Raw genomic sequence first — 55,723 nt, 5'->3', positions numbered from 1 at the left:
ATCGCGCACGTCCGAACCGAGCCACACGATGCGCTCCTTGAGCAGGCGCTGGTAGACGTTGTCATCCAGACCGAGGGGCAGCTCGCCCGACGCGTTGCGAGGCTGATCTGTCACAGTGCACTCCTTGTAGGGGCTCGACGATGGTTGTTTCCAGACTACGCGAGGGCCCGGCCGCTGCCTGGACGTGTTCGCCAGGGGCGCACTCGCGCAACGAGAAGGGGCGGGCACCGTCGGTCGCCCGATGGTGCCCGCCCCTTCGGCGAGTGATCAGATCACTTCGCGTCGTCGGACTTCTCGTCCTTCTTCGCGGTGGTCTTCTTCGCGGTGGTCGACTTCTTCGCCGGCGCCTTCTTGGCGGTGGACTTGGTGGACTTCTTCGCCGGTGCCTTCTTGGCGGGCTTCTTCTCGTCCTTGTCCTCGGCGTCGTCGGCCTTCTCGGAGTCGGCGGCGTCCAGACCCAGGTCGATGGCCTTGCCGGACTCCTTGCCCTTCACGGTGACCTTCGCGAGAACCGCATCCAGGGCCTTGGAGCGCTGCACCTCGCCGAAGATCTGCTCGATCTGGCCGGACTGCGCCACTGCCTGCAGGAAGGTGTTCGGGTCCATGCCGTACTGGGCGGCCATGGCGGACATGTAGTTCATCAGGTCGTCCTGGCCGACCTCGACCTCGTTGTCCGCGAGGATGGCGTCGAGCAGGAACTGGGCCTGGATGGCCTTGACGGTGTCGTCCTTGATCTCATCGCCGTGCGGGTCGTCCTCGGCCTTGCCCTCGTTCTCGAGGTGAGCGGTGATCTCGTCCTTGACGAGCTGCTCCGGCACGGGGATCTCAAGGTCCTCGAGGAGCTTCTCCAGCAGGGCGTTGCGGGCGAGGCCGGCCTTGTTGGCGTCGGCGTCCTTCTCGGCCTGCTTCTTCAGGTCGTCCTTGAGGTCGTCGATGGTGTCGAACTCGGAAGCGAGCTCGGCGAACTCGTCGTCGGCCTCGGGGAGCTCGCGCTCCTTGACGCTCTTGGCGGTGACGGTGATCTGAGCCTCTTCACCGGCGCGGTCGCCGCCGGCCAGCTTGGAGGAGAAGGTGGTGGTCTCGCCGGCGGACAGGCCCGTCAGAGCCTCGTCGAGGCCCTCGAGCATGTTGCCCTCACCGATCTGGTAGGAGACGCCCTCCACGGTGTCGACCTGCTCGTCGTCGATCTTCGCGTCCATGTCGAGGGACACGAAGTCGCCGTCCTTGGCGGGGCGGTCCACGCCCTTGAGGGTGCCGAAGCGCTCACGCAGGGCGTCGAGGCGGACCTGCACGGCGTCGTCGTCGACCGTCGGCTCCTCGATCTCGACCTCGTAGGAGGCGAAGTCGGGCAGCTCGATCTCGGGGCGCACGTCCTGCTCCACAACGAAGACGAGGTTGCCCTCCTCCTCGCCCTCGAGGCCGGGGACCTCGGTGACGTCGACCTCGGGGCGGCCGACGGGGCTGATCTCAGCCTCGGCAGCGGCCTGCGAGTAGAAGCCGGGCAGGGCGTCGTTGACGGCCTCCTGGATGATGGCGGCCTTGCCGAAGCGCTGCTCGATGAGAGCCGTCGGCACCTTGCCCTTGCGGAAGCCGGGCATCTGCACCTCGCTCGCGATCTTCTTCGCGGCCTGGTCGATGGCGGGCTTCAGCTCTTCGAACGGAACTTCGACGTTGAGCTTGACGCGGGTTGCGTCGAGCTTCTCGACTGAGGTCTTCACGTGGGGGACACTCCCTTGGTTGACTGATCGACGATAAAGAATGAGAAGGGCCAGTGCGTCGGGGCACCGGCCGCGCAGCTCTCGTGCTGTCAGCGCCGCTTCCGGTGGCTCTGCCGCGCCGGAGCCGGCTGGTCGGGATGACAGGATTTGAACCTGCGACCTCACGCTCCCAAAGCGCGCGCTCTACCAAGCTGAGCTACATCCCGAAAAAGACGACCCCAGCGAGTCTATCCTCACCGCTGAAAGGGCGCTGGGTCTGTGCTGACCTTTGTGACCCGCCTCATCGGGCAGATCACACTTCTGGGACGCCGGAACGGTTGGGCGGCCGACGGGTTCTGTGATTGAATAGGAGACCGGCCGACGGCCTCGTCCGGAAGCCTTCGCGGATGTAGCTCAATGGTAGAGCCTCAGTCTTCCAAACTGATAGTGCGGGTTCGATTCCCGTCATCCGCTCCACGAGAAGCCCCCGCCCAGCATGTTGCTGGCCGGGGGCTTCGTGCTGCTCGAGGGCGAGGCTGAAGCTGTCGCCGAAGGTCATGACCTGGAGGTCGGCGACGCGGTGAGCCGCACCCGGTTCAGACGAAGCGGCGCAGCCCCGGGATGCGGATCCACACCAGCATCAGCGCGAACGACAGGACCACCGCGAGCGCCCACACCACGAGGTTCGGGCCCAGCGCCTCCGACTCCAGCGCCGGGAACCAGGTGCGAAGCTCCGCCACGAACACCATGTGCACCAGGTACACGCCGAAGGAGGCGCTGGCGAGCGGCCGCAGGAGGCGTCGGCCCCCGTCCCCCACCCGCCAGGACATGCCGAGGGAGGCCGCCGCGACGAACAGCACCACGCTCATCGCGGTCAGCAGCGGCGAGAAGTACGACATCACCAGCGCCGAATCGAGCAGCGGCGGCGCCTCACCGGGGTGCAGGATCTCCCAGGCGCACACCGCGACCAGCAGCGGGAACACGGCCGCACACGCCCACCCGATGCTGCGGCTCGGCGGATGTGTGACGAGGGCGTACCCGAGCACGTAGTAGCCGACGTACGGCAGGAAGAAGGTGAGGATGCTGCCGGGCAGCAGGTCCATCGGGGCATCCGCCTGGTCGAGGAGGCCGGCGGCGACGGCCGTCAGTGGAGTCCAGGCGACACCGGCCGCGGCGAGGGCATAGGCATGGCCGGCGCTGCGCTCCACGAACGGGGCGAGCACCGGGGACAGCAGCGAGAGGCCCAGCACGACCCACAGGAAGTACAGGTGAGGGGCGGCGTCCGCCCGGATCGCCTGCCGGATCAGGCCCTTCCCGGTCAGCTCCGTGCCCCAGAGCAGCGGCTGGACCACCAGCATGTACATCGCGCTCCACGCGAGGGCGGCGGGCAGCAGTCGCAGGAAGCGGGTGCGGAGGAACGCAGCGGTGCCGCGGCGATGCGCCCCCTCGGTGAGGTTGAGCGCGCCGGACATCATCACGAAGACCGGAACCGCGGGGCCGAGCGCGGAGCGCAGCAGCGCTGTGGGCCAGTCGACGGTGTCCGCCGTGTACGCCGGGGCGATCGCGTGGATGCCGAGGACGGCGATGATGGCGATGACGCGCATGGCGTCGAGGAACGGAATGTACGGGCGTGCGGCGCGGGTGGGCGCGGTGGCGCTGGCAGCTCTCGCCATCGATCCTCCGGCTGGAGTCGGGTCCGTGGGTGAGCGACGGAGCCTACGCCCCGGCGCCTCACCGGCGGCTGGGGGCGGGGGTGACGCGCGGCAGGATGCGGGCGAGCCATGCCCCGCCGGCGCCGCACAGCACCGCCATCGTGCCCGCCGCGACGCCGACGGGCGCCACCACGGTGACGGCGGTGACGAGGCCGGGGCCGGCGAGCTGCCCCACCCCGACCAGGGAGTTCCAGCGCCCGAGGTCCCGCACCCGGTACTGGGGGCGGGCGAGGTCCACGCCGAGGGTGACCTGGATGCCGGAGCCGAGGCCGTTGCCGAGCGACATCACGGTCGCCGCTGCCAGCAGGGCCGGCAGGGCCCACGGCTGCGGGGTGGTGGCGTGGCCGCCGAGCGCGAGCGGGGCCATCAGTGCCATCCCGGCGGCGAGGCCGAGGCTGCAGGGGACCGCGACGGCGGCGCGCCCGAAGCGGTCCATGAGGAGTCCGGCGGGATAGAACAGCGCGATCTCCACCACCGCGGCGATGCCGACCACGATCGCGACATGGTCCTCGCCGAGGCCGAGGCTGAGCGCGACCAGCGGGATGATGATCATGCGGTTGGAGCGGCTCATCGACACCGGCAGGATGCCGGCGGCGACGGCGATGCGTCGGCGTGCGGCGTCGCGGTGGCTGAGCGGTGGGGTCGGGCGGCGCAGCGGAGCAGGCGCAGCAGCATCGGGTGCCGCGGTCCCGGGTGCGGCTGCATCGGGCGTCGCACTGTCAGGTGCAGCGGCATCCGCGGACGCTGCATCGGCTGAGGCGGGCCCGGGTGGGGGATCATCGAGCGGCAGCAGGGTGAGCGCCACCAGCACCGTCGCGAGCACCATCAGGCCCGTGTGCAGGAAGAACACCCCGGCGGTGCTGCCGGCGGCGATGACCGCCGCCCCGATGAACGGGCCCACCACCTGCCCCATCCGCAGCGCCCCGCCGAGGGTGGTGAGGCCGCGCGCACGGATCGACTCCGGCAGCGCATCCGCGAGATACGCCTGTCGGCCCACATGCCACAGCACGAGCCCCATGTTGATCACCAGCAGGCCCGCGATGAGGGCGAGGCGATCCGCGGGCCCTGCCCCGTCGGCCCCACCGGCCGCCAGCGCGCGATGCACCACAACCCCGAGGCCGAGCGAGGTCGCCCCCTGCAGCGCCCCGCTCGCGAGCAGCGCCCTCCGCTCCCCCATCGCCGCCAGCAGCCGCGCCAGCGGGATCGGCAGCAGCACCGCGCACAGCCCCTGGATGAGGCCCAGGGCGGCCGCTTCGGGGACGCTGAAGCCCAGGCGCACCGCGATCAGCGGCAGCAGCGGCAGGTAGGCGGACACGCCCGCATATTCGAGGAACAGGGGCAGATAGATCGGCAGGATCAGCCGCTTCAGCATCCGCCGCCTCCCTTGCCCGCCGGTGTCGTCCTGTGGTTACGGGTCCTTAGACTATGCCCGGTCAGCATCGGCGCCCCGCGCCGTCTCAGCCAGAAAACGGAGTCCCCATGCCCGCATCCCCGACTGTCCACACCGGCGAGGTCGCCGTCATCGATGCCGCCGGAGCCCTCGGCGACGCCGTCATGCGGGAGTCCGCCCTGCAGGGCCGACGGGTACAGGCGCTCACCAGCGCTCCCCACGAACTGGTCGTGTTCTCCAGCGCCGTGACCCCGGTGGAGATCAGCGGCGACGCAGACCGGGGCCGGCTCGCGGACGCCGCATCGACGAGTGACGCGGTGGTGCTGTGCCTGGGCGCGGCACTGCAGGACCCGCCTCTCGCTCCGGCGGGTGGTCGGCCGACGGATGAGGCCGTGACCCTGGCGCTGCTGCGCGCCCTGCGCTCGGCCGGCGAGGACGGCGCGGCGCCGCGACTGGTGGTGTCCCTCCCGATCGAGGCGCTCGGCCTGCGCACCGACGGGCGCAGGGCCCCGTCGGCCCCGACGCGCCGCACCCCGCTGCTGGAGCGCGCCCGCGCCGTCCGCGGGGCCGCCGATCGCCGCGCGCAGCTGCTGGATGCGCGGCGCGCCCTCGAACTGGTGCTGCTCAGCGGCGCCGACTGGACGGCGATCGCGCACCCGCCGGTGCTGGTGGCGCCGGGACCCGCGCCCACGCAGCTGCTGCCGGTGTCCTACGCCCCGCAGGCGTCCGCGCAGGTCGGCGCACAGGCGTGCGCGGCCCGGCTGCTGGAGCTCGCCGACGCTCCCGGCAGCACCGGTCAGCAGCTGGTGATCAGCGAAGTGTGAGGCGCGAGAGCCGCCCCGCGCACCCGGGGCGTCAGCTCTGCGCGGCCTGCGGGATGTAGGCGCGCACCGTGTTCTCCTCGCCCACCCGGGCCCTCGCCTCCGGGACGCCCGCGGCGATGGCGGCAGCGGCCCAGCGGATCGCCCAGGCGCGCACCGTCTGCGCGCCGTCCTCACTGGCCAGCCACACCGGATCGGGAGCCGGCAGATCCGCTGCGCAGGCGGCGATGGAGGCATCCCCACCGATCTCGGCGTAGCGGGCGAAGCCCATCAGGGCGATCTCCCAGCCGAGCGCCGCAGCCCCCGGACCGTACTGGGCGAACACCTCGGCCGGCATGGCGAGGCTGTGCTCGATCAGCAGCGAGGAGCTGCCGTCGTCAGTGGGGTCGATGCGCAGGGTCAGCTCATCAGCGCGGCCCTCATACTCCCACGTGAGGTCCACCCGGTGCGGGGACTGCACCGACCGGATGGTGCCGTGGACTCCGCCGGGGGCGGTGAAGGCGCCGCCCTCACCGCCGTCGACCGTGACGGTCCCGTACCAGCGGGCCAGATGCTGCGGATCGGTGAGCAGGGGGAACAGGTCCGTGGGAGCGCCGCAGCCGTGCAGGGCGAGTGTCAGGCGCAGGGCGACCGCGTCATCGGACGTGGCGTCATCGTCGATCTGCAGGGAGCGGACAACGGCATCGATGAAGGGACGGGTGCTGGTCAACGATTCCTCCGGGGCGATGATCAGGATGATGACCCACTGCACGACAGCGGAGCGGGTGCTTCGCCGAAGAGCGGACCTCCCCTATCGTAGATCGCGTGAATACGTCGAAGCACCCCAGCGTGGCCGAATTCCGCCTCTCCGACTTCCCAGCGATCCTGTTCGACATGGACGGAGTGATCACACCGACCGCCGAGGTCCACATGCGGGCCTGGGACCGCATGTTCACCGAGTTCCTCACCGAGCGCGGCATCAGCGAGCCGTACACGGATCACGACTACTTCGACTACGTGGACGGCAAGCCCCGCTATGAGGGCGTCGACTCCTTTCTGAAGTCCCGCGGCATCGACCTGCCCTGGGGCGAGAAGACCGATGACCCGTCCACCGAGACGGTGTGCGGCCTCGGCAACCGCAAGAACGACCTCGTCCTCACCCTGCTGCGCGAGGAGGGGGTCCAGCCGTACCCCGGCACTGTGGCGCTGCTCGACTCCCTCAGCGACGACGTGCGCATCGCCGTGGTCTCCTCCTCCCGCAACGCGGAAGAGGTGCTGACCGCCGCCGGTCTCCTCGACCGGTTCGGCGTGATCGTGGACGGCAACGTGGCCGAGCGCGAGGGACTGCCGGGCAAGCCCGCTCCCGACACGTTCGTCCACGCCGCCGAACAGCTCGGCGCGGACCCCGCCGCCGCCCTCGTGGTCGAAGATGCCGTCTCCGGGGTGAAGGCCGGCGCCGCCGGGCCGTTCGCCGCCGTCCTCGGCGTGAACCGCGGCGTGGGAGCAGAGAAGCTGTACGCCGCCGGCGCGACCCTCGTGGTGGACGACTTGGGGGTGCTCGCATGACTCCCCGCCCGCACGACACCACGCACGCGCACCGGCGCGACCCGATGGACCGCCAGCAGTTCCCGGTCGACCCGTGGCGCCTGGTGGAGAGCCGACCCGGTGGCGACCTCGGCGTCACCGAAACGATCTTCGCCTCTGCCAACGGCTACCTCGGCATGCGCGCCACCCCTGAGGAGGGCCGTGACGCCACCGAGCACGGCACCTTCCTCAACGGCTTCCACGAGACCTGGGACATCCACCACGCGGAGTCCGCCTACGGCTTCGCCACCGCCGGTCAGACCATCGTGGGCGTCCCCGATTCGACCGTCATCAAGCTGTACGTGGACGATGAGCCGCTCGTGCTGTCCAAGGCGGACATCCTCGACTACGAGCGCTCCCTCGACTTCCGCGAGGGCGTGCTGCGACGCCGCGTGCTGTGGCGCACCCCCGCCGGCAAGCACGTCCGCGTCACCTCCACTCGCATGGTGTCCTTCACCGACCGGCACCTCGCGCTGATGACCTACGAGGTGGAGATGGTCAAGGGCACCGCCCCCATCCTCATCTCCTCCCAGGTCCTCAACCGCGAGGACCTCGACCGCGAAGCGGGCGGCACCACCGACCAGGGCAGCGCCGACCCTCGCAAGGCCGCGAAGTTCGACCACCGCGTGCTGCACACCGAGCACACCCAGCAGCGGGACGGGCGGATCCACCTGGGCTACCGCACCGCCCATTCCGGCATCGGCGTGTCCGTGGCCTGCGACCACGACGTCGCCACGGCCGACGGGGTCGATGTCGACCTCGCCACCGATGTCTCCGAGGACCTCGGCCGCACGGTGTTCCGGGCGGAGCTCGCGGAGGGTGAGCGCCTGGCCGTGACGAAGGCCGTGGCCTACCACTACGGCTCCCACGCTCCCGGCCGCGAGCTGGCCGACCGCACCGGCCGCACCCTGGACCGGGTCCGCAAGTACGGGTTCGCCCAGTACCACCAGTGGCAGGCGGAGTTCCTCGAGGACTTCTGGAGCCGCTCCGATGTCCGCGTGGAGGGCGCTGAGCACATCCAGCAGGCGATCCGCTGGTGCATCTATCAGCTCGCTCAGGCCGCTGCGCGCGCCGACGGCCGCGGAATCCCCGCCAAGGGCGTCACCGGCTCCGGGTACGAGGGCCACTACTTCTGGGACACCGACATCTACGTGGTCCCGTTCCTGTCCTTCACCTCTCCGGAATGGGCCCGCAACGCCCTGCGCTTCCGCTACGGCCTGCTGGAGTCCGCGCGCCGCCGCGCCACCGTGCTGAACCAGCGCGGCGCACTGTTCCCCTGGCGCACCATCACCGGCGAGGAGGCCTCCGCCTACTACGCCGCCGGCACCGCGCAGTACCACATCGACGCCGACATCGCGTGGGCTTTCAACACCTACACCACCGTCTCCGGCGACCAGCAGTTCATGGACTCCCAGGGCGTGGAGGTGCTGGTGGAGACCGCCCGTATGTGGGCCGATCTCGGCTTCTGGCGCTCCAACGGCGAAGCCGTGTTCTACATCCACGGCGTCACCGGCCCGGATGAGTACACCACCGTGGTGAACAACAACCTGTTCACCAACGTGATGGCGAAGAACAACCTGGCGAAGGCCGCCGAAGTCGTCACCGAGCTCGCCGAGCGCGACCCGGGCGCCTACCGCACCCTGGTGGAGCGCCTGGACATCGACGAGGGCGAGATCGCGGAATGGCGCCACTGCGCCGAGGGCATGTACATCGGCTGGGACGAGAACTTCGGCATCCACCCGCAGGACGACCAGTTCCTGGACCGCGAAGTGTGGGACGTGGCCAATACGCCGAAGGACCGCTTCCCGCTCCTGCTGAACTTCCACCCGCTGGTGATCTACCGATTCCAGGTGATCAAGCAGGCCGATGTGGTGCTCGCACTGTTCCTGCGCGGCAGCGAGTTCACCCTCGAGCAGAAGCGCGCCGACTTCGAGTACTACGACCCGATCACCACCGGCGACTCCACGCTGAGCGCGGTCGTGCAGTCGATCATCGCGGCGGAAGTGGGCCACCAGGACCTCGCGATGGACTACTTCATGGACGGCCTGTTCGTGGACCTCGCGAACCTGCACCAGAACACCAGCGACGGTGTCCACATCGCCTCCGCCGGCGGCATCTGGAACGCCCTCGTCCACGGCTTCGGCGGGCTGCGCAGCGACAGCGAGCAGCTCGAGTTCGATCCGCGGCTGCCGGCGGCCTGGCCGTCCCTCGAGTTCAGCCTGCTGGTGCGCGGCTCCCGCTTCGAGGTGCGCGTCACCGCGGACGAGATCGCCTTCACGCTGCTGGACGGCCCCGAGATCGAGGTCGATGTGCGCGGGCAGCGCGTCCGCGTGACAGCGGACGGCGTCGCCGTCGCCCTGGACGGCCACGGCCCGGTGCTGGCGCCCGGGGAGCTGCGCACGCCGTCCTCCGTCGGGGACGTGCGGGCCGACGGCACCGTCGTCTCCAGCACGGTCCCCGCCGACCCCGAGTCGCCCTGGGAGTATCCTGAGGGCGCACCGTCGGACGCGGAGGGGGAGCCGGACGCTCACACGAGCTGACCCGTCCCACCGCCGCACCGCCGCCGCACTGACCAGTTCGCCCAACCCAAGGATCAACGCTGTGACCTCCTCCGCAACGACGCTGGCGCACCGCCCCGTGCTGTCCGAGCGATTCCTGCCCGCTTCCTCCGCAGCCCGCACCATCGCCCTGGTGCTCGCCGGAACCGCGGCCCTGACGCTCATCTCCCAGGTGTCGATTCCGCTGCCGTTCACCCCAGTGCCACTGACCCTCGCCACCTTCGGCGCCCTCCTGGTCGGCGCGAGCCTCGGCCCGGCGCGCGGCACCGCCGCCGTCGGCCTGTACGCCGTGCTCGCGGCCGTGGGCGCTCCCGTGCTCGCAGGCTGGTCCTCCACCGGTGTCGCCGCCGCCTCCTTCGGCTACGTGATCGGCTACGTGCTCGCGGCCGCCGCCCTCGGCGTCGCTGCCCGTCGCGGCGCTGACCGCTCCGCCTGGCGCACCGTCCTGGCGGCGATCGCCGCCACCGCCCTGGTGTACGCCGCCGGCCTCCCGTGGCTCGCTCTGGCCACCGGCGCTGACCTCTCCACCACCCTCGTGCAGGGCCTCGTGCCGTTCATCCCGGGCGACATCGTGAAGGCCGTCGCCGCGGCTGCGCTGCTTCCGGCCGCGTGGAAGCTGGTGGGCGACAAGCGCGCCTGATTCGCCGCCGCTGAATCGTCGGCATGGGCTCGCAGAAGTCTGAGATCACCGTGAGGCGTCCGCGCCTCACGGTGATCCACGTTCTGCACCGAGTGGGAGTGCGCATGCTCGAAGTGCAGGTGTGGGATGTCGCCGCCACCATGACCTTCTACGCCCTGCTGTCCTCCCTGCCCGCCTCGATCGCGCTGATCTCGATCCTGTCGATGCTCGGCATCGAGGAGCAGAGCGTCAGCGCCGTCGGCTCCCTCATCACCCAGATCTTCCCCACCGCCGACCCGGAACCGTGGGAGCGCGCCGTGCTGACGCTGTCCACCACCGGCGGCGGTCTGCCCGGCCTCGTGCTCGGCATCGCCGGGTCCCTCATCTCCAGCTCGAACGGCGTGGCCGCCTACCACCGCACCATGCACCGGGTGTACAACACCCGCGAGGGCCGCAGCTTCCTCTGGTTCCGCCTCGTGGTGCTCGGCGAAACGGTCCTGCTGATGGTCCTGTTCACCCTCGCGATGATCGTGCTGCTGCTCGGCAACGAGTTCTCCCGCCGAGTCGGCGTCCACATCGGCGTCCCGGAGGCCGCCTTCGACACCTGGAGCATCATCAAATGGCCGATCCTGCTGCTGCTCATCACGGTGCTGATCTCCTTCACCTCCGTGTACGTGCCGAACGTGCGCCTGCCGTACGAGCGGCTCATCACCGCCGGTTCCGCGCTCAGCGTCCTCACCCTGTTCGGGGCGGCAGCGGCCCTCGGCTGGCTGCTGGAGATCATCACCTCCTACGCCCAGATCCTCACCACCCTGAACTCCCTCATCGGGATCCTCGTGCTGGCGTGGCTCGCCGCCATCGTTCTGATCACCGGGACCATCATCGATGCGGAGTTCCTGCGCGCCCGCCAGATCGCCGCCGGCCTGCCCGCCTGGGACCGTCTCTGCCTGGAGCCGGTGCACAGCGGCACGCTGGAGTACTTCGAACGCGATGAGGCGCGGCAGGCCGAGATGTGCCGGAGCGTCGCAGAGTCCGCCCGCACCGGTGAGCCGATCACCGTGCGCCGAGGCGTCCTCGTGGCGGAGGCGGACCACTGGCTCGCTGTGAATCCGCGCCCGGACGACCAGGCTCCGCCGAAGGAATCGGATCGGTCCGGGTAGTCTGTGGACATGACTGACTCTCCGCTCTCCCAGCCCTGCCTGCGCCGCCGCACCCTCGGTGCCCTCGGCGTCACCGGCGCCGCGGCGATCGCGATGACCGGCTGCGGCCCCGACCGCGGCAAGAACCCCGACAAGCCGTCGTCCGTGACCAGTGACGCGTCCGGCCAGGTGAGCCTCGATGAGATCCCGGAGAACGCCACCACCGTGGTGGACTTCGGCGGATCACGCGGCTACGTCGCGGTTGTGCGGGGCTCCGGGGAGGACCTCACCGGCTACTCCGGCTACTGCACCCATCAGGGCTGCGCTCTGTCCCCGCAGGACGAGGTGCTGCACTGCCCCTGCCACGGCTCCACCTTCGAACTGAAGGACGGCACTCCGGAGCAGGGCCCTGCCGTGGAGCCCCTGCCCACCGTGAAGCTGACCGTCACCGATGGCAAGGTGTCCCGCGCTGATGCCTGAACAGACCCCGACTGAGAACAGTGGCCGGACCCGCAGTGCCGCCGCCTCCCGTCCCCGCCGCGAGATCGTCAGCTTCGTGCGCCGCGGCCGCCGCCTCACCGAGGAGCAGACCGAGGCGTGGGACGCCCACCACGAGCAGTACATGCTGGACGTTCCCCAGGGCGAGCGGGACACTCTCATCCACCCGGATGTGCGCCTGGACCCGGTGAAGCTGTTCGGCAACGACAATCCGCTGATCATCGAGATCGGCTCCGGTCAGGGCGACAACATCGCCCAGGCCGCAGCGGATATGCCGGACCACAACTTCCTCGCGTTCGAAGTGTGGGGGCCGGGCAACGCCCAGACCGTCGTGCACCTGCAGCGCCTGGGCCTGCCGCAGAACCTCCGCATCCTCGAGTTCGATGCTGAGCACTCCCTGCCCGGCCTGTTGCCGGAGAGCAGCGTGGAGGAGGTGTGGATCTTCTTCGCCGACCCGTGGCACAAGACGAAGCACCACAAGCGCCGCCTCGTCTCCGCCGGTTTCCTGGAGGAGCTGCACACCCTGCTGAAGCCGGGCGGCCGGGTCCGCACCGCAACGGACTGGGCGGACTACGCCAGCCACCAGGCGCACGCCTTCGAGACGGTGGCCGCCCGCGGCCTCTTCACCAACGACCACCCGGACGGCCCGAGGCCGACGGGTTCCACCACTGACGAGATCCCGGAGGACTCCCCCGCCACGGGGTGGGCTCCGCGGTTCGAGCGCCGTGTCCGCACCGCGTTCGAGGGGAAGGCGCTGCGCGCCGGCCGCCTCATCTGGGACCTCTCCTATTCTGCTCAGAAGCCGGCTGCACCGGCGGCGAGCGCAACCGAGGACGGCAGCGCCGCCTCTGAACCCACGACCCGCTGAGCATCCGAGGGGACCTGCCGATGAGCTCCACCCATGACGACCGCGACGACCTGTTCGACCGTGACGACTTCGACGGCCCCGACGACGGCGCGCTCGCCGCTGATGAGGCCGCGCCGACGGGCCGCCGCCGGTCGCGCCGCCGCAAGGGCCTGTGCTGCGGCCTGTCCGCTGTTCTGATCCTCGCGCTGGTCGCCGCCGCCGTGGTGGGCGGCTACTTCTTCTCCCTCAACGACAAGTACCAGAAGAACGTGGACTTCGTGACGCTGGATAAGAAGGACCGCGAAGCGCAGGGCAAGGGCACGAACATCCTCCTGCTCGGCTCGGACAAGCGCAGCGGCGAGGAGGCGAAGACCGTCACCGGTCAGCGCTCCGACGTCATGATGCTGGTGCACATCGATGCGGACAACAAGCACGCCTATGTGCTGTCGTTCCCGCGCGACCTGTACATCGACATCCCCGGCCACGGCAAGGACCGCATCAACTCGGCACTCGCCTACGGCGGTGTCCCGCTGGCCACGCAGACCGTGGAGAAGTACGTGGGAACGAAGATCGACCACGTGGCGCTGGTGGACTTCGACGGCATCAAGAAGATCGTCGACACCCTCGGCGGTGTGGACGTGAAGGTGTCCCGCAGCTTCGAGGGCGACGGCATCCAGTTCACCCAGGGCACCCAGCACATGGACGGCGAGACAGCGCTGACGTTCGTCCGCCAGCGCAAGCAGCTTCCGGGCGGCGACTTCGACCGCAACGCCAACCAGCGCGCGCTGCTCAGCGCTCTGGTCGGGAAGATCCTCTCCGGGGACACCCTGTCCGATCCGAACAAGATCCAGCAGCTCGCCGGCGACATCACCCCGTACATGACGGTGGACGACGGCCTCACCGGTACGAAGGTGGCGCAGCTGGGGCTGGCGAACCGCGGTCTCCGCTCGGAGGACATCACCTACGGCTCCATGCCGCACGGCGACCCCACCACCACCTCGGGCGGTGCGTCCGTGGTGGCGACCGACGACGCCGGAATGGAGAAGTTCCGCACCGCGCTGAAGGAGGACCGCCTGGACGAATGGGCGAAGGAGAACCTCTGAGTCCCGCGCACAGCGCCCGGCCGGGCCCGGCCTCCCGGTGCCCGGCCAGACACGGCGCGTAGACTCTCTCGCGCATCCGGAACCACAGAAGGGCAGATATCCATGGCCAAGCAGAACCACGGCATCGCCACGAAGCTCGCGATGACCGCCGCCAGCGCACTCGCCGGCGTCATCGGCACGAAGCTCGTCAACGGCGCCTGGGGAGTCGTGTTCGGAGAGCAGGCACCGACGTCGAAGGTGCAGAAGGACAACGACAAGGCACTCAAGGAGGAGATGAAGCGCGCCAAGAAGCAGGGTGCGTCGAAGCAGGAGATCCGCGCGATGGAGTCCTCCTACGACGCCCTGCCGGTGTGGAAGATCAGCCTCTACACGGTCCTCTCGGGCGCGGTCATCGCGGCGCTGCAGCTGGCGGCTCAGCGGGGCGCGGAGCGCGGTGCTGACCGTCTGGCGCACCGCCGCCCGCCGATGAACCGCGGCTGACGCCCCGGCATCCGTCGGCCCACCGCGAGCGGATCTCCGCTGAACGGCCCGGTCCCTCGCCCCTGCGCGGAGGTGGCCGGGCCCACTCGTCTGTGGCCCACCTTGATCCCTCCGTGACCTCCAAGTGAACGAGCCGTGAATTCCTCCGATCGGCCCCGTGCAGCCAGCCGCCCCGACGACCGGACCGCTCAACGGACGGATTAGGGTGGAAGGGTGGATCTTCTGTTTCTTCTCATCGCCGGTGCCATCGGCGTCGTCTTCGGCGTGGCCGCCATGGTCGCCCTGCAGCGCAACGACTCGCGCCGCACGGTCGACATGCCGCGCCCGCACCAGGCCGTCGCAGACGTCACCTCCGAGATCCTCACGATCATCTCCACCGCCCACGTGCTGCTGGACCGCACCGGTGACGTGGTCCGCGCCTCGCCCCTCGCATTCAGCTACGGCATCGTCCGCGCCACCAACGGCGACTACCCCCGCCTCGCCTCCCCCGTCCTCATCGACATGGTCACGGACGTCGGCTCCAACGGCGGATACCGCGACCAGACCCTGGAGCTCAGCCGCTCCCACGAAGCCGACGGCACCGGCATCATCTCCGTGAAGATCGGCACGATCGGCGCCGACCACGTGCTGCTGCTCGCGGACGACCTCACCCGCGCCACCCGTGTGGAGGCCACTCGCCGCGACTTCGTTGCGAACGTGTCCCATGAGCTGAAGACCCCCGTCGGCGCCCTCGCCCTCCTGGCTGAGACGATGGAGGACGCCGCCGATGACCCGGTCGCAGTGCGCCGCTTCGCGCAGCGCATGCAGTCGGAGTCGACGCGCCTGAGCTCCCTGGTCCGGGAGATCATCGAACTGTCCCGCATCCAGGGCTCCAGTGCCCTGCGGGACGCCGACGAGGTGTCGATGGCGGATGTGGCCGAGCAGGCGATCGCCGTGAACCAGACGGTGGCGGAGGGCGCCGGGATCCGCCTGGTGAACCAGGCTCTGGACGACCTGCTGGTGTACGGCAACCGCTCGATGCTGATCACGGCGCTGTCGAACCTGATCGCCAACGCGGTCACCTACTCCCCGGAGTCCTCCACGGTCACGATCCGGTCGCGTCGCCACAACGGCATGATCGAGGTGTCGGTCAGCGACCAGGGCATGGGCATCAGCCCCGAGGACCTGGAGCGCGTCTTCGAACGGTTCTTTCGCGTGGACAAGGCCCGGTCGCGTGCCCGCGGCGGCAGCGGCCTGGGCCTCGCGATCGTCAAGCACATCGCCAATGACCACGGCGGCAGTGTGAACGCCCAGTCGGTGCTGGACGCCGGCTCCACGTTCACCCTCCAGATCCCCGAGCTGTCCGTTCCGGTGGCAGCCGGTGCCCGAATGAAGGAGAATTCGTAGCATGGCCCGCATCCTTGTCGTCGAAGACGAAGAGTCGTTCTCGGATCCCCTCAGCTACGCCCTGCAGCGTGAGGGCCATGAGGTGGCAGTTGCGGACAACGGCGTGGACGGTCTGGCGATCTTCAACCGTCACGGCGCGGACCTGGTCCTGCTGGACCTCATGCTGCCCGGCATGAGCGGAACGGATGTGTGCCGCGAGATCCGCCGCACCTCGAGCGTCCCGGTCATCATGGTGACCGCGAAGGACGACGAGTTCGACAAGGTCCTCGGTCTGGAGCTCGGCGCCGATGACTACGTGACGAAGCCGTACTCGTCCCGTGAACTGATGGCGCGCGTGAAGGCGGCGCTGCGCCGCGGCACTGACGCTGCCGGTGCGGCCGCGGATGAGGCGGAGGACGACGGCGTGTTCGAAGCCGCCGGCATCCGGATGGACATTGAGCGCCACGTGGTGAGCGTGCGCGGTGAGCGCGTGCAGCTGCCGCTGAAGGAGTTCGACCTGTTGGAGTTCCTGCTGCGCAATGCCGGCCGCGTGCTGACCCGCAGTCAGCTCATCGACCGCGTGTGGGGCTCCAACTATGTGGGGGACACCAAGACCCTCGACGTGCATGTGAAGCGCCTGCGCTCGAAGATCGAGGAGGATCCGAAGAACCCGCGCACCTTGGTGACGGTGCGCGGGCTCGGATACAAGTTCGAGGACGCCTGACCGGGCCGGCCGGTCACAGCGACGAGGGTCTCACTGCTGGGTGGTGAGGCCCTCGACGTATTCCTTGAGGTACGGCAGGGAGGTGTCGAGGACCGCCACGGTGACGGTGTCCTCGGAACCGGCGGCGGAGAAGGTGACCTGCATGTTGTCACCGGCTTCGATGCCGGACAGCTGGTCGACCTTGATCGCCTGGTGCTCCCCTTCGCCGAGGTCGACGGTGCCGTTGGCGGGGATGGTGACGGTCTCGGAGAAGAGCTCGGTGTCGCCGGCCTTGCCGGTCAGCTGGACGGTCTGCTCCTCGGCGGTGTCGTTGGAGAGGGTGCCGGTGAACAGGCCCGCGCCGTCGTCCGTCTTGATCATCAGCATGTTGCGCAGGCCGACGGGCTCACCCGGACCAGCGGGGTACACGTTCGCGACAGTGCCCTCCGCGGACTGGTAGAACTCGTGGGTCTGAATGGGGTTCAGGTTGCTGCAGCCGGACATCACGACTGCGATGCCGACGGAGGCGACCGCTGCGGCGATGCGGGCAGACGGGCGACGGATCTTCACGCTCACTCCTCGGGAGGGGAAAGGGACGGCCGGGCGGCCTTCGACCTCCCAAGGGTACCAGTATTCTCAGGGCGTCATCGGTTCGACCTGGCATGCCCCGCGCGTGGGCGCCGACACCCCGCCCGGCCCCGTCCTCCCCGCGGGGGCGGGCCGTGGGACGGGCTCGCCGTGATGTGGAGCGCACACCCTAGCACATCGGGGGTTTGCTAGGATAGAGCGGATGAAAGGGGCCGATGACATGAATTTCTCTGTGGGCGAGACCGTTGTGTACCCACACCACGGCGCTGCTCTGATCGAAGAGGTCAACCAGCGCACCATCAAGGGCGTCGAGCGCACCTACCTCAAGCTGAAGGTGGCGCAGGGCGACCTCACCATCGAGGTTCCGGCGGAGAACGCTGAGCTCGTGGGTGTCCGCGATGTCGTGGACAAGAAGGGTCTCGAGGAGGTCTTCGATGTCCTCCGTCAGCCGCACACTGAGGAGCCGACCAACTGGTCCCGCCGGTACAAGGCGAATGTTGAGAAGCTGGCGAGCGGTGACATCAAGAAGGTCGCCGAGGTCGTCCGCGATCTGTGGCGCCGCGACCAGGATCGCGGCCTGTCCGCCGGTGAGAAGCGCATGCTCTCCAAGGCTCGCCAGATCCTCACCAGCGAGCTCGCGCTCGCCGAGGACGTCGACCAGGAGCGCGCTGACGAGATCCTCGACGAGGTCCTCGCATCCTGAGCCCAGCTGACCAGCTGATGACATCCCGTCTGGCATGTGCCGTCAGCGCCGCGAGCGCTGACTCCTCCGACGTTCCCGGAGGGCGCATCCTGGGCGGGATGTCGCTTGTCCAGCGGGCCGTGCGCTCCCTGGACAGCGTGGTGGATCCGTCGGTCGCCGGCGGCCGCGTCGGCCTGATCACGGCCGCCCCCGGCCGTGCGAGCAGTGACCACGCCGAGATCGCGGGGACGGCGGCGCTGGCCGCCGCGACCGCTCACCCGCAGGACGTCTGCCGCGCGCTCGCTCAGTGGGCGCGCCGGCAGGGGGCCGACGGAGTCCTGCTGCATGACGCGGGCCGTCCCCTCACCACCGAGGCGACGGTCCGCTCCGTTGTGCAGGCGTGGCGCGACGGCGCCGTCTGTGCGGTGCCGGGGATCCCGGTGACGGATTCGGTGAAGAGCGTGCGGGGCGACCAGCTGACCAATATCGAGCGGGCGTCGCTGACCGCTCTGCAGTCCCCGATCGTGGTGGATCTGCATCTGCTGGAGCGGGCGCTGGAGCATGAGTGGACCACGCAGTCGGCGGTGCGGGAGATGCAGGCGATCGGCGCTGACGTGGTGGTCGTGGACGGCTCCCATGCGGGTGAGCCGATGACCGATGAGCTGTCCCTGTGGCGTGCGCAGATCGCGCTGGGGCTGGCCCGTGACACGTCCGGGCCCCGTCGGCCCGCCTGAGCGGATCAGCACTCTTCGGCGACCGCGGCCGTTCGCGGCGCCGGATCAGACGCGTCAGCGGCCGGGGGCGAGTCCGTGGGCGCGCACCACGTCGGTGGCGAGCGCGAGGTCCTGCGCGAACGTGATCTTGAAGTTCTCCGCTTCCCCGCGCACCCACTGCACGGGGGTGGTGGTGTACCGCTCGATGCAGGAGGCGGTGTCGGTGCCGGCGAACCCGTCGCGGGCCGCTGCTTCGTAGGCCTCCAGGAGCGCATCGGCACGGAAGCCCTGCGGGGTCTGCACCCGGATCAGGTCGCCCAACGGCTGCTCGGCGGCGAGCCGGTCCGCGCCGTCGCTCGGTGCGAGCGCCGCGATGTCGTCCGCATGGAATCCGGGCAGCGCCCCGCCGTGGCGGCGCGCCGTGCGCAGGACCGTGGCGATGAGGCCGCGGGAGACGAGCGGCCGGGCGGCGTCATGGATCAGCACGGTGTCCACCGCGCCGCTCTCGATGCGGTCCGCGAGGTGGCGCAGCGCCTGCAGCTCGGACTCCTGGCGGGTGGCGCCGCCGCCGATGATCTCCACACGCCGCTCCCCCAGTTCGCGGGCCACCGTGTGCTCGGCGTGGTCGCGGTCTTCGGGGCGGACCACGAACACGAGGGGGCCGATGCCGTCCACCGCCGCCATCGAGAGCAGGGACCAGCTGGCGATGCTGCGGTGCGCGAGGGTGAGGAATGCCTTGTTGATGCCGGCGCCGAAGCGGGACCCGCTGCCGCCGGCGAGGACCACTCCGGCGGCGAGGGGCCGGTCAGCGCCGCCGCGAACAGGTGGGCTCGGGGCAGGCGCAGCAGCGGGGCGGTGGTCACTCACCCCTCCAGTGTAGGCGGCGAGCGCATCCAGAGGCGGGCCGCAGCGGTGGGCGCACGTGGTCGGGTCCACTCGCGCCGGTTCACACAGTGTCATAGGGTGGGGAGAACCACAGCGCTCCACTGCCACGTCCACGCTTCGCGAAAGAACCCTGTTGCTCACGATTGCCATTGTCGGGGGATCCGGTGTCGCCACCTCGGTGCGCCTGACCCAGGAGGTCCGCCGTTGCCTGGCCGAACGGGACATCGCCGCCCGTGTCCGTCAGGCCACCGTGATGGACCTTCTCTCCCCCTATTTCAGCGCGGACATCGTGGTCTCCACCGTGGAGCTGCCCGAATCACTCGGGATCCCGGTCGTGTCCGGGATGCCGCTGCTGCTGGGCACCGGTTCCGACCACGTCATCGATTCGCTGGTCGATCTGATCCGGGCGCACGGCGCCGCCTAGACTGACCTGGTTCCCCGTCCCCGCTGTGGAAGGACTCCCATGGCCCACCCGCGCATCGGCATCGGCACGGACGTGCACGCCTTCGCCGCTCCCGATTCCGACCGTCCCCTGTGGATCGGCGGTGTCCTCTTCGAGGGCGAAGTCGGCCTCGTGGGCCATTCGGATGCGGACGTCGCCGCCCACGCCGTCTGCGATGCCGTGTTCTCCGCCGCCGGCATCGGCGACCTCGGCTCCAACTTCGGCACCGATGACCCGGAGTTCGCCGGCGCCTCCGGGCAGCGCCTCGTCCGCGAAGCCGCCCGCCGGGTCCGCGCCGCCGGCTTCGAGATCCTCAACGCGTCCGTGCAGGTGATCGGTAACCGACCGAAGCTGGCGCCCCGTCGGCAGGAGATGACCGAGGTGCTGAGCGAAGCGCTCGGCGCACCCGTGTCCATCGCCGGCACCACCACGGACGGGCTCGGCCTCACCGGCCGCGGCGAGGGCGTCGCCGCCGTCGCCACCGCCCTCGTCCTGCCCGAAGGAGGCACCCCGTGAGAATCGAATCCCCCGCCGACGTCACCGCGGACGCTATCGACCAGGCCGCGGAGATCCTCACCGGAGTCGTCCGCCGCACCCCGCTGGAGCGCTCCCATCGGCTCTCGGAGATCGCGGGCCGCAACGTGTTCCTCAAGCGGGAGGACCTGCAGTCGGTGCGCTCCTACAAGATCCGCGGCGCCTACCTGTTCGTCGCGGGCCTCGAGCCGGAACAGCGGACCGCCGGTGTGGTGACAGCCAGCGCCGGCAATCATGCGCAGGGCGTGGCGTTCGCCTGCAACCGGCTGAAGATCCAGGGCCGCATCTACGTCCCCACCCGCACCCCGAAGCAGAAGCGGGAGCGCATCCTCGCCATCGGCGGCGAATGGGTGCAGCTGGTCCTCACCGGTGACACGTTCGACGACGCCGCTGAGGCCGCCCACACCGATGCGGAGCGCACCGGCGCCACGATGGTGCCGCCGTTCGACGACCCGACTGTCATCACCGGTCAGGGCACGGTGGTGCGCGAAGCAGTCGCGCAGGCCCGCGAGCAGTTCGGCAGCGAGATCGGCACTGTCGTGGTGCCCGTCGGCGGCGGCGGTCTGATCGCCGGTACCGGCGCGTGGCTGCGGGAGCGCATGCCGTCGGTCCGCCTCGTCGGGGTGGAGCCCGCCGGTGCCGTGTCGATGGCGACCGCGGTGCGGCAGGGCAAGCCGGTCACCCTCGCGGAGATCGACTCGTTCATCGACGGCGCCGCGGTGCGCCGCGCCGGCCGCGCCAACCTGGAGCTGGTGGACCGAATCGCACCGGAGCTGATCGCGATCGAAGAGGGCGCTGTCTGCACCGAGATGCTGAACCTGTACCAGGTGGAGGGCATCATCGCGGAGCCCGCGGGTGCGCTGGCGGCCACCGCGGTCGCCACCCGCGCCGTCCCCGGGGAGGCAACGGCTGAGGGGCAGGACCCGTCGGCCGCCGCCCGCCCCGAAGGGGAGGCCGACGGGGACATCCTGGTGGTGGTCTCCGGTGGCAACAACGATGTGTCCCGCTACAACGAAGTGGTGGAGCGATCCCTTGTGCACGAGGGACTGAAGCACTACTTCCTGGTGACGTTCGCGCAGGAGCCGGGCGCGCTGCGCCGGTTCCTCGACCAGGTCCTCGGCGAGGGCGACGACATCGTCCTGTTCGACTACATCAAGCGGAACAACCGTGAACAGGGGCCGGCGCTGGTCGGCATCGAACTGGGCGCCCGGGAGAACCTGGAGCCGCTGCTGGCACGGATCGCAACGTCGAACATGCCGATCGAGCGGATCGACCCGATGGACCCGATGTACCGCTACCTCACATGACGCGGATCGTGAACGTCGTATCGACGACGTCCTCGCCGGGCCTGGCGTAGGTCTGATCGCACGTCCCGTTCTGGTCGGGCCGATCGCGGAAGCAGTAGACCACCCGCAGATCGACCGTGCCGGCAATGCCGCCGTTCGCCCACACGTGCAGGTAGGAGCGGCCTCCGTCGCCACCGGCGCGGCCACCGGCGCCGTTGTTCCGCTCCTTCGAGACGTGGCGGACCCGAGCTTCCAGGATGCTGTCGCGGTAGACGCCGTCGACGGCTCCGACGATGCTGAAGCCCTTCCCGACGGACGGGTGGGAGACACCGAGGTCGATGAGGGCGTTCTCCCGCTTCCAGAGTTCGAGGGGGCCGCTGACATCGCTGTGCAGAACCGGCTCCACCTCGCTGGGCACCCCATCGAGCCCGGGCCGCTTGTCGCTGGGCGCCCCCTCGAGCCCGGGCCGGCTGCCGCGGGTGATGCCGAGCATGCCGCAGCCGGTGGTCGCAGTGGTGATGCCCAGGGCGCCGACGGATGCGAGCAGCATGCGGCGGTTCAGGTGCGTCGTGTCCATCATGCTCACTCCTCCACCCGGACGCGGAAGGTCTCATCGGTGAGTCCTTCGGCGCTGCCCACCCGTTTCTGGTCGCAGGAGCCGTTCTGGTCCGGCGCGGACTGGAAGCAGTAGAGCACCCGGACCTCCTGCTCGCCGGGGGCGGTGCCGGTGATGGTGAGGACGCTGTGGCCGCGGTCCCCACCGGGCTCAATCGGCCCCGGGTCAGCCGAGATGTGGGTGATCTCGGCGCCGATGGTGGGATCATCGATGCGGGAGCTGTGGCGCTGATCGCCGATGACCACGTAGTACTGCATGCCCACGGACGGGTGGGAGTGCCCCAGTTCGATGGAGATGCTCTCCCCGATGCCGAGCTCGATCGGGTCGGGGACCTCCGTCAAGGGGATGCCGCGCACGGTGGGGGCGGGTGACGGTGAGGGGGTCGCGGGGTCGGTCGGGGCGGCGCCGCTGGGGCCGGTGGTGGGCCGACGGGTCCCGCATGCGGCGGCGAGCGCGAGGATGCTCAGCGATGCGCAGGCGCCGAGGAGGCGGCGTCGGTGGAGGCGGGGGTCCGCAGTGATGTCCATGCCCCCGAGGCTAGGCGCTGGCTGCACCGGCCGCGAGAGGCAGAACTCCCCGGGCCCTCCTGCTCAGCGGCAGGGTCCGGGGAGTTCTGGTGCCTGGGGTGGGGCTCAGTCGCGCTGGCGGCGGGCGTCCACGGCGGACTGCACGATCTCGGCGAGGGTGTGCTCGCTCTTCCAGGACAGCTCCTCGCGGATGCGGTCGGTGGAGCACACCAGCTTCGCGGGGTCGCCGGGTCGACGCTCCACGATCTCGGGATTGATCTCGGTGCCGGTCGCGTCCGCGATGGCGTTGATGACGTCCAGGACGCTGGATCCGGTGCCGGTGCCGACGTTGAACACGCGGTGCTCGCGGGTGTCGCGCTTGAGGTAGTCGAGCGCGGCGATGTGCGCTTCGGCGAGGTCGAGGACGTGCACGTAGTCGCGGATGCAGGTGCCGTCGGGAGTGTCGTAGTCATCGCCGAAGACCTTCGGGCGGTCACCCCGGTCCAGGGCGTCCAGCACGATCGGCACGAGGTTCATCACCAGCGTGTCGGCGAGCTCGGGCCACCCGGCGCCCGCCACGTTGAAGTAGCGCAGGCCGACGGTGCGCATGCCGTGCGCGCGCTCCGCGTCCTTCAGCATCCACTCCCCCACGAGCTTCGAGGCGCCGTAGGGGTTTATCGGCTCCGGCGTGAGGTCCTCCTGCACCAGGTCCACATCGGGCATTCCGTAGACGGCGGCGGAGGAGGAGAAGACGATGTCGCGCACCCCGGCCTGGGCGGCGCCGTCCAGGACGTTGGCCAGGCCTGCGATGTTGTCCCGCCAGTACATCTCCGGGTTCGCCACCGATTCGCCGACCTGCTTGTGGGCGGCGAAGTGGATGACGGCGCTGACGGAGCGCTCCCGCATGACGCCGGCGAGCTCCTCGGCGGCGCCGGTGCGGGTCACGTCGATCTCGACGAGGGGCACCTCACCGAGCCGGGAGCGGAAACCGGTGGAGAGGTCGTCCACCACCACGACGTCCTGTCCACGGTCGGCGAGCAGGCGGGTCACATGGGAGCCGATGTAACCGGCTCCTCCGATCACGAGAGTTGTCATGTCCCCTACTCTACGGGCGCGGTCCGCACCCGTTCCGCAGGAGCACGCACCGGCTCTGTAAAAATGCGGTGTGGATTCGGCGACGGGCCGATGGTGAGCCGTCGACCCGGACGTATGATGGCCGAATGAGCGAGAATCCTCCCTCCGGCCGCCCCGATCGGCCAGGTGACGGTCAGCGCCGCGCCCCGAAGCGGCGCGGGCGCCGCGCAGCTTCGACGGGTCTGCGCTCCTCATCGACCCCGATGATCTGGCCCGGCTCCCCCAACGGCCGTCGGGCCCGCGCGACCTCCCAGGAGTCCAGCGCCGCCGGTCGGACCTCCCCGCCGAGCCCACCCGCCGCCGCTGAGACGGACGCTGCCGCGTCGAGGCCGAGCGCGCAGGCCGCGTCAGCTCTGGCCTCCTCACACTCCTCACCCATCCCCCCGGCGCCCGGAGCGTCCGACGGCCCCATCCCCGTGCGCCCGAAGCGGGGCCGCCGCCGTGCCGACGTCGCTCCGCCCGTCGAACAGAAGACCATCAGACTGCGCCCGATCGAGGACCAGGAGCCCCCGCGCCGCGGGTCATCCGCGCTGCGCCGCGCAGCCTCAGGCGGTGCCGGCCGCGGCGGATCCGGTGGACGCGGCGGAGGCCGCGGTCCAGGCGGCCCCGTCAGCCCCGATGGCTCCAGCGGCCAGGGCGGCTGGGGTGCCCGCCAGCCCGGCGAGGGCTCCCTGCGCCGCGCCTCCCTGTGGACCGCCGCCAGCGGCCTGATTCCCGGCCTCGGCCTGCTGCCCACCCCGCTGCGGGTCCTCGGCATCATCACCGCAGCCGTGTTCGTCATCACCGTCCTCAGCGGCCTGGTCTGGCTGCTGGCCGGTGACCCCACCGCGACCCTGATCGGCTTTGCGTTCAAACCGTGGTTCCTCACCACCGCGATGATCACGATCGCGCTCGTCGCCGTGATCTGGCTCGGTCTGCTGTGGCTGACGAACAACCACCACAACCGCAAGGAGCGGCTGCAGGGGCCTGCGCGCTCGGCGTCGCAGGCGCTCGCGTTCGCCCTCGCCATCGCGATCGGCCTGCCCGCGATGCACGCCGCGCACACCCTGTGGGCGGCGAACTCCCTGATCGGCGGCGACTCGTTCATCCAGGCGAAGAGCGGCAAGAGCGGCGAGGACGCCTGGAAGAACGTGGACCGCGTCAACATCATGCTGCTCGGGCAGGACGCCGGCGCGGACCGCAACGGCACCCGCCCGGACACCATCATGGTGGCGTCCGTGGACACGAAGACCGGCCGCACCGCCCTGTTCTCCATCCCCCGCAATCTGCAGTACGTGCGGTTCCCGAAGGGGTCGAAGCCGGCCGAGGTGTTCCCCAACGGGTTCGACTACTACGGCAAGAACCAGAACCTCATCAACGCCGTGTGGACCTGGGCGGAGGACGTGCGCCCCGATCTGTTCCCCGGTGACCCGAATCCGGGTCTGACCGCGACCACGATGGCGGTGGAGGAGACCCTCGGGCTGAAGGTCGACTACTACGCGATGGTGGACCTGCGCGGCTTCGAGCAGATGGTCGACGCCATCGGCGGCATCGACTTCGAGGTGGAGCGGAAGATCCCGATCGGCGGCGGCGCCGCGAAGATCGACGGCTACATCCAGCCCGGCTGGCAGCGCCTCGACGGCTACCACGCGCTCTGGTACGCCCGCAGCCGAGAAGGCTCCAGCGACTTCGACCGCAACTGCCGCCAGCAGCGCATCGTCCGCGCGGTCGCAGAGGAAGCGGACGTCCCGAAGATCGCCCTCGCCCTGCCGCGTCTGCTGAACGCGACCGGAGACTCCGTGGTGACCGATATTCCGGCGGACCGCCTGGATGCGTTCGCGATGCTCGCCATGCGGATCCAGAAGGGCGGGTTCGAGTCCTACCCGATCAACCCGTCGGTGACGCCGTCGGGCAACCCGGACTTCGACTACCTGCACCGCTGGGTGCAGGAGTCCATCAAGCATTCGATGGAGACCGCGCCGGAGACGGCGCTGGGCACCAAGGAGAAGGACACGGAGAAATCCGCGCAGCCGTCCCCGAAGGATTCAAAGGACGCGAAGCCGGCCACCACGAAGCCGGCGGACGGCGCGTCCAAGGAGCCGAGCGAGTCCTCGAGCCCGTCGGCCGAGCCGACGGAGTCGAAGTCGCCGACGCAGTCCGCTTCTCCGAGTGAGTCCGCCTCCACCGACGCCGGTTCCACGCCGAAGAAGAAGGATGAGCGGAAGGTGGAGCTGCCGGAGGACCCGCTGAAGTCCTGCATGCCGGGTGACACCGACCCGTACAACTGATCCCCGTTACCTTGTGAGCACCCCGATGGACGGGGTCTGGTCGCTCGGCCGGGTATGGCTTTGTTGCCCTGCCATTGATGGTCCGGGGGGTGTTGCCGCCCGGTCGAGAGACACGCGTTGACCGCTGATAGGGACACGGCCCAGCTCTGTCTGAGGTCTCTTCGTAACGTGGGTGCCGGCATCGGGTGTCGAGACTGCGGCCAGCAGTGATGAGGAGGACAGCGTCATGAACACAGGGTTCGCGGTCGTGATCGGCCTGGACGTCGGGAAGACAGCTCACCACGCGTGCGCACTCGACCCGGAGGGGAACAAGCTGTTCGACAAGCCCCTCCCGCAGGACGAGACCAAACTTCGCGAGCTGTTCACCCAGCTGCAGAACCACGGCGAAGTTCTGCTGGTCGTCGATCAGCCGAACACCATCGGAGCGTTGCCGATCGCGGTGGCCCGGGATACCGGCTGCACAGTCGCCTACCTTCCCGGATTGGCGATGCGGAAGGCCGCGGATCTGTATCCGGGCAGGTCAAAGACTGATGCGCGGGATGCTTTCATCATCGCCGACACGGCCCGCACCATGCCTCACACCCTCCGGCAGGTCGATCGTGACAGCGAGGTCCTCTCCGCGCTGAAGGTTCTGGCCGGGTTCGATGAGGACCTCGCTCACGAGACCACAAGGGCGCTGAACCGGATCCGGTCCCTGCTCACCCAGATCCACCCCGCGCTCGAGCGCGTCTTCGCAGGCGGGAAGCTTTCCACTGGGCTCGTGCTGGACCTGCTGGAGAAGTTTGGCGGACCCACCGGCCTCCGAAGTGCCGGCCGAGGGAAGGTGCTGCGGTTCGCCCGCGCGCATTCACGCCGCGACCCCGAGACGCTGGTCGAGCAGATCTTCACAGCCCTTAGCGAGCAGACCGTCATCGTGCCCGCCACCGCAGCGGTTGAGCTGGTGATCCCCCGAGTCGCTGGCCAGGTTAAAGAGCTGAAAGAACAGCGCGCGACCGTGGCCCACGAAGTGGAGGGCATGCTGGAGGACTTCCCTCTCGCCTCGGTCTTGATGAGCATGCCGGGGATCGGCATCAAGACCGCCGCCCAGATCCTCCTCGCGATCGGTGATGGCTCCGCGTTTGAGTCCGCCAGCCACCTCGCGGCCTATGCCGGGATCGCGCCGGTCACCCGCAGATCAGGCACCTCGATCCGCGGAGAGTTCCCCGCCCGGTCAGGGAACAAACGCCTGAAGAACGCCCTGTTCTACTCCGCCTGGGTCGCCTCCAACCACGACCCCATCTCCAAGGCCTACTACGATCGCAAACGCGCCGAAGGCAAACGGCACAACGCCGCCGTGATCTGCCTAGCCCGCCGCCGCTGCAACGTCATCTACGCCATGCTCCGCGACGGCACCTACTACCAGCCACCGACAACCGCCCCTACCCCCGAGCCGACCGCTCTCGCGGCTTGACTCGAAACATAGGGACACCCCCCACCGCATCGCAATCTGAGGCCCCCATGACCACCCCCATCCCCCGCCACCGAGGAGACCAACCGATGATCCGACAGCGAGCACTCACCACGATCGCGATGGCCTCCCTCCTCGCTCTCCCCCTCGCCGCCTGCACCAGCAGCAACGGCGAGGAGGACCCCACCACGACGGCCACCAGCCAGGAGGCCCCACCCACGGCCGACCCCGCCGACGCCACACCCCAGGAGCGCATCACGGCGTACTTCAACGAAGCGGATGCCGCCGCTGCCGAAGGCTGGCCGGACAGCTCATACAACGACGAGTACCTCGTCCCTGAGCTCGCCGAGCAGGTGAAGACGGAAGACGCGGAGAACGCTGAGACGGGGGCGATCATCACTGGAGAGCGCAAGCTCTCCGATTGGACGGTCGTCGAGGAGGCCGACACCACCGCGACCATCGAGTTCTGCGAGGACGGCACGGACATGCAGGCCACCAAGGATGGCGAGCCGTACGACATCAGCAACGAGCCGGGTGAGCCCAGCGTTGCCCAGTACAAGCTCGTCCGTGACTCCGCGGAGGGGCCGTGGATGATCGAGCAGATGGGGTACTACGAGGAGGGGACGACGTGCGAGGCACACTTCGGCGGCTGACCGTCAGCACCGCAGCAATCACAGCATTCACGCTCACCACTGCGCCGGCCTGGGCCGACGACGGGGTCAACTGGCGCGGTGACGGTTCCAAGGGCACCGTCACAGTTGAAGTGGAGGATCCCGGCAGCGGCGGCGGAAAGTCCTCCGGTGGGGGTGGCAGCTCGTCCGGCGGGGGAAATTCGTCGGGTGGCGGCGGATCTTCCAACGGGGGGAGCAAGTCCTCAGGCGGCAGTGGGAATTCCTCCGGGGGCGGTGGTGGAGGTGGAACTACCTCCGTCAGCAACGGTGGCCGAACCAGCGTCGGGAACTACTCGAGCGGTTCGCCGTCCTCGGTGTCCTCGAGCCGCCCGGACAACGTCGAGATCCTCGACGACGGCTCCCGAGCCACTTACCAGCCCGAAGGCGCGTACGTGCAGGGGCAGAACGGGGGACCCACCGCCTTCTTCGACGGCATGACCCAGGGCCAGCCCGAGCCGGCGGATCCGGCAGCGCCGGCGGCTCCCGCTCCGGATCCCGCGCCTCAGGAGGGCGGCGAGCCGGCCGCGCCTCAGGTGGATCCTGCCGAGCTCGCGCAGACCGCGGTCTCCCAGATGGGGCTGGAGGCTCCGGAGATCGCCTCGACACCGAACGACACCGAGACCCTCGGCGCCGTGGGGCTGCCGGTGTGGCTGTGGGTGGCCAACCCCGGAGAGACCACGACGGGTCCGAACACGACCAGCGCGTCCGCCGGAGCGGTGACCGTCACCGCGACGGCCAAGTTCACGGGCATGTCGATCGACATGGGCGACGGCACCACGATCGAGTGCGACGGACCCGGGACCGAATACCCCGGCACCGGAATCGACCCCTCCCCCGACTGCGGCCACGTCTACGAGCAGATGAGCGATGAACAGCCCGATGGGCTGTACACCGTGAACATCACCGCGCACTGGGGCGTCGAGTGGGAGTCGAACACCGGTGAGACCGGCACGATCCCCGTCGAGCTGACCACGTCCAAGCAGCTGCGCATCGGCCAGTACCAGACCGTCGTCACCGACGTGTCCTGACCACCCCGACCTCCTGGGAGCACCGATGAACGTCACCGACCCGATCACCAGCGCACACCTCGGATTCGGCGAGCCGACCGGCAACCGCAGGGAGGCTGTCACCACGGTCCGCCTGACCCATGCCAGCGGCCAGATCGAGGACATGTCGCTCACCGAGGAGGTCACCCACGTCGGGCCAATCGAGGGCCTCCTCCTGCTCACCGATCGAGCCACAGATCAGGGCCAGGGGTTCCCCTTCACCTACGAGGCCACCAAGGACCTCACCCTCGAGGACTACATGGATCCGCGGCCCCGGCCAGCGAGCTGATCCATCCGACCAGAGATACCCAGTCCAGGCACGCTGATAGGAGAGCACGATGCCCGAGAACCTCGACATCCAGGACGGGCCCACCTGGGCGCTCGCTCGCGAGGAGATCGTCACGTACCCGATCGGGCACGGCCGCGATCTGATCCTGGTAGCGACCTTCGCGCGCACGGTGCGCTCGGGGAGGATCTTCCGACGCTCCACCGAGCAGTTCATGCACCTGTCGATCCCGTTGAAGGTCGGCGATTGGACGACGGGCAGCACGATGACGAACTTCGCCGAGAGCCTGTCCGCCGAGCTGTTCAAGGACCCCGCGACGAACGCCCTGTGCAACCGCTGGTCGGACGAGTTCACCCGGGACAACGGCTACGTCGCCCACCCACTGCTGGCCCGGACCAAGGAGCCCCCGGTCATCAGCCAGGACATCCTCGTCGACGAGAACGGGGAGGTCTCGAACCACCTGATGAGGAAGTCGAAAGGCAACCTGGCAGTGATCAGCTGGTACAACTACAAGATCAACGACGTCGCCGGGATGATCCAGGGGGACACCTCGTGCCTCCTCCTCAACGATGAGGAATCGGCCGAGTACGCCGACCGTGTCGATCCGTCGTGGCGAGCTCGTGAGAAGGCACTCCGCGCGGACCGTGACGACAACATGCGCCTGTTCTTCGAGCGCTTCGGCATCGAGTGACCTCGCGGATCCCCTCCCCTCGCCCCATACTGGGGGCAGCCTGAGGGAGGTTCTCGATGTGCGGACGATTCACGCTGGCATTCGATCTGAGAATTATTGAACAGATGCAACAGTGATCCGCGGCTGCCCATCGAGCAACCCAGGTCTCGCCCTTGGCTTACATGTGCGTGGTGCTGGTGGCGCGGGGTGTGAAGGCGGTTCCCACGCTCGACACGGGCAGGTGGGCAGGTGTGGTACTGGCCCTAATCTGGATCGCGTTCCCTTCAGTGCGGTACGCGCATCACGAGGTGTGCCTCGGGCGCGGGCGCCAAGGTTCGCCCGAGGTGCTGGGAGCGTCATCACGGTGGGGCAAACTGAGGACATGAGCCAGAACAACGATCGCCAGCAGCTACTGCACATCGGTGCGGTCGCTGAGCGCACGGAGCTCAGCCTGCGGACGCTGCGACACTACGACGAGATCGGTCTGGTCAACCCGTCCGAGCGCAGCGAGGGAGGGTTCCGGCTCTACTCCGAAGCCGACGTCGAGCGGATCCTGCTGATCCGTCGCATGAAGCCGCTGGACTTCACGCTCGAGCAGATGCGCGAGCTGCTCGACGTCACCCACGATGTCGCCCAGCCCGACGCGCCGCTCGAAGCAAGGCAGAAGCTGCACGAGATCGAGGCCATCGCGATCGAACGACGCAGCGCGCTGGAGAAGAAGGTCGCGATGGCCGATGAGTTCCTCTCGCGTCTCCGCGACCTCTCGACCCCCGCTCACCAGGACGATGCAGGGGAGCGCGAGGCCTGACGCGAGGGTGGTCTATGACGCAGAACTCGTATTCACGAGGTAAAAGCTAACGTAACGTGAGGGTTGGCCTTTGGGTCCCTCACGGAAACGTTCCGTGCCGCCGGGGCCCATCCCTCTCATCTCGCTAGGACTCCCCCGTGACTTCCCTCAGCACTGCGCCCGTCGACAGTGGACCCCAACACTCCCAGCAGGAGCCGGACACCGTTCTCTCGGCCCTGCGCAATCCCCGCCGGCTCAAGACCGAGGTCCTCGCTGGTCTCGTCGTTGCTCTCGCCCTGATCCCCGAGGCGATCTCCTTCTCCATCCTCGCCGGCGTCCCCCCGCAGGTCGGGCTGTTCTCCTCGTTCGTCATGGCGGTCACGATCGCGTTCGTCGGTGGCCGGCCCGCGATGATCTCCGCCGCCACCGGCGCGATCGCCCTGGTGATCGCGCCCATCGCCCTTGAGTACGGGCTCGATTACTTGATCGCGACCGTGATCCTCGCCGGGGTTCTGCAGGTCGTCCTGGCGCTGCTCGGCGTGGCGAAGCTGATGCGGTTCATCCCGCGCAGCGTGATGACCGGCTTCGTCAACGCCCTGGCGATCCTCATCTTCACCGCCCAGCTGCCTCACCTCTTCGGTGAGGACATCCCCTGGATCGTCTACCCCCTGGTGCTGGCGGGCTTGGCGATCATGGTCCTCGTCCCGCGCCTGACCACCGTGGTCCCCGCGCCCCTGATCGCGATCGTGCTGCTGACCGGCGCTGTGCTGGTCAGTGGATGGAAGCTGCCCAATGTCTCCGACCAGGGCGAGCTGCCCGAATCGTTGCCGTCCCTGTTCATCCCCAACGTGCCCCTGAACCTCGAGACGCTGCAGATCATCGCCCCCTACGCCTTCGCGATGGCGATCGTGGGAATCATGGAATCGCTTATGACCGCCAAACTCGTCGACGACATCACCGACACTCACTCCAAAAAGACCCGCGAGTCCTGGGGGCAGGGCATCGCGAACATCGCCTCCGGGTTCTTCGGCGGCATGGGCGGCTGCGCCATGATCGGCCAGACCATGATCAACGTGAAGCAGTCCGGAGCCCGCACCCGGATCTCCACCTTCCTCGCCGGCGTCTTCCTGCTGATCCTCGTCCTGGCCCTGGGAGACATCGTCGGCCTGATCCCGATGGCAGCCCTGGTCGCCGTGATGATCATGGTCTCCGTCGCCACTTTCGACTGGCACAGCATCCGGCCCTCCACCCTGCGCCTGATGCCCTGGTCCGAGACCGCCGTCATGCTGGTCACCGTCATCGCCACCGTCGCCACCCACAACCTCGCCATCGGCGTGGTCCTCGGCGTGATCACGGCGATGATCCTGTTTGCCCGCCGCGTCGCCCACCTGGTGCACATCGAGAAGGTGTGGGAAACCGACGTCAACAGCGATGGCGCCATCGACATTCGCCGCTACGCCGTCAAGGGTCAGCTGTTCTGGGCCTCCAGCAACGATCTGGTCTACCAGTTCGACTACGCCGGAGATCCCCAAACCGTGATCATCGACCTCACCGCCGCCGACGTCTGGGACGCCTCCACTGTCGCCGCCCTCGACGCCGTGCAGACCAAATACACCGCCCGCGGCAAGGAAACACGCATCATCGGGCTCGACGGCGCCAGCCTCGAGCGCTTGGAGCGCCTCTCCGGCAAACTCGGCGACGAGCACTAAGCAACCCGTAGGTTCGGCACGAATTCCGGATGCGCCCTGTAGGGGATGCATCAATGATGCAGCAGATGCAATACTGTCCCGATGGTCCACGAACATCCCGGAGTGTCTCCGCTTCGACGGCTCGGCAACGTGCGCGCGCTGGACGAGAAGCAGTTCGTGCTTGACGCGATGCTCTCGGGGTGGAGTGATCAGCAGGCCAGCAGGGCGCTCTCGTGGCAGACGATCGCGAGCCGGGCACAAGTTGTGCGGCGGTTTGGGGAGTTCACGGGTCGGTATCCGTGGGAGTGGTCGCCGGGCGATTTGGAGGACTTCACCACGCAGGCGAAGTCGCGTCCCCATCCAGCGGCGCGATCAACGATCCGCGGGTATCACACGATCATTCGCCTGTTCTGCGACTACCTCACCGACGCACGGTACGAGTGGGCAACGGAGTGCGAGGAACGCTTCGGATCGACGCCTCAGCAGATCTGTCACGAGTGGAACACGGCTACTCATCTACTCGACTACGAAGGGCGCGCGGAGCGGCGCGCCCTCACCTACGACGAGCTGGAGCAGTTCTTCACCGCAGTCGACGAACGGGTCGAGACCATCGTTCACCGCGGCCGGAAGGGAGCTCTCTCGGCGCTCCGAGATGCCCAGATCTTCAAGACGATCTATGCCTACGGGCTGAGGCGGGCGGAAGCCACCGGACTGGACGTGGCAGATCTGCGACCCAACGGCGCGGCTCCACGGTTCGGGCGATTTGGAGCTGTCGATGTGCGGTGGGGAAAGGGGTCCCACGGATCCGGACCTCGCCGGAGATCAGTGTTGACCCTGCCCGAGCTGGGCTGGATCACCGACGGCCTCGCGCAATGGATCGACGCGGCTCGCCCACGGTTCACCGACTCGGCATCGGGGCCGCTCTGGCCAACCGAGCGAGGCAGCCGGGTGTCGCCGCGCTACATTGATCTGCGGTTCGCCGCGATCCGCGACCAACTGGAATGGCCGGCCGAGCTAAGCGTGCACGCGCTGCGACACACCTACGTCACCAACCTCATCGAGTGGGGCTATGCGGAGAAGTTCGTCCAGGACCAAGTAGGGCATGCCTATGCCTCGACCACGGCGATCTACACCTCCGTGGGCGACGATTACAAGAACCGGATGATCGCCAAAGCGCTCTCTCGTGTCTATGGAGGACCTGATGACACCACCCAGTGATGACACTCCGATCACCTGGCAGCTTCGCCAGGTAATGGCTGCCGCGGGGATGTTCCAAACCACCGACCTCATCGAGCCACTGCGCTCCCAGGGAGTGCAACTCTCACGGGAGCAAGTCTTCCGCCTTGTGACCAAGACGCCGGAACGCCTCAACGTCGAAGTGTTCGCGGCACTCTGCCGCATCCTCGACTGCACTCCGAACGACCTCATCGAAATCCCGCCGGCCCAAGCCAAACGCGCGCGCCGAGCTGGAGGCTCGCCACGGACAGAAGGCCCCGCTATCGGCTCCCTCCGGCCCATCCCGGCCAAGATTCATCGCCCGACCGAGTAAGACGAGCAGGCAGCCTCTATGACTCCGGTGCAAATCGGCTGCGACTCCTGCGGAAGCGGTGGCCCTGCTCGGTACGCCATCCTCGAGCGGCGCATCTGCAATGCCTGCTACTCCCGGCTCAGGCGACATCCTGGCCAGTGCCCCGGATGCCGTCAGGTCAAAGTCCTCGCGTTCTACGGCAGTGACAGGCGTGTCGTCTGCGCGAGCTGCGCTGGCGCACCGCCGCGGTTCGGCTGCACCAGTTGCGGTAGCGAAGACCAGCTCACCGGGTCCCAGTGCGGGACATGCCGACTGACCGACCGCCTCCGGGAAGTCCTCTCCGACAAGCACGGGCGCATCCACCCTGACCTGGCTTCCTTACACGAACACCTGCTCACCGCGCGCGACCCCCGCTCGGCCACACGATGGCTCCGGCGTGAGCCAAACGGGGAGACACTCCGAGCGATGGCCACTGGGCAAGCAGCAATCAGCCACGACACACTGAACGCGCTCCCGCTATCGCCCCGTGTTCGCTACCTCCGCCGCATGCTCATCAGCGCAGGGACACTCTCCGCCATCGACGTCGAGTTGAACGACTTCGAGCTCAAGGCCACCGCCTTCATCGCGGGCCTTCCTGATAAACACGCCGCGATCCTGAAGCAGTACTTCACCTGGGAAATCCTGCGCAAGCTCCGCCAACGCGCCACTACTCAGCCCGTGACCGCCAGTACCGCCAACTCTCGGTACTCCGAGCTGCGCAAGATAGCAGGGTTACTGGCATGGCTCGACGACCACGGCCTTTCACTGTCTACGCTGAACCAGGCCGCCCTCGATCGATTCTTCGCCGAGCATGACTATCAGAGCGTCCACAGGACTTTCCTCAACTGGGCCGTGCGTCACCACCTCACGGGTCCCGTCGCCGTACCCGGCAGGAAGCCCCCTCGGCCCGATGCCTCGGTGCCAGATGAGGTCATCTGGAGCAAGATCGATCTTCTCCTTGAGGACCGTTCGATCCCCCTGCCCAGTCGGATAATTGGCCTGTTCATCCTGGTGTTCGCCCAGAGGCTGTGCGACTGCGTCCGCCTGCGACGAACCGACGTCGTCGACGACAAAGGCGAAGTATCCATCGCGTTCGGCAAGACGCCGGTTGTGCTCCCTGCATCGATCACCAGTTTGCTTCGTCAGCACCTTGACGAGTCACGGGCTGAGCGACCATTCGCTGGCGGCGGCTCAGAATGGCTCTTCGCCGGCGCCATGCCCCAGCACCACACGAGTGAGGCCAACGTAGCCCTTCACCTCTCCTCACGCGGTATCCGCGTGCGAGAAGTCCGCCGCGCCCGGATCGACCAGCTCGTCCAACAGGTCCCCGCCAGCGTCGTGGCCGACGTCGTCGGCATCAACATCGCAACCGCCCTCAAACATGCCGCCAACACCAATGCAACCTGGGGCACCTACCCTGAACTGCGAGCTACGACCACCGAGGAATAATTCGCGATCGAACGATGCCGGTCCCCGGTAATCTGGGAAACCGGAACCATGGGCGCCACCGGGCAGGATCCTTCTCGGCCTCCTGGCATAATCGCCACATCCTGAGCCGTGGGGCGCAGGTCCGGTCAGTGGGTGGCGCCGATCTCGATGAGTAGCACGCCGCCGACTATCAGGGCGATGCCGAGGCCCATGATCCAGGTGAGGGGTTCTTTGAAGAAGAGCCTGCTGATGATCGCGGTGATGGCGACGCCGGCAGCGGCCCAGATTCCGTAGGCGACTCCGAGCGCGACGCCCTGTCCGAGGACGACGACGAGCATGCTGAAGGCGAAGATGTAGCCGGCTGCGACGCCGATCCACCACAGTTTTCTGCCGCTGCTGGCCATGCGGAGTGAGACGGTGCCGGCGACCTCGCCCGCGATCGCGCCGATGAGGGAGATCAGTGCGAGGGCGCTCATGCTGCTACTTCTTTCTTCTGGGCGGCCTGGGAGCCGAGTTCGACCAGTAGTACTCCGGCCATGATGATGACGATGCCGAGACCCATGAGCAGAGTGATGGGTTCGCCGTAGATCACGAGCGACATGATCGCTGTGAGTGCGACGCCGCTAGCGCCCCAGATGCCGTAACCGACGCCGAGGGCCATCCCGTTGCGCAGAGACATGAACAGTGCCAAGAAGGAGCCGACGTATCCGGCGACGACGAGGACATAGAGTCCGGGAGCATCGAGCGCACCCTTGAGGGAGAGTGATCCGGTCACTTCCAGGAGAACTGCACCGACGAGAAACAGCCATTTCTTCACTTCTGCACTCCTTCACTGATGAGGCCGAGCGCGACGCTCAGCATGCTTTCGCGCTGCGCCCGGGAAAGCTCAACGATGCCGAGGGAGCGGTCGAACCAGGCTCCGTCGGCAAGGAGGCGGACAGAGCGCACCCTGGGGTCGTCCAGACCTGAGCCGAACCAGGGATCAAGGCGGCGCATCCACTGGTCACTGAGCTTGTCGCGCAGGCGCGCGTCGGCGAGGAGAGCGAGGTCGCTGGGGTCGAGGTCATCTAAGAGAGAGAACTCGACATAGGCGCGCAGCCTCTCTACCTCGTCGGACTCGTCGCTGACTCGCTCACGCAGCTCGGCTTCCCAGAGATCGATCACTCGATCGACAACCGCGACCGTCAGCCCCTCTTTCGTAGCGAAGTGATGGACGAGCCCGGGCTTGGTGAGCCCCGCGTGCCGAGCGACGGCATCAAGAGTCAATGCGTCTCCGTGTCGAAGCACCTCGAGGGCGGCGTCGAGGATCTCAAGTTTCGTTGCCATACCCCCATCGTACCGACCATATGTATGGTCGGTCTAGTGTGATGTCGATCGCTGAGCCTCTGACGGCAAAGGTGGCTCTCGGGCGGCTGCGCTTGCAGACGCCGTCATTTCTTGGAGATGAGGCTCCTGCGGTTGTTGGCGGAGAGGAGGCTTTGCGCTGCGAGGTGTCCGGCTCCGCCACTGAGGCCTCCACCGGGGTGAGTGGACGCTCCGATGTGCAGGAGACCTTTGATCGCCGTGGTGTGTTTGCCCGAGTGGGCGAGGGGGCGCCAGAGAAGATTCTGGTCGAGCTCCATCGAACCGCCGTAGGGGTCGCCATGAACAGCGTTAGGGTTTGCGGCTGCCAGGTCGGTGGGAGTGATCACCGTGGTCTCGAGGATGCTCGAAGTTAGGTCAGGAGCGTGCTCTTCGATCCGGGCGAGAACACGTTCGACGTACCGCCTGGTCGTGTCCGCATTCCAGGTTCCGTCGACCGATATCGCGCCAGCACTGTCTGCGGTGGGTTGCCAAGGGACCTCTTGTAGCTGGAGCCAGAGAGACCCCGCCCCCTCGGGCACCCGACTCTGATCGAGGACATGCTGGCGACCGACAACGATCGTAGGCGCGGCGGGGAGGGCACCCGCGTCGGCCTGCGCGCACGCAATGCCAGTGCCGCCAGAGCCATCACTGATGTGGAGTAGCGGGACATCCTGGAAACGCTCGTCGGTCCAGCGCAGAGGACGATCCAGGGCGATGTGGATCTGCATGGCGGCGCGCCCGAACCGGAACCGTTCTGCGTCCCGCCGGATGGCCCAGGGCACGGGCTCGTCTTTCAAGAGCGTGCCGTAGAGGGCCTGCGGGGTGACGCTCGCTATCACCGCCCGCCGCGCGCTAATCAGGCCCTTGTCGGTGACGACGCCGGTCGCGCGACCGTTAGTCGTGGTGACGCGTTCCGCGCGATGACCGGTCAGGACTGTCACGCCATGCTCAGAGAGAAGCCGTTCGAACGCGGTCACAAAGTTCTTCGCTCCGCCAGTGACAACGGGCAAACCGAAACCGTGCATCGTCATCGCGAGGACGGGAATCATCATCCCGCCGGTGGCGCTGTCCGGGGAGATGCCGGCGTGAAGCAACCACGGCGCCCACAACTGGTCAGGCTCGCTGCCGGTGAACCGGTCACGCCCGAACGCGCGCCCGCTCATCACCGCATCCCGCGCGAGAGCATCCATCCCTTTGATCTTCTGAGACTTAAGGGCACTGAGCGCGAGCTTCACTGTTGCGGCGGATCGAACCTCGGAGCCGAGGATCCTGAAGACCAGATTCGCGCGTTCGCCCATCTCTTCCAGCATGGCCAGGTATGCCGCCTGGTCCTCTGGGTGCGTGAACCCTTCGACAGTCTTTGCCGCATCGCGGTAGGCCACGGCCGCCCGGCCAGCAGAGATGCTGCCGGTGAGAGCCCCGTCGGTGTTCGCGTACTCGAGGCCGTGCTCATGCAGGTCTGGGCCGAGGGCCGCATATGCGCCACCGGAGACGAACAGCGGATGCCAAGAGGAGTATGTGTCGTGCGTGTAACCCGGCAGCGTGGCCTCGCCAGAGTCGATGAATCCACCCAGGCGGCTGTTCTGCTCCACAAGAGCGACACTCCATCCGGCGGTGGCGAGCTCAGCCGCGGCCACCAGACCGTTGACCCCTGCCCCGATCACAACGACGTCATATGTGTCCATCGTTTCCTCCATGTGTTCCACGTCTCGACCCACCTGAGAATACCTACCTCATGTTTGGTAGGTCAACGAGAGGTCCGAACCCCATGGGATCTGGGCACTACTCCCGAGGGTGCCCATGGACGCGCGCGGAGCCAGCGCGATATGAGCGCGCTCTGGAATTGCTGTCCGATCGGACGTATCTCAGCGGCGCATGCAGACCGCGACGTCACCATGGTTGGGAGCGAAACACCCTGGCCAAACGAGTGCATGCGGTACGACATGCGGTCACTGCTGTGCGCCGATCGACCGGAGAATAATTCTCAACCGAACGATGCCCTCCCCCGGCAACGGGGACGGGCTGCTGCGCTCGTACGTCGCCACGAGCGACTACCGGGCGGCCCAGTGGGAGCCGACCTACAGCATCGCGCCGCGCACGAAGGCTCCCGTGGTGCGCGAGTTCGTCGACGAGGACGGAGCGTCACACCGCACCCTCGAGCTCGCCCGTTGGGGGTTGCACCCGGCGTGGGCGAAGGACAAGGGACCTCGGCCGATCAACGCGCGCCTGGAGACCGTGAGCAGCAACGGGATGTTCCGCGGCGCGTTCTCGAGCGCCCGGGCCGTGATCCCAATGACCGGCTACTTCGAGTGGGTCGAGGCTGCCGACGGCGGGAAGGATCCGTTCTTCATCCATCACCCTGACGGGGAGCTGCTGCACGCCGCTGGTCTCACGGCCGCCAGGAAGGACGAGAGCGACGCGTGGGACGTGTCCTTCACGGTGATCACGCGCGAGGCGCGGGATGCCGGCGGCGAGGTCCACGACCGGATGCCGACCTTCCTGACCGAGGACGCGATCGAGGAGTGGCTCTCCCCCGGGAAGCTCGAGGCCGACCAGAAGGCGCCGCTGCTCGCGCAGCTCGAGGACGTCTCGTCCACGATCGCGGGGCAGCTCGTCACCCGCCCCCTAGATCGGCAGGTCAACAGCGTCCGCGGCCTGGACCGCTCCGATCCTTCCCTGATCGCACCGATCTGACCTCGAGCACAACTGATCGAACGGAGCAGAAGCCATGGCCACACCCGAAGGGTTCTCCGGTCCGCATAGGGTGCTGACCGGCGAGGATGCGAAGGCGATGGGGCAGGAGATCGCCCGCGCGGCCGGCCGACCGGAGGCCCAGAGCGCCGGCCTCCGACCCGGCCGCATACAGCCGAGCGACGGACCCTCCGCCAGCCCTCGCCGCGGCGAGCTCAACGGCTCTTGATCGTGCAGTAGGCCTGCACGGCGATATCGACGCCGGTATCCGCCGCCCGCCGGCGTCTCGTTCCCCATAGGGTGTCAGCGTGAACACTCCTGCTCGACCGCCACGCTTCATCTATGTCGATGACTCTGGCGCCGAGCACACGGGCTTCGCCACCTATAGCTGGGTCACCGTTGCATTCGACCACTGGCGCCAGGCCCTCAGTGACGTCCTCTCCTGGCGTGCCCACCTCACCAGTACCTACGGCATCCCCAAGAACTACGAGCTGCACGCAACACAGTTCGCAAATGGACGTGGAAACCCGTCCTTGGACGACACCTGGAACCGCCGGAAGGCGAATCGCTCAGCCGTGCTCGACGAGACCTTCGATCGCTTCGCCACCTGGGACTGGATGGCTGTCGGGACGATCTACTCCAACTCCACGAGCCACCGCGAGAGCTTCAAGAAGAAGCGCCACCGGGTCTACAGCCACCTCATCCACCATCTCGACGAGCAGCTCCGCAACGCCGACGAGTGGGGAACTCTAGTCATGGATGGCGACGGCTCCGACACTAGCTACATATCCGCGCACCGCGAGCTCCCCCTCGAGACGCGCTCCTTGCTCGAGGACCCCTCGTTCCAGAGTTCAAGCCGCAGCCAATGGGTTCAGATTGCAGATCTCGTTGCTTACGCCGCCTATCAGGACGTTGCCCGAATCCCCGAGAAGCAGTTCGCCTGGCCGTGGTACCCCAAGCTCGCATCGCTCAGCGCCACCACCATCAGCGTCTGACCCAAAAAGAAGCAGGACCCGTTGACCAACGTACGTTGGGCGGGTCCGCAGGTCCGAGTATACCCACGCTTCGACGGCCCGTCCACCCCGCAGGAGACCACCCGGTGCCCTCGACGCCAGGTTGAAGCAGAGCCGCCGCGCGCGACAGATTGATGCTGTGCGGTCACACGACCCCCGGGAACCCGCGGTAGAGGGATGTGGGTGTCGTCGAGGCACCACGTCCACCGTGACCCGAACGGAGATCCGATGTGCCAGTCCCAAGCCGAAGGGGGACGACGCTGCTACGCGCATCAACGCCAGCGCGTCGACAAGCTCGAGCAGCGGCTCGCCGAGACCTCACCCGACACCGCCGAGCACGAGGAGATCACCTCGCGCCTGGAGACCGCCCGGGCCGATCTGATCCAGACCCGCACCGGGCTCCAGGAGCACATCACCGAGCGGACCGCCGCAGGCGGCTCCTACGACGCCGAGCAGCTCACCGCGAACATCAACCGCTACGTCGCTGACTCCCCCACCGGGAAGCCGCTCACGCTGCCCGGAGGATCGTTCCGCGTCGTGCGCGCACACACCTCGCATGGGCACACCGTTCTTGAGGTCACCGGTCCGACATCCGCACGGTCCTACAGCAGTGGGCTCGCGGAGCGGTACACCCAGGACGCCGCGGGGAAGCAGGTCACCAGGGCCACCCCCACTGAGCTCCAACGCGACTTCCACACGATGCTCGTGCTAGCGGACGGCCGCGCCGGCGCGGCCGTCCGCCACAGTGGCGAGATCTCGGCGGTGTACTCCGACGGCAGCAGCCGCGGCGCGACGCGTGCCCTGCTGCCCATCGCAGCAGAGCGCGGTGGGACACACCTCGAGTGCTTCGACACGTTCCTGCCGAAGATCTACGCCCGAAGCGGCTTCGTCAAGGTCGCCTCGATCCCCTTCAACCGAGAATTCGCGCCCGACGGCTGGGACTATTCGGCCATGAGCAGGGTCGCCCCACCTCGCGGAGAACCCGATATCACCTTCATGGTGACGCAGGACCAATACGAGAAACTCGGCCGCCCCGAACCGAGATCGTTCCAGGACTACGATGAAGCCGACGAGTACACCAGAACAGGACACACGTCATGAGCGCTGCTGACCAGATGACCACCTACCCCGACTTCGTGACCGACGCCGACCGGCACGCCTGGGATGAGCTCACCCCTGACCGGAAGCAGCAGTACCTCGATGCCGTGGACTACGTCCGCGCCGAGTACCCCGATGAGGAACTGTCCGTGGCCCTCATCGGCACGGTCCTCTCCTTCGGCGGCTGACCCCGCCTCTCGACTGTCCGGGCCCCGCGGTTCCCCCTGACCGCGGGGCCCGGCGCTGTCTACTTCGCTCCGTCGCGCACTGCCGCCGCACGCAGCACCTCGAACGCCTCGTCGAGCGTGCTCGCCCCCGCCATCTCCAGCAGCTCGGCGGCGCCGGCAGGGCCCTCGTCCGAGGCTCTCTGGATCCGCGCCCCTGGTGGCACGGGAAGCTCCCCACGCTCGGCCCGCTCCGCAAGGGCCGCCAGCCGTTCGTCATCCTCGTGCTCGTCCATCGCATGCCTCCTCGATGCTGGTGGTCCTTGAACGCTACTCGTACGGATCGGGAATTCGCCAAGCATTTGCACAGTCCCCGTCACGCAGAACCCCTCATCATGCGTTCGCCGTTCTGTACGCTGAACGCAATATCTACCCAGGAGGACACGCAGCATGGCCCGCAAGACTCGCATCGTCCTGACCGACGACCTCGACGGCTCCGCAGCCACCTCGACGATCGGCTTCGCCCTCGACGGCGTCACCTACGAGATCGATCTCAACGACGAGAACGCGCAGAAGCTCCGCGACGAGTTCGCGGCATGGGTGGAGCATGCACGGCGCGTCGGGGGCCGCGCCCGACGAGGCACCTCCCGCGGGCGCAGCGACGAGACGAGGCGGATCCGCGAGTGGGCGCAGGCCAACGGGTACGCGATCGGCGACCGCGGCCGCGTCTCCGCAGAGATCCGTGAGGCCTACACCGCCGCCAGCTGAGCCCGTCCCTCACGCGCTGATCGGAGTCGGCCGTCCCCGCGGATCAGGAAGAGTGTCCCCAGCGGTCACATGAGCCCGCCCTAGCCGCGGTAACAGGGTGACCATCCACCGGACGAAGGACACGACGATGCCCAGCCCCAGCAGCCACGAGGAGGGGTAGCACCGATGTACCTCCTCACGCCCCAGCTCTGGCCGGCCCTCGCCCTCTTCCTCCTGCTCGCGCTGCCGATGGTCGTCACCGATGCACGCGAGTCCCGGCTGCCTCTGCCGCTGAATCTCGGCCTGCTCGGCACCGGCGCCGTCGCACTCCCGATCACCGCGGTCTGGGTTGGCTTCGACCATCTGATCTGGGCGGCCGTCACCTGCGCGATCGCCACCGTCTTGATGCTGGTCCTGTTCGTCATCTCGCGCGGCGGCCTCGGCTTCGGCGACGTCATCCTCGTCGCCGCCCTCGCCCTCTACAGCGGCTTCGTCTCCCCGCTGATGATGCTCGCTGGCATCTGGCTGGGCTGCATCGGCACTCTGGGATGGATCCTCGTTCGGCGTCGACGAGGCATCCGCGGACACATCCCCTTCGGTCCCGGCCTGATCCTGGGAACCCTGCTCGTCCTCGTGGTTCCTGTGGCCACTGCCTGACCTACGAACCTACGAGGTTACGAACCTACGAGGGTCGCGAACGTCGTCCCCGTTACCTTGTGAGCACCCCGATGGACGGGGTCTGGTCGCTCGGCCGGGTATGGCTTTGTTGCCCTGCCATTGATGGTCCGGGGGGTGTTGCCGCCCGGTCGAGAGACACGCGTTGACCGCTGATAGGGACACGGCCCAGCTCTGTCTGAGGTCTCTTCGTAACGTGGGTGCCGGCATCGGGTGTCGAGACTGCGGCCAGCAGTGATGAGGAGGACAGCGTCATGAACACAGGGTTCGCGGTCGTGATCGGCCTGGACGTCGGGAAGACAGCTCACCACGCGTGCGCACTCGACCCGGAGGGGAACAAGCTGTTCGACAAGCCCCTCCCGCAGGACGAGACCAAACTTCGCGAGCTGTTCACCCAGCTGCAGAACCACGGCGAAGTTCTGCTGGTCGTCGATCAGCCGAACACCATCGGAGCGTTGCCGATCGCGGTGGCCCGGGATACCGGCTGCACAGTCGCCTACCTTCCCGGATTGGCGATGCGGAAGGCCGCGGATCTGTATCCGGGCAGGTCAAAGACCGATGCGCGCGACGCGTTCATCATCGCCGACACGGCCCGCACCATGCCTCACACCCTCCGGCAGGTCGATCGTGACAGCGAGGTCCTCTCCGCACTGAAGGTCCTTGCCGGCTTCGACGAGGACCTCGCCCACGAGACCACAAGGGCGCTGAACCGGATCCGGTCCCTGCTCACCCAGATCCACCCCGCGCTCGAGCGCGTCTTCGCAGGCGGGACCCTCTCGACCGGACTCGTGCTGGACCTGCTGGAGAAGTTCGGCGGCCCCACCGGCCTCCGAAGTGCCGGCCGAAGGAAGGTGCTGCGGTTCGCCCGCGCGCATTCACGCCGCGACCCCGAGACGCTGGTCGAGCAGATCTTCACAGCCCTTAGCGAGCAGACCGTCATCGTGCCCGCCACCGCAGCGGTTGAGCTGGTGATCCCCCGAGTCGCTGGCCAGGTTAAAGAGCTGAAAGAACAGCGCGCGACCGTGGCCCACGAAGTGGAGGGCATGCTGGAGGACTTCCCTCTCGCCTCGGTCTTGATGAGCATGCCGGGGATCGGCATCAAGACCGCCGCCCAGATCCTCCTCGCGATCGGTGATGGCTCCGCGTTTGAGTCCGCCAGCCACCTCGCGGCCTATGCCGGGATCGCGCCGGTCACCCGCAGATCAGGCACCTCGATCCGCGGAGAGTTCCCCGCCCGGTCAGGGAACAAACGCCTGAAGAACGCCCTGTTCTACTCCGCCTGGGTCGCCTCCAACCACGACCCCATCTCCAAGGCCTACTACGATCGCAAACGCGCCGAAGGCAAACGGCACAACGCCGCCGTGATCTGCCTAGCCCGCCGCCGCTGCAACGTCATCTACGCCATGCTCCGCGACGGCACCTACTACCAGCCACCGACAACCGCCCCTACCCCCGAGCCGACCGCTCTCGCGGCTTGACTCGAAACATAGGGACACCCCCCCCGGCCAGGGCCGACGCCTCTGACCAGAGAATTCGACGGATGGTCGTTATTCGCGCTGAATAGCGACCATCCGTCGAAATCTGTCCGGGGTTCCCGGACCGGCGCGCTGGGCGGGCCGGGCCAGATCGGAGTCAGTCGTCCTCGGAAAAGGTCTGCAGCAGCGCGTTCTCCACCAGCTCCGGCATCGCCGGGTGGATCCAGTACTGGTGACGTGCCATGTCCCGCGCCGTGATCCCCAGGCTCATCGCCTGGATGAACTGCTGGATCAGCGTGGGCGCCTGCGGGCCGATGATGTGCGCCCCCAGCACCTCCGTGGACGCCGCATCCACGATCAGCTTCAAGAAGTCGCCCTCGTTCTCCATCGCCCACCCGTAGGCGATGTCGCTGAACTTCTGCACCGCGACCCGGATCTCCCGCCCGGAGCGCTCCGACCAGTCACGGGCCTGCTGCTCCGTCATCCCGACCGTCGCGATCTGCGGGTGCGTGAACACCGCCGCCGGGACCGGCATCTCATCAGCGCGGCGAAGATCATCGGGGTGCAGGATGTTGTGCCGCATCGTGCGCTGCTGATGGTTCGCCACATGCTTCAGCTGCACCGGCGAGGATACGTCGCCGAACGACCACACGCCCTCCAGCACACGGCCCTGCGGATCCAGAACCCGTTGGAAGGCATCCACGGTGATCACGCCGTTCTCATCGACCCCGAGACCGCCCGCCCGGGCGTCCAGCAGGTCACTGTTCGGAACGCGGCCGGTGGCGACCAGAATGTCCCCCACCTGCAGCTGCGTGCTCTCACCGTCCTCGTCCAGGGTGAGGTGGACGGACCCGTCGGCCTCCCGCCGCGCCGCGGTGATCGACGTGTTCGTGTGCAGCGTGCAGCGCTCGCGGGACACCTCGGTGATGCGTTCGGCGATGTCGCAGTCATAGGAGCGCAGGACGAGGTCGGAGCGGGCGATCAGGTGTACCTCGACCCCGAAGGAGCGGAGGATGTGGGCGAACTCCAGCGCGATCACCCCGGTGCCGAGCACCGCGATCGACTCCGGCAGCTGCTCGATCCGCATGATGGTGTCCGAGGTGAGGGGGTCGAGGTCACGCAGACCGGGCACGTCCGGGATCATCGGGCGGGAGCCGGCACCGATGATGACGGTGTCCGCGGTGAAGGCGCGCTGCCCGCCGTCGTTGAGGTCCACAGTGACGGCCTTCGGACCGGTGAAGCGCGCGGTACCGCGCACCAGGGTGAGGTTCTCGTTGTCCTCATGGTCCGCGCGGTACTCCTGGCCGCCGCAGCTGATCGCGTCGATGCGGCCGAACACGCGGTCGCGCACCGCCGGGAAGTCCACCGCGGAGTCCGGCAGGTCCACCCCCAGCTTCGGTGCCTCCTCCGGGGCGGAGGCGACATCGGCAGTGTGGACGAACATCTTCGTGGGGATGCACCCCACGTTCAGGCAGGTGCCGCCGAACACGCGGCGGGGGCTGACGCCGCGGTCCACGAAGGCGATGGTGCGGTTCGCGAACTCGGGGCCGGGGAACGAATTGCCCGACCCGGAGCCGATGAGGAGGATGTCGACATGCTCTGCTGCGGAAGTCATGACAGCAATCCTAGGCGGCGCGGCGGGTAACCCGATCCGGGCGGCCGATAGCATGGGCGGGTGCTCACCCTGCTCGACACCCAGCCAGAATCCACCGGCCGCATCCGTCTGCTGAAGCGGCCGATCGAGCACGAGTTCACGATCCAGAAGTCCCGCTTCATCACCCTCATCGCCCCCGTCACGGCGGTGGAGGACGCCGATGAGCTGATCCGGGAGCGCCGGGCCGCCCACCCGAACGCCCGCCACACCTGCACAGCGCTCGCACTCGGCACTCCCCTGTCCCTGCAGCGGTCCAATGATGACGGCGAACCGGGCGGGACGGCGGGCCTGCCGATGGCGCAGGCGCTGCGCGGCCGCGACATCACCGACGCCGTCGCGATCGTCACCCGCTACTTCGGCGGCGTGAAGCTCGGTGCCGGTGGCCTGACCCGTGCCTACGGGTCGTCCGTGACGGAGGCGCTGGATGCGGCGTCGGCGCAGGGGCTGATCCTGGAGAGGATCGTGCACGAGGTGACGTGCGCATCAGTCGGCTATGACATCGCCGGCCAGGTGGAGGCGCAGGTGCGGTCGTGGGCGGAGGGTCCGTCGGCACCCGAGCAGACGGCGGTGCTGGAGGCGGACTACGGCGCGGACGGTTTGGAGATCATGATCGGGCATCTGCCGACTGCGCGGGAGGACGTGGCGCGGGCGATCGCGGAGATCAGTGCGGGCCGCGCCGGCGTCACCACCGCCGGGTGGGCGCACGTGGACATCCCCGCCGCCGACTGACCCCGCCCCCAGTCGGACTCAGCACCAGCGGCCGAACGGCCGCGCGGCTCAGCACCGGCGCGCCGATACCGCGGTGCGCCTCAGCGCCGGGTGACGGCGTCCACCACGGTCCGGGCCTTGATGAGGGTCTCCGTGAACTCCTCATCCGCCGTCGACAGGCGCGTGATCGCGCCGCCCACCCCGAACGCGACCCGGTCGCGCTCCGCGGTGATGGTGCGGATCACGATCGAGAAGGACGCGGACCCGTTCGTGGACAGCCAGCCGATCGCACCGGAGTAGACCCCGCGCGGGCCCTGCTCGAGCTCGTCGAGGATCTCCACGCTGCGCACCTTCGGAGCGCCGGTCATCGAGCCGCCGGGGAACGTCGCAGTCAGCACATCGAGGGCGTCGCAGTCGCCGCGAAGGGTGCCGCGCACGGTGGAGATCATCTGGTGGACGGTCGCGAAGGATTCGATGGCGAACAGAGACGGCACGTGGACGCTGCCGAAGTCGCTGACGCGGGCGAGGTCATTGCGGACGAGGTCCACGATCATGAGGTTCTCGGCCCGCTCCTTACGTGAGGCGAGCAGCGCCGAGCACAGCTGCTCGTCCTCCTCAGGGGTGCGGCCGCGGCGGGCGGTGCCCTTGATGGGACGGGATTCGATGACGCCGTCGGATCGGACTTCGATGAAGCGCTCCGGGGAGGCGCCGATGACGGAGAAGTCGCCGCACCGCAGCAGGGCGCCGAACGGCACTTCTGCGATGGTGCGCAGCCGTTCGTACACGGCGAGCGGGTCGAGGTCGGCCGGATCGCAGCCGAGGGCGTCGCGCGTGAACTCCGCTTCGTTGGTGAGGCACAGTTCGTAGCTGTCGCCCCGGTCGATGAGCTCCTGGCAGCGGCCGATGAGGGCGCGGTAGGCGTCGGCGTCGTGGCGCAGGGTGATGGCGGCTTCGACGTCGACGTCGGTCAGCGGCGCCCGGTCGGCGGCGGCCGCAGCAGAGCCGCCCACCGCGGCGGCCGCTGCGGGCTCAGCGGGGCCGGCGGCGAGGACGCTCTCGATCAGCCGACGGGAGCTGACGCGCCACGGCTCCCGCCGGGCTGCCGGGTCATCAGCGGCGGGGCCGGGGATGCGCTCGAGTTCGGCGAGCCAGATCGTCTGCTCCCGGTGGTCGATCACCACGGCGCGCTGCAGGAACAGCAGGTGCGCGTCCGGGGTGGACGCCGGTGCCTGATCGGGCAGGCCGAGCGTCTCCGCCTTCAGGCCGTACCCGAGGAAGCCCACGTAGCCGAGCTGGAATTCGGCGAGGGCGCGCGGCAGCTCCTCCTGTTCGTCGGTGCGGGGCGCCACGCGGATCTGGGCGAGCTGGTGGCGGGCCGAAGCCACGAGGGTGGTGCCGGTGCGGATGGTGTCGGATCCGTCGGCCCACCGCAGACGGGTCTCCCCGACGCGGGATCCACCGGGTCCGCTCGCGTGCGCGCTGTGGGTGATGACGTGGGAGTCGGGGCCGTCGAGGGCGCCCATGACGGAGATCTCGGCGCGGGCGTCGTGGGAGTTGGAGTCGAGCCAGACGGCGGTGTCGTCGTCGGCGTAGAGGGCGCGGAAGAGGGCGTCGCCGTCGGCGGTGAGCGGGATGGGGCCCTCGAGCGCGAGCCGGTGGGTGGGGTGCGCTGTGGGGGTTCCGACGGGTGCGCGGCGCGGCGCGGGGCCGCCGGTCTGGGCGGCGCTGGTGCCGGAGCCGGGCGCGAGGTCGATGCCGAGGAACGTGCCGATGATGAGGCGGCCCGCGTCGGAGCGGATCGACTCGGGGTGGAACTGCACGCCGATGAACGGGTGGGTGCGGTGGCGGATCGCCTGGATGACGCCGTCCTCGGAACGGGCGGTCACCTCAAGGGCTTCGGGCAGTTCGGTGATGGCGAGGGAGTGGTAGCGGACCACGGTGAACGGGGAGGGGACGTCCTCGAACATCGCATCGCCGGTGTGGGTGACGAGCGATTCGAGGCCGTGCATCGGTTCGGGGGCGCGGGAGACGCGGCCGCCCTCGACCACAGCCATCAGCTGCAGGCCCAGACAGATGCCGAGCACGGGGACGGAGCGGGCGGCGCAGGCCGCAAGGACCGCGGGGCAGATGCCGACATCGGCCGGGTTGTGGGGTGTGCCGGGACCGGGCCCGATGATGACGTGGGTGAACTGGTCGAGGAGGTCGGCGACCGCGTCGGGGCCGTAGTCATCGTTGGCGATCACGACCGGCTCCTCCCCCGTCACCGACGCCACCAGGTGCGCGATGTTGTGGGTGAAGGAGTCGATGTTGTCGACGATCAGAACGCGCGGCGCGCTGCCGATGCCCATCAGTGCCCGAACCTCCCGAGTTCTTCAGCGGCCCCTGGCGGGGCGTCAGTCGCGGTCGGTGAGCGCGCGCAGGTCCTGCGCGCCGGCCCACAGCCGCTGTTGGAAACTACCACGTGAGGGGGTTGCGCCCCGGCCAGCAGCGAGGCCGACGGGTGCGCCGTCCACGTGCGTGACCTCCCGGATCGTGTGCAGGGCGCTCAGCAGCCACACTGCGTCGGCGTCCCGGAGCTCGGCGGGGGTCAGCGGAGCGGTGGTGGTGCGCAGCCCGTCGGCCTCGGCGGCGGCGATCAGCGCTTCCTCCGTGGTGGAGGGCAGCCGGCCGACGGGTGCCGCACTGACCAGGGCGCCGTCGCGCCACGCGACGACGGTGCCGAACGCGGTTTCGCGGATGGTGCCGTCGGGGCCGAGGAGGAGGGCGTCATCGGCGCCGGCGCGCACTGCTGCCTTGCGCACCGCGGTCTGGAACGGGAAGTCGGGGCCTTTGATGTGGGGCCGGGTGCGCTGATCGGGCCCGGGGTGGGTGATGAGCCGGGCGGTGGCGCTGAGGCGGTCCGGGGTGATCGGCCGGGGGTCGATGCTGAGCATCCCGGGGGCGTCGCCGAGGAGGATCTGCGGGAACAGCAGCGGGCCCGCGTCCGCAGCGGCGGTGCGCAGCTCGGTGAGGGCGGTGGTGATGGCGGCCTGGTCGGCGCCGGCGGCCGCGAGGCGCCGACGGTGCCCGTCGGGGTTGATGAGGGCGCTGCCGCGCAGGAGGAAGGAGGTGCGGGCGCCGGGGACCCAGGCGGGGGCCGCGGTCCACGGGGTGGTCACGGTACTGGATCCGACTGGTCGGATGATATTTTCCTCGACTGGCGCATGAACGCAGTCTAAACGGCGGCGTGCGCGAGTGCGCCCATAGAATCCATGCACGCGATGCACATCGTCGTGCAGAGCCCCCGCACCAGCAGTGCGGTCTGAGTCGCCGACATAGGAGTCCCCGACGGCATGAAACTGTTCCAATCCCTTCTCTTCAGGATCCTGATTGCGATCGTCCTCGGCTTCGCCGTCGGCATGATCGCACCGGAGTGGCTGAGCCGCACCTTCCAGACCTTCTCCACCCTGTTCTCCGGGTTCCTGGGCTTCGCGATCCCGCTGATCATCATCGGCCTCATCGCCCCCGCGATCGCCGAGTTCGGTCGCGGCGCGGGCAAGTGGCTCGGCGTCACCGCCGGCATCGCCTACTGCTCCACCATCTGCGCGGGCCTGTACGCCATCGCCGCGGGCTACCTCACCTTCCCGTTCCTGCTGAACCGCGGCGGGGACCTGAAGGAGGTCGCCAACCCCGAGGATGCCGGGTTCAAGCCGTTCTTCGAGATCGTCATCGATCCGGCGTTCGGTGTCCTCACCGCCCTGCTGATCGCGTTCGTCCTGGGCCTCGGCATCGCCGTGCTGCGCTCGCAGGGCAAGAACACGCTGTTCAACGTGGCCGATGAGTTCCGCACCGTTGTCAACCTGCTGATCTCCTCGCTGATCATCCCGCTGCTGCCGGTGTACATCTTCACCGTCTTCGCGACCATGACCGCTGATGGCACCCTCGGCGAGATCATCCTCGACATGCTGACGATCGTGGTCCTCGCCTTCGTGCTGACGGCGCTGATGCTGATCTGCCAGTACACGGTCGCCGGCGTCATCACCCGCCGCAACCCCCTGACGTCCCTGGTCGGCATGCTGCCCGCCTACGCCACCGCCCTCGGCACCGCTTCCTCCGCGGCCACGATTCCGGTGACCACCCGCTGCGCGCAGAGCATCGGCGTGTCCAAGCCGGTGGCGAGCTTCGTGATCCCGCTGTGCGCCACCATCCATCTCGCGGGCTCCACCGTGAAGATCACCCTGTTCGCCCTGGCGATCATGTGGACCACCGGCGCGACCATCTCCGTGCCCGCCCTCATCGGCTTCGTGTTCCTGCTCGGCATCGCCATGATCGCCGCGCCGGGCGTGCCGGGCGGCGCCATTGTGACCGCTGCTGCGCTGCTGCAGTCCAACCTCGGCTTCAACGAGTCGCAGGTGGCGCTGATGGTCGCGATCTACATCGCCATCGACTCCTTCGGCACCGCCACCAACGTCACCGGTGACGGCGCCATCGCGATGATCGTGGACAAGCTGGCGCAGGGCCGCGACATCGTCACCGGCCGCACCGGTCGTGACGCCGAGGCGAACCTCGCCGCGGCCGACGGCCCCACCGCGGCCTGAGGCTCCTCGCCTTCGCGCATCTCCCCCAACCGGCGGATCCCTTCGGGTCCGCCGGTTGTCTATTCTCGTGGGCATGACCGTTCCCGCCCCTGTCGGCACTGATCCCGCCGGTGCAGGCCCCGTCGGCCCCTCCCCCGCCAGGCCGGTGCGGCGCCTCCCGGAGGACTGGCTACGCCGCGACCTCCTGCTCACCGCGCTGCTGTGCGTGGTCAGCATCGAAATGACCTATCTGACGGCGTTCGCCATGCCAGGCCTGCTGCGGGTCGACACCGGCTGGGCCGTGCTGGTGGGTGTGGCGATCTGCCTGCCCGTGGTGACGGCCCGCCGCTTCCCCATCCCCACGGGCCTGGTGATGATGGCGATGTTCACCGGCTTCGGCATCGCCACCGGGTTCGAAACAGTCGGCACCAATATCGCCATGTTCCTGGCGATGCATGCGATCGGGGCGTGGGAGCCGAACCGTCGGCGAGCCACCATCGCCCGCACCGTCATCGTGGTCATCGCCTGCACATGGATCCTGGGCGAAGCGGTGCGCGGCTTCTACGACCCCACCACCGGTGAGCGGGGCGTCAACGCCTATTTCGCGATGCTGATGATCAACGTGACGGTGAACCTGTTCTACTTCACCGCCGCGTGGGTGTTCGGCAACCGCGCGTGGCAGCAGGCGCTGCAGCGGCAGGACCTCGAGGACGCAGCCGCCACCATCGAGGATCAGCGCACCGTCATCGCGCGCAACGCCGTGGAGCTGGAGCGGATCCGCATCGCCCGCGAACTGCACGACGTCATCACCCACCACGTCAGTGCCATGAGCATTCAGGCCGCGGCGGCGCGGCGCCTCCTGCACCGGGACGCGGACCGCGCCGAGCAGTCCCTGCTCTCCGTGGAGTCCTCCGCCCGTTCCGCGATCGAAGACCTGCGCACCATGGTCGGCACCCTGCGTGACCCGTCCACGAACGCGCCCTCCCCCACGCTCGCGCAGCTTCCGGAGATCGTGGAGGATGCTCGCCGCGCCGGCCAGAAGGTGGAGCTGCGCGTGCTGGACCCCCTCACCGATCTGCAGGAGACGGCGTCGACCGCGCTGCTGCGAATTGCTCAGGAGTCCCTGACGAACGCCCGCAAGCACGCCGGGGCGGCCGCCCGCGTCACCGTCACCCTGCGCCGACGTTCCGACGATGCCGCCGAACTGGACGTCTCCGATGACGGCTTCGCCCGCCGGTCCGCTCTGCCCGGCACCGGGACCGGCATCCAGGGGATGCGGGAGCGCGCCGAAGCAGTCGGCGGCACCCTGGAGGCCGGCGCGAAGGAGACGTGCGGGTTCCTGGTCCGCGCCGCTGTCCCCATCCGAGGAGGAACCCCATGATCCGCGTCCTGCTGGTCGACGACCAGGCGATGATCCGCACCGGCTTCGCCGCCATCCTCTCCACCGCCGACCTCGACGGCGAAGCGATCGAGGTCGTCGGGGAGGCAGCCGACGGGGCCCAAGCGGTCACCATGGTCCAGGAGCTCCTGCCCGATGTGGTGCTGATGGACGTGCAGATGCCGGTGATGGACGGCATCGAAGCGACCCGCCGCATCACCGCTGAGGACGGTGCACCCGCCGTGCTGGTGCTGACCACGTTCGACCGCGACGACTACCTGTTCTCCACCCTCGATGCGGGCGCCTCCGGGTTCCTGCTGAAGACCGCGGAAGCGGAGACGCTGATCAACGCGGTGCGGGTGCTCGCACGCGGCGATGCGCTGCTGGCGCCGGAGGTGACGCGCCGCGTCATCGCCCGCAACACCGGTGGCAGCGCTGACGGCTCCGGCGCTGAGTCGCCGAGCGCGCCGACGAGGTCTGCTGACGCTGCTGAACCGGCGCAGGCGCAGCACCCGTCGGCCGCTTCCCCGGACGCGGCCGCCGCCCTGGACAGGGCCCCCACCCCGGAGGCGCAGCGCGCCCTCAACCTCCTCACCGCTCGGGAGCGCGATGTGTTCGACCTCGTGGTGCAGGGCCTGTCCAACCGGCAGATCGCCGAGCGCCTGTTCCTCGGCGATGCGACGGTGAAGACGCACCTCTCGAACGCTCTGATGAAGCTGCAGATCCGCGACCGCATCCGTGCCGTCATCTGGGCGTACGAGAACCACGTGGTCGGCTGAGAAGATCTCCCCCGCATATCTCCCCCGGGTGGGGGATCTGCGGCGGACCACGGCTCCGTAGGTTGGAGCCATGATCACACTCACCGACATCAACAAGACCTACGGCACCCACCATGTGCTGCGCGACGTCTCGTTCTCGATCAAACCCGGGCTGATGACCGGGTTCGTGGGCGGCAACGGCGCCGGCAAGACCACCACCATGCGGATCATCCTCGGGGTCCTCTCCCACGACTCCGGTGAGGTCACCGTCAACGGCGAACGGATCGACGCCGACTTCCGCGCCCGCGTCGGTTACATGCCCGAAGAGCGCGGCCTGTACCCGAAGATGAAGGTGCTGGACCAGCTCGTCTTCCTCGGCCAGCTGCACGGCATGAGCGCCAGCTCCGCCCGCAGCAGCGCCACCGACCTGCTGGAACGCCTCGGCCTCGGCGAGCGCGGCGGCGACACCCTCGAATCCCTGTCCCTCGGCAACCAGCAGCGCGCCCAGATCGCGGCGGCGCTGGTCCACCAGCCCACGGCCCTCATCCTCGACGAGCCGTTCTCCGGCCTCGACCCGATGGCAGTGGACACCACCCTGGAGGTGCTGCGCGATGTCGCCGCCTCCGGCGCACCGGTCCTGTTCTCCTCCCACCAGCTGGATGTGGTGGAGCGGCTGTGCGACGAGCTCATCATCATCGCCAGCGGACAGATCGCCGCAGCCGGCACCCGCGACGAGCTGCTGCGCGCCGGCGCTGAGCCCGATTGGGAGCTGCGCGCCGGCTCCGACACCGGCTGGGTGCGGGACATGCCGGTGACAGTCCGCGAGTTCGACGGCGGCTACGTCCGATTCGCCGCCCGCTCCCTGGAGGACGCCAACGCCGTCCTCGCCGAAGCGCAGGCCCGCGGCACCGTCCTCTCCTTCGGCCAGCGCACCCCCACCCTGCACGAGATCTTCACGGAGGCAATGCGATGAACACCCAGGCACCCCACACCGACCCCTCGACCAACTCGGGCAGCACTGCCGAATCCAGCCGCGTCACCCGCGGCGGCGCCGGCGCCGGCGCCTCCGCCCGCCCCACCTTCTGGCAGGCCGCCCTCACGATCGCTCGTCGCGAGATCATGGTGAAGCTGACCAGCCGCGCCTATGTCCTCTCCACGGTCGTCGCCCTCGCCCTGGTGCTGTTCGCGGGTCTCGCCCTGCCGCGCATGGGTGAGATCTTCTCCTCCGAGGACACGATCGCCGTCACCGCGGACACGAAGCCGCTGGTGGATCAGCTCGGCGACGGCTACACCGCCGAGGTTGTCGCCGACACCGACGCCGCCGAGGCCGCGGTCCGATCGGAGAAGGCCGACGCGGCTGTCGTCCCCTCGGACTCCTCCCCCACGAAGGTCGCCGTGATCGGGCTGCGGGACACCCCCGATGAGCTCACCGGGGTCCTCTCCCTGCGCCCGGAGGTCCAGCTGCTGGATCCCAATGCCCCGAACCCGCTGCTGGTCTACATGATCGCGCTCGGCTTCGGCCTGATCTTCATGATGATCGCGATGACCTACGGCCTGCAGATGGCGCAGTCCGTGGTCGAGGAGAAGCAGTCGCGGATCGTGGAGATCATCCTCGCGACCGTCACGGCCCGCGCCATCCTCGCCGGCAAGGTGATCGGCAATTCAGCGCTCGCATTCGGCCAGGTGGGCCTGCTGGCGCTGGCGAGCCTGCTGACCGTGCAGAT

Annotated in this window: 59 protein-coding genes and 2 tRNA genes (1 of these 61 cut by a window edge); 42 read left to right on the top strand and 19 right to left on the bottom strand. The window is 68.5% G+C overall.

What is annotated here, in order from left to right; genetic code table 11:
- The 3 genes from FHX50_RS08600 to FHX50_RS08590 form a co-directional block, all read right to left on the bottom strand.
- Positions 1–114 carry the 5' end (the start) of an ATP-dependent Clp protease proteolytic subunit gene (locus FHX50_RS08600; RefSeq protein ID WP_183376614.1) on the bottom strand. The gene continues 504 nt to the left of window position 1, outside the view, so the window shows 114 of its 618 coding nt (coding positions 1–114); its start codon is at positions 112–114; its stop codon lies beyond the left edge, outside the window.
- 158 nt (positions 115–272) lie between these two features.
- Positions 273–1,718, bottom strand: a complete 1,446-nt coding sequence (tig, locus tag FHX50_RS08595; RefSeq protein WP_183376612.1) for a trigger factor — start codon at positions 1,716–1,718, stop codon at positions 273–275.
- 129 nt (positions 1,719–1,847) lie between these two features.
- Positions 1,848–1,924: transfer RNA gene (locus tag FHX50_RS08590), tRNA-Pro, on the bottom strand.
- Between the two features lie 176 nt (positions 1,925–2,100).
- On the opposite strand from FHX50_RS08590, the gene FHX50_RS08585 reads away from it, so the two are divergent.
- A tRNA-Gly gene (locus tag FHX50_RS08585) sits at positions 2,101–2,174 on the top strand.
- A gap of 119 nt (positions 2,175–2,293) precedes the next feature.
- Here FHX50_RS08585 and FHX50_RS08580 read toward each other — a convergent pair.
- Together FHX50_RS08580 and FHX50_RS08575 are read right to left on the bottom strand one after the other, a co-directional pair.
- Positions 2,294–3,370: an acyltransferase gene (locus tag FHX50_RS08580; protein ID WP_183376610.1), complete on the bottom strand. Its 1,077-nt coding sequence runs from the start codon at positions 3,368–3,370 to the stop codon at positions 2,294–2,296.
- A 58-nt stretch (positions 3,371–3,428) separates the two neighbouring features.
- Positions 3,429–4,781, bottom strand: a complete 1,353-nt coding sequence (locus FHX50_RS08575) for an MFS transporter (RefSeq protein WP_183376608.1) — start codon at positions 4,779–4,781, stop codon at positions 3,429–3,431.
- Positions 4,782–4,888: 107 nt separating this feature from the next.
- Here FHX50_RS08575 and FHX50_RS08570 point away from each other — a divergent pair, with 107 nt between their 5' ends.
- On the top strand, positions 4,889–5,623 hold the full coding sequence (locus tag FHX50_RS08570; RefSeq protein ID WP_183376606.1) for a Rossmann-fold NAD(P)-binding domain-containing protein: 735 nt from the start codon (positions 4,889–4,891) through the stop codon (positions 5,621–5,623).
- Positions 5,624–5,654: 31 nt separating this feature from the next.
- Here the strand turns inward: FHX50_RS08570 and FHX50_RS08565 are convergent, their stop codons facing one another.
- Complete coding sequence (locus FHX50_RS08565; protein WP_259924085.1) at positions 5,655–6,371, bottom strand: SRPBCC domain-containing protein; 717 nt, start codon at positions 6,369–6,371, stop codon at positions 5,655–5,657.
- Positions 6,372–6,424: 53 nt separating this feature from the next.
- Between FHX50_RS08565 and FHX50_RS08560 the strand changes: the two genes are divergently transcribed.
- The 10 genes from FHX50_RS08560 to FHX50_RS08515 all read left to right on the top strand — a co-directional run bounded on the left by FHX50_RS08560 (position 6,425) and on the right by FHX50_RS08515 (position 16,516).
- Entirely contained in the window at positions 6,425–7,165 is a 741-nt protein-coding gene (locus tag FHX50_RS08560; RefSeq protein ID WP_285262518.1) for an HAD family hydrolase, read from the top strand.
- Positions 7,162–9,723, top strand: coding sequence for a glycoside hydrolase family 65 protein (locus FHX50_RS08555; RefSeq protein ID WP_183376604.1), 2,562 nt, complete (start codon positions 7,162–7,164; stop codon positions 9,721–9,723). Before FHX50_RS08560 ends, FHX50_RS08555 begins: the two co-directional genes overlap by 4 nt.
- Positions 9,724–9,784: 61 nt before the next feature.
- Positions 9,785–10,381 (top strand): biotin transporter BioY, encoded by a 597-nt coding sequence (locus FHX50_RS08550; protein ID WP_259924099.1) that lies wholly within the window; start codon positions 9,785–9,787, stop codon positions 10,379–10,381.
- A 23-nt stretch (positions 10,382–10,404) separates the two neighbouring features.
- Complete coding sequence (locus tag FHX50_RS08545; RefSeq protein ID WP_183376602.1) at positions 10,405–11,520, top strand: YihY/virulence factor BrkB family protein; 1,116 nt, start codon at positions 10,405–10,407, stop codon at positions 11,518–11,520.
- Positions 11,521–11,529: 9 nt separating this feature from the next.
- Positions 11,530–11,979 carry a QcrA and Rieske domain-containing protein gene (locus tag FHX50_RS08540; RefSeq protein ID WP_183376600.1) on the top strand — a complete coding sequence of 150 codons (450 nt, stop codon included), beginning with the start codon at positions 11,530–11,532 and terminating at the stop codon, positions 11,977–11,979.
- Positions 11,972–12,865, top strand: coding sequence for a tRNA (guanosine(46)-N7)-methyltransferase TrmB (gene trmB, locus FHX50_RS08535; RefSeq protein ID WP_183376598.1), 894 nt, complete (start codon positions 11,972–11,974; stop codon positions 12,863–12,865). The genes FHX50_RS08540 and trmB overlap by 8 nt, the downstream gene beginning before the upstream one ends.
- A gap of 20 nt (positions 12,866–12,885) precedes the next feature.
- Entirely contained in the window at positions 12,886–13,947 is a 1,062-nt protein-coding gene (locus FHX50_RS08530; RefSeq protein WP_183376596.1) for an LCP family protein, read from the top strand.
- Positions 13,948–14,049: 102 nt separating this feature from the next.
- A complete protein-coding gene (locus FHX50_RS08525) occupies positions 14,050–14,427 on the top strand; it encodes a DUF4235 domain-containing protein (RefSeq protein WP_183376594.1) in 378 nt (125 codons plus the stop codon).
- A 213-nt stretch (positions 14,428–14,640) separates the two neighbouring features.
- The gene (locus FHX50_RS08520) at positions 14,641–15,813 is read left to right on the top strand and encodes a sensor histidine kinase (protein WP_343064073.1); all 1,173 of its coding nucleotides are present in this window, start codon (positions 14,641–14,643) and stop codon (positions 15,811–15,813) included.
- A 1-nt stretch (position 15,814) separates the two neighbouring features.
- Positions 15,815–16,516 (top strand): response regulator transcription factor, encoded by a 702-nt coding sequence (locus FHX50_RS08515; RefSeq protein WP_183376592.1) that lies wholly within the window; start codon positions 15,815–15,817, stop codon positions 16,514–16,516.
- A gap of 30 nt (positions 16,517–16,546) precedes the next feature.
- Here FHX50_RS08515 and FHX50_RS08510 read toward each other — a convergent pair whose 3' ends face one another.
- Complete coding sequence (locus FHX50_RS08510; RefSeq protein ID WP_183376590.1) at positions 16,547–17,065, bottom strand: hypothetical protein; 519 nt, start codon at positions 17,063–17,065, stop codon at positions 16,547–16,549.
- 238 nt (positions 17,066–17,303) lie between these two features.
- On the opposite strand from FHX50_RS08510, the gene FHX50_RS08505 reads away from it, so the two are divergent.
- Together FHX50_RS08505 and FHX50_RS08500 are read left to right on the top strand one after the other, a co-directional pair.
- A complete protein-coding gene (locus tag FHX50_RS08505; protein WP_183376588.1) occupies positions 17,304–17,786 on the top strand; it encodes a CarD family transcriptional regulator in 483 nt (160 codons plus the stop codon).
- Positions 17,787–17,884: 98 nt separating this feature from the next.
- Positions 17,885–18,499: a 2-C-methyl-D-erythritol 4-phosphate cytidylyltransferase gene (locus tag FHX50_RS08500; protein ID WP_183376586.1), complete on the top strand. Its 615-nt coding sequence runs from the start codon at positions 17,885–17,887 to the stop codon at positions 18,497–18,499.
- 54 nt (positions 18,500–18,553) lie between these two features.
- On the opposite strand, the gene FHX50_RS08495 is transcribed toward FHX50_RS08500, so the two are convergent.
- A complete protein-coding gene (locus FHX50_RS08495) occupies positions 18,554–19,345 on the bottom strand; it encodes an IspD/TarI family cytidylyltransferase (RefSeq protein WP_239375910.1) in 792 nt (263 codons plus the stop codon).
- 151 nt (positions 19,346–19,496) lie between these two features.
- On the opposite strand from FHX50_RS08495, the gene FHX50_RS08490 reads away from it, so the two are divergent.
- Genes FHX50_RS08490 through ilvA form a run of 3 tightly spaced genes read left to right on the top strand, consistent with a single transcriptional unit; the run spans position 19,497 to position 21,646 of the window.
- Positions 19,497–19,787, top strand: coding sequence for a PTS sugar transporter subunit IIB (locus FHX50_RS08490; protein ID WP_183376582.1), 291 nt, complete (start codon positions 19,497–19,499; stop codon positions 19,785–19,787).
- Between the two features lie 39 nt (positions 19,788–19,826).
- Positions 19,827–20,321 carry a 2-C-methyl-D-erythritol 2,4-cyclodiphosphate synthase gene (ispF, locus tag FHX50_RS08485; RefSeq protein WP_183376580.1) on the top strand — a complete coding sequence of 165 codons (495 nt, stop codon included), beginning with the start codon at positions 19,827–19,829 and terminating at the stop codon, positions 20,319–20,321.
- Complete coding sequence (gene ilvA, locus FHX50_RS08480; RefSeq protein WP_415829931.1) at positions 20,318–21,646, top strand: threonine ammonia-lyase IlvA; 1,329 nt, start codon at positions 20,318–20,320, stop codon at positions 21,644–21,646. Before ispF ends, ilvA begins: the two co-directional genes overlap by 4 nt.
- On the opposite strand, the gene FHX50_RS08475 is transcribed toward ilvA, so the two are convergent.
- The 3 genes from FHX50_RS08475 to galE all read right to left on the bottom strand — a co-directional run bounded on the left by FHX50_RS08475 (position 21,639) and on the right by galE (position 23,842).
- Positions 21,639–22,205, bottom strand: coding sequence for a hypothetical protein (locus FHX50_RS08475; protein ID WP_183376578.1), 567 nt, complete (start codon positions 22,203–22,205; stop codon positions 21,639–21,641). The genes ilvA and FHX50_RS08475 overlap by 8 nt on opposite strands.
- A gap of 2 nt (positions 22,206–22,207) precedes the next feature.
- Entirely contained in the window at positions 22,208–22,768 is a 561-nt protein-coding gene (locus FHX50_RS08470) for a hypothetical protein (protein WP_183376576.1), read from the bottom strand.
- A gap of 105 nt (positions 22,769–22,873) precedes the next feature.
- The gene (galE, locus tag FHX50_RS08465) at positions 22,874–23,842 is read right to left on the bottom strand and encodes a UDP-glucose 4-epimerase GalE (RefSeq protein WP_183376574.1); all 969 of its coding nucleotides are present in this window, start codon (positions 23,840–23,842) and stop codon (positions 22,874–22,876) included.
- 125 nt (positions 23,843–23,967) lie between these two features.
- Here galE and FHX50_RS08460 point away from each other — a divergent pair, with 125 nt between their 5' ends.
- The 11 genes from FHX50_RS08460 (at position 23,968) to FHX50_RS08410 (ending at position 35,759) form a co-directional block, all read left to right on the top strand.
- Positions 23,968–26,148 (top strand): LCP family protein, encoded by a 2,181-nt coding sequence (locus FHX50_RS08460; RefSeq protein ID WP_183376572.1) that lies wholly within the window; start codon positions 23,968–23,970, stop codon positions 26,146–26,148.
- A gap of 226 nt (positions 26,149–26,374) precedes the next feature.
- A complete protein-coding gene (locus FHX50_RS08455) occupies positions 26,375–27,598 on the top strand; it encodes an IS110 family RNA-guided transposase (RefSeq protein ID WP_183375244.1) in 1,224 nt (407 codons plus the stop codon).
- An 86-nt stretch (positions 27,599–27,684) separates the two neighbouring features.
- Positions 27,685–28,248, top strand: coding sequence for a hypothetical protein (locus FHX50_RS08450; protein WP_183376570.1), 564 nt, complete (start codon positions 27,685–27,687; stop codon positions 28,246–28,248).
- A gap of 332 nt (positions 28,249–28,580) precedes the next feature.
- A complete protein-coding gene (locus FHX50_RS08445) occupies positions 28,581–29,294 on the top strand; it encodes an ATP/GTP-binding protein (protein ID WP_089066501.1) in 714 nt (237 codons plus the stop codon).
- 25 nt (positions 29,295–29,319) lie between these two features.
- Complete coding sequence (locus tag FHX50_RS08440) at positions 29,320–29,601, top strand: RNA-binding protein (RefSeq protein ID WP_183376568.1); 282 nt, start codon at positions 29,320–29,322, stop codon at positions 29,599–29,601.
- A gap of 49 nt (positions 29,602–29,650) precedes the next feature.
- Entirely contained in the window at positions 29,651–30,289 is a 639-nt protein-coding gene (locus FHX50_RS08435; RefSeq protein ID WP_183376566.1) for a hypothetical protein, read from the top strand.
- A 361-nt stretch (positions 30,290–30,650) separates the two neighbouring features.
- Positions 30,651–31,076, top strand: a complete 426-nt coding sequence (locus FHX50_RS08430; RefSeq protein WP_183376564.1) for a MerR family transcriptional regulator — start codon at positions 30,651–30,653, stop codon at positions 31,074–31,076.
- A gap of 137 nt (positions 31,077–31,213) precedes the next feature.
- On the top strand, positions 31,214–32,764 hold the full coding sequence (locus FHX50_RS08425) for a SulP family inorganic anion transporter (protein ID WP_183376562.1): 1,551 nt from the start codon (positions 31,214–31,216) through the stop codon (positions 32,762–32,764).
- Between the two features lie 81 nt (positions 32,765–32,845).
- Positions 32,846–33,961, top strand: a complete 1,116-nt coding sequence (locus tag FHX50_RS08420) for a tyrosine-type recombinase/integrase (RefSeq protein ID WP_183376560.1) — start codon at positions 32,846–32,848, stop codon at positions 33,959–33,961.
- Complete coding sequence (locus FHX50_RS08415) at positions 33,945–34,292, top strand: helix-turn-helix domain-containing protein (protein WP_246370928.1); 348 nt, start codon at positions 33,945–33,947, stop codon at positions 34,290–34,292. Before FHX50_RS08420 ends, FHX50_RS08415 begins: the two co-directional genes overlap by 17 nt.
- A gap of 525 nt (positions 34,293–34,817) precedes the next feature.
- Complete coding sequence (locus FHX50_RS08410) at positions 34,818–35,759, top strand: hypothetical protein (RefSeq protein ID WP_183376556.1); 942 nt, start codon at positions 34,818–34,820, stop codon at positions 35,757–35,759.
- A gap of 125 nt (positions 35,760–35,884) precedes the next feature.
- Here FHX50_RS08410 and FHX50_RS08405 read toward each other — a convergent pair whose 3' ends face one another.
- From FHX50_RS08405 to FHX50_RS08390, 4 genes are all read right to left on the bottom strand, one after another.
- The gene (locus tag FHX50_RS08405) at positions 35,885–36,214 is read right to left on the bottom strand and encodes a DMT family transporter (RefSeq protein ID WP_089066497.1); all 330 of its coding nucleotides are present in this window, start codon (positions 36,212–36,214) and stop codon (positions 35,885–35,887) included.
- Positions 36,211–36,555: a DMT family transporter gene (locus FHX50_RS08400; protein WP_089066496.1), complete on the bottom strand. Its 345-nt coding sequence runs from the start codon at positions 36,553–36,555 to the stop codon at positions 36,211–36,213. Before FHX50_RS08400 ends, FHX50_RS08405 begins: the two co-directional genes overlap by 4 nt.
- Positions 36,552–37,064, bottom strand: a complete 513-nt coding sequence (locus FHX50_RS08395; protein ID WP_089066495.1) for a TetR/AcrR family transcriptional regulator — start codon at positions 37,062–37,064, stop codon at positions 36,552–36,554. The genes FHX50_RS08400 and FHX50_RS08395 overlap by 4 nt, the downstream gene beginning before the upstream one ends.
- Positions 37,065–37,168: 104 nt before the next feature.
- Complete coding sequence (locus FHX50_RS08390; RefSeq protein WP_089066549.1) at positions 37,169–38,767, bottom strand: phytoene desaturase family protein; 1,599 nt, start codon at positions 38,765–38,767, stop codon at positions 37,169–37,171.
- A gap of 310 nt (positions 38,768–39,077) precedes the next feature.
- On the opposite strand from FHX50_RS08390, the gene FHX50_RS08385 reads away from it, so the two are divergent.
- From FHX50_RS08385 to FHX50_RS08365, 5 genes are all read left to right on the top strand, one after another.
- Positions 39,078–39,776, top strand: coding sequence for an SOS response-associated peptidase (locus FHX50_RS08385; protein WP_246370927.1), 699 nt, complete (start codon positions 39,078–39,080; stop codon positions 39,774–39,776).
- 34 nt (positions 39,777–39,810) lie between these two features.
- Positions 39,811–40,002, top strand: a complete 192-nt coding sequence (locus FHX50_RS08380) for a hypothetical protein (protein ID WP_183376554.1) — start codon at positions 39,811–39,813, stop codon at positions 40,000–40,002.
- A gap of 79 nt (positions 40,003–40,081) precedes the next feature.
- Positions 40,082–40,768, top strand: coding sequence for a DUF3800 domain-containing protein (locus FHX50_RS08375; RefSeq protein WP_183376552.1), 687 nt, complete (start codon positions 40,082–40,084; stop codon positions 40,766–40,768).
- 246 nt (positions 40,769–41,014) lie between these two features.
- Positions 41,015–41,887, top strand: a complete 873-nt coding sequence (locus tag FHX50_RS08370) for a hypothetical protein (protein WP_183376550.1) — start codon at positions 41,015–41,017, stop codon at positions 41,885–41,887.
- Positions 41,884–42,072 (top strand): hypothetical protein, encoded by a 189-nt coding sequence (locus FHX50_RS08365; protein ID WP_183376549.1) that lies wholly within the window; start codon positions 41,884–41,886, stop codon positions 42,070–42,072. The genes FHX50_RS08370 and FHX50_RS08365 overlap by 4 nt, the downstream gene beginning before the upstream one ends.
- 59 nt (positions 42,073–42,131) lie before the next feature.
- On the opposite strand, the gene FHX50_RS08360 is transcribed toward FHX50_RS08365, so the two are convergent.
- Positions 42,132–42,344 (bottom strand): hypothetical protein, encoded by a 213-nt coding sequence (locus FHX50_RS08360; protein ID WP_183376547.1) that lies wholly within the window; start codon positions 42,342–42,344, stop codon positions 42,132–42,134.
- Positions 42,345–42,498: 154 nt separating this feature from the next.
- Between FHX50_RS08360 and FHX50_RS08355 the strand changes: the two genes are divergently transcribed.
- From FHX50_RS08355 to FHX50_RS08345, 3 genes are all read left to right on the top strand, one after another.
- A complete protein-coding gene (locus FHX50_RS08355; protein ID WP_183376545.1) occupies positions 42,499–42,816 on the top strand; it encodes a histone-like nucleoid-structuring protein Lsr2 in 318 nt (105 codons plus the stop codon).
- Between the two features lie 165 nt (positions 42,817–42,981).
- On the top strand, positions 42,982–43,452 hold the full coding sequence (locus FHX50_RS08350) for a prepilin peptidase (RefSeq protein WP_183376543.1): 471 nt from the start codon (positions 42,982–42,984) through the stop codon (positions 43,450–43,452).
- 272 nt (positions 43,453–43,724) lie between these two features.
- The gene (locus FHX50_RS08345; protein WP_183375385.1) at positions 43,725–44,948 is read left to right on the top strand and encodes an IS110 family RNA-guided transposase; all 1,224 of its coding nucleotides are present in this window, start codon (positions 43,725–43,727) and stop codon (positions 44,946–44,948) included.
- A gap of 154 nt (positions 44,949–45,102) precedes the next feature.
- On the opposite strand, the gene FHX50_RS08340 is transcribed toward FHX50_RS08345, so the two are convergent.
- On the bottom strand, positions 45,103–46,560 hold the full coding sequence (locus tag FHX50_RS08340; RefSeq protein WP_183376541.1) for a mycothione reductase: 1,458 nt from the start codon (positions 46,558–46,560) through the stop codon (positions 45,103–45,105).
- Between the two features lie 60 nt (positions 46,561–46,620).
- Here FHX50_RS08340 and FHX50_RS08335 point away from each other — a divergent pair, with 60 nt between their 5' ends.
- Positions 46,621–47,328, top strand: a complete 708-nt coding sequence (locus FHX50_RS08335; RefSeq protein ID WP_343064072.1) for an IMPACT family protein — start codon at positions 46,621–46,623, stop codon at positions 47,326–47,328.
- An 80-nt stretch (positions 47,329–47,408) separates the two neighbouring features.
- On the opposite strand, the gene pabB is transcribed toward FHX50_RS08335, so the two are convergent.
- Complete coding sequence (gene pabB / locus FHX50_RS08330) at positions 47,409–49,655, bottom strand: aminodeoxychorismate synthase component I (protein ID WP_183376539.1); 2,247 nt, start codon at positions 49,653–49,655, stop codon at positions 47,409–47,411.
- 45 nt (positions 49,656–49,700) lie between these two features.
- Positions 49,701–50,465, bottom strand: coding sequence for an aminotransferase class IV (locus FHX50_RS08325; RefSeq protein WP_183376537.1), 765 nt, complete (start codon positions 50,463–50,465; stop codon positions 49,701–49,703).
- 174 nt (positions 50,466–50,639) lie between these two features.
- Between FHX50_RS08325 and FHX50_RS08320 the strand changes: the two genes are divergently transcribed.
- The 5 genes from FHX50_RS08320 to FHX50_RS08300 all read left to right on the top strand — a co-directional run.
- Positions 50,640–51,884, top strand: a complete 1,245-nt coding sequence (locus tag FHX50_RS08320; RefSeq protein WP_183376535.1) for a dicarboxylate/amino acid:cation symporter — start codon at positions 50,640–50,642, stop codon at positions 51,882–51,884.
- A gap of 73 nt (positions 51,885–51,957) precedes the next feature.
- Complete coding sequence (locus tag FHX50_RS08315) at positions 51,958–53,244, top strand: sensor histidine kinase (protein WP_183376533.1); 1,287 nt, start codon at positions 51,958–51,960, stop codon at positions 53,242–53,244.
- On the top strand, positions 53,241–54,020 hold the full coding sequence (locus FHX50_RS08310; RefSeq protein WP_183376531.1) for a response regulator transcription factor: 780 nt from the start codon (positions 53,241–53,243) through the stop codon (positions 54,018–54,020). The genes FHX50_RS08315 and FHX50_RS08310 overlap by 4 nt, the downstream gene beginning before the upstream one ends.
- A gap of 70 nt (positions 54,021–54,090) precedes the next feature.
- Positions 54,091–54,972, top strand: coding sequence for an ABC transporter ATP-binding protein (locus FHX50_RS08305; RefSeq protein ID WP_183376529.1), 882 nt, complete (start codon positions 54,091–54,093; stop codon positions 54,970–54,972).
- Positions 54,969–55,723 (top strand): ABC transporter permease (locus tag FHX50_RS08300; RefSeq protein ID WP_183376527.1); only part of this gene is annotated, 755 nt, incomplete at its 3' end. The genes FHX50_RS08305 and FHX50_RS08300, both read left to right, overlap by 4 nt.

The organism is Helcobacillus massiliensis (assembly GCF_014191425.1).
GTDB lineage: Bacteria > Actinomycetota > Actinomycetes > Actinomycetales > Dermabacteraceae > Helcobacillus > Helcobacillus massiliensis.
This window is presented reverse-complemented; position numbering and strand designations above follow the sequence as displayed.

Bases quoted from the DNA above. Each gene is read 5' to 3' on its own strand.
- FHX50_RS08580 (WP_183376610.1), bottom strand. From the start codon at position 3,370: ATGGCGAGAGCTGCCAGCGCCACCGCGCCCACCCGCGCCGCACGCCCG.
- FHX50_RS08575 (WP_183376608.1), bottom strand. From the start codon at position 4,781: ATGCTGAAGCGGCTGATCCTGCCGATCTATCTGCCCCTGTTCCTCGAA.
- FHX50_RS08570 (WP_183376606.1), top strand. From the start codon at position 4,889: ATGCCCGCATCCCCGACTGTCCACACCGGCGAGGTCGCCGTCATCGAT.
- FHX50_RS08555 (WP_183376604.1), top strand. From the start codon at position 7,162: ATGACTCCCCGCCCGCACGACACCACGCACGCGCACCGGCGCGACCCG.
- FHX50_RS08545 (WP_183376602.1), top strand. From the start codon at position 10,405: ATGGGCTCGCAGAAGTCTGAGATCACCGTGAGGCGTCCGCGCCTCACG.
- FHX50_RS08540 (WP_183376600.1), top strand. From the start codon at position 11,530: ATGACTGACTCTCCGCTCTCCCAGCCCTGCCTGCGCCGCCGCACCCTC.
- trmB (WP_183376598.1), top strand. From the start codon at position 11,972: ATGCCTGAACAGACCCCGACTGAGAACAGTGGCCGGACCCGCAGTGCC.
- FHX50_RS08530 (WP_183376596.1), top strand. From the start codon at position 12,886: ATGAGCTCCACCCATGACGACCGCGACGACCTGTTCGACCGTGACGAC.
- FHX50_RS08525 (WP_183376594.1), top strand. From the start codon at position 14,050: ATGGCCAAGCAGAACCACGGCATCGCCACGAAGCTCGCGATGACCGCC.
- FHX50_RS08515 (WP_183376592.1), top strand. From the start codon at position 15,815: ATGGCCCGCATCCTTGTCGTCGAAGACGAAGAGTCGTTCTCGGATCCC.
- FHX50_RS08505 (WP_183376588.1), top strand. From the start codon at position 17,304: ATGAATTTCTCTGTGGGCGAGACCGTTGTGTACCCACACCACGGCGCT.
- FHX50_RS08500 (WP_183376586.1), top strand. From the start codon at position 17,885: ATGTCGCTTGTCCAGCGGGCCGTGCGCTCCCTGGACAGCGTGGTGGAT.
- ispF (WP_183376580.1), top strand. From the start codon at position 19,827: ATGGCCCACCCGCGCATCGGCATCGGCACGGACGTGCACGCCTTCGCC.
- FHX50_RS08475 (WP_183376578.1), bottom strand. From the start codon at position 22,205: ATGATGGACACGACGCACCTGAACCGCCGCATGCTGCTCGCATCCGTC.
- FHX50_RS08470 (WP_183376576.1), bottom strand. From the start codon at position 22,768: ATGGACATCACTGCGGACCCCCGCCTCCACCGACGCCGCCTCCTCGGC.
- galE (WP_183376574.1), bottom strand. From the start codon at position 23,842: ATGACAACTCTCGTGATCGGAGGAGCCGGTTACATCGGCTCCCATGTG.
- FHX50_RS08460 (WP_183376572.1), top strand. From the start codon at position 23,968: ATGAGCGAGAATCCTCCCTCCGGCCGCCCCGATCGGCCAGGTGACGGT.
- FHX50_RS08455 (WP_183375244.1), top strand. From the start codon at position 26,375: ATGAACACAGGGTTCGCGGTCGTGATCGGCCTGGACGTCGGGAAGACA.
- FHX50_RS08450 (WP_183376570.1), top strand. From the start codon at position 27,685: ATGATCCGACAGCGAGCACTCACCACGATCGCGATGGCCTCCCTCCTC.
- FHX50_RS08440 (WP_183376568.1), top strand. From the start codon at position 29,320: ATGAACGTCACCGACCCGATCACCAGCGCACACCTCGGATTCGGCGAG.
- FHX50_RS08435 (WP_183376566.1), top strand. From the start codon at position 29,651: ATGCCCGAGAACCTCGACATCCAGGACGGGCCCACCTGGGCGCTCGCT.
- FHX50_RS08430 (WP_183376564.1), top strand. From the start codon at position 30,651: ATGAGCCAGAACAACGATCGCCAGCAGCTACTGCACATCGGTGCGGTC.
- FHX50_RS08420 (WP_183376560.1), top strand. From the start codon at position 32,846: ATGGTCCACGAACATCCCGGAGTGTCTCCGCTTCGACGGCTCGGCAAC.
- FHX50_RS08415 (WP_246370928.1), top strand. From the start codon at position 33,945: ATGACACCACCCAGTGATGACACTCCGATCACCTGGCAGCTTCGCCAG.
- FHX50_RS08410 (WP_183376556.1), top strand. From the start codon at position 34,818: ATGCTCATCAGCGCAGGGACACTCTCCGCCATCGACGTCGAGTTGAAC.
- FHX50_RS08405 (WP_089066497.1), bottom strand. From the start codon at position 36,214: ATGAGCGCCCTCGCACTGATCTCCCTCATCGGCGCGATCGCGGGCGAG.
- FHX50_RS08395 (WP_089066495.1), bottom strand. From the start codon at position 37,064: ATGGCAACGAAACTTGAGATCCTCGACGCCGCCCTCGAGGTGCTTCGA.
- FHX50_RS08390 (WP_089066549.1), bottom strand. From the start codon at position 38,767: ATGGACACATATGACGTCGTTGTGATCGGGGCAGGGGTCAACGGTCTG.
- FHX50_RS08385 (WP_246370927.1), top strand. From the start codon at position 39,078: ATGCCCTCCCCCGGCAACGGGGACGGGCTGCTGCGCTCGTACGTCGCC.
- FHX50_RS08380 (WP_183376554.1), top strand. From the start codon at position 39,811: ATGGCCACACCCGAAGGGTTCTCCGGTCCGCATAGGGTGCTGACCGGC.
- FHX50_RS08370 (WP_183376550.1), top strand. From the start codon at position 41,015: ATGTGCCAGTCCCAAGCCGAAGGGGGACGACGCTGCTACGCGCATCAA.
- FHX50_RS08365 (WP_183376549.1), top strand. From the start codon at position 41,884: ATGAGCGCTGCTGACCAGATGACCACCTACCCCGACTTCGTGACCGAC.
- FHX50_RS08360 (WP_183376547.1), bottom strand. From the start codon at position 42,344: ATGGACGAGCACGAGGATGACGAACGGCTGGCGGCCCTTGCGGAGCGG.
- FHX50_RS08355 (WP_183376545.1), top strand. From the start codon at position 42,499: ATGGCCCGCAAGACTCGCATCGTCCTGACCGACGACCTCGACGGCTCC.
- FHX50_RS08350 (WP_183376543.1), top strand. From the start codon at position 42,982: ATGTACCTCCTCACGCCCCAGCTCTGGCCGGCCCTCGCCCTCTTCCTC.
- FHX50_RS08345 (WP_183375385.1), top strand. From the start codon at position 43,725: ATGAACACAGGGTTCGCGGTCGTGATCGGCCTGGACGTCGGGAAGACA.
- FHX50_RS08340 (WP_183376541.1), bottom strand. From the start codon at position 46,560: ATGACTTCCGCAGCAGAGCATGTCGACATCCTCCTCATCGGCTCCGGG.
- pabB (WP_183376539.1), bottom strand. From the start codon at position 49,655: ATGGGCATCGGCAGCGCGCCGCGCGTTCTGATCGTCGACAACATCGAC.
- FHX50_RS08320 (WP_183376535.1), top strand. From the start codon at position 50,640: ATGAAACTGTTCCAATCCCTTCTCTTCAGGATCCTGATTGCGATCGTC.
- FHX50_RS08315 (WP_183376533.1), top strand. From the start codon at position 51,958: ATGACCGTTCCCGCCCCTGTCGGCACTGATCCCGCCGGTGCAGGCCCC.
- FHX50_RS08310 (WP_183376531.1), top strand. From the start codon at position 53,241: ATGATCCGCGTCCTGCTGGTCGACGACCAGGCGATGATCCGCACCGGC.
- FHX50_RS08305 (WP_183376529.1), top strand. From the start codon at position 54,091: ATGATCACACTCACCGACATCAACAAGACCTACGGCACCCACCATGTG.